The organism is Rodentibacter myodis (assembly GCF_001999305.1).
Taxonomy (GTDB): domain Bacteria; phylum Pseudomonadota; class Gammaproteobacteria; order Enterobacterales; family Pasteurellaceae; genus Rodentibacter; species Rodentibacter myodis.
The window spans coordinates 1-57,671 of the sequence record NZ_MLHQ01000014.1 but is presented as its reverse complement, the minus strand read 5'-3'; the positions used below and the strand labels follow the sequence as shown (position 1 = coordinate 57,671).

Below are 57,671 nucleotides of genomic sequence, written 5' to 3'. Positions count from 1 at the left end.
AATTTATCAAATGTTGAAAGCGTTAATGTTGTTGGAAGAATAAAATACCACGATTTTTGACCGCACTTTGCCTTGCACATTTCTGATATAAATCAATAGGAAAACTTATTTATGAACCTTCGTTGGAATATTGTTTTAGGTGTGATTGCCCTTGCTTTATTGGGTTGGTTTTACACCTTAAATCAAGATAACGCCGATTTGGAAAATCTGGTTAAAAAACCGGATTCACCGGAATATGTCGGCAACAAAATGGCCACCACCATTTTTTCACCGGAAGGAAAAAAACAATATCTTGCCACCGCCGAAAAAGTGGAATATTACACACAAGACGGACATACGGATTTTATCTCGCCGTTGGTCTATCTTTTTGATACACCGCTCGATTCGGATAAAGAAAAAACCAATTCGGATAAAATTCAACTGGATAAACAAAATTGGAAATTAAGTGCGCAGAAAGCCAAATTAATGAAAAATGAAATGCTTTATTTGGAAGGCAACGTGGTGGCAGAAAGTTTAGATCCGCTTTCAAAATTACAACGTGTTGAAACCGAATCGGCAAACATCAACTTAAAAACGCAGGATATCGCCTCCGATACACAAGTAAAAATTAATGGACTTAATTTTAATTCAACAGGGTTAAAATTAGTCGGCAATTTACGCCAACAAGCGGCAACCTTAAAAGAACAGGTAAAAACATATTATGAAATCAGTAAACCGTAAAATTCTACTCATCACCACCTTGGCGATGACGTCTCTTTCCGCCTTGGCGTTGAAAGACGATACCAACCAACCCATTAACATTGTTTCCGATAATCAATCTTTGGATATGGAAAACAGTGTGGTCACGTTCACCGATAATGTGGTGATTACACAGGGTTCCATTTTAATTAAAGCGAACAAAGTGGTGATCACCCGCCCACCGGAAAATTCCGGTAAAAAAGAAACGGTAGAAGCCTTTGGTTCTCCGGTCACCTTTCATCAATTATTAGATGACGGAAAACCGGTAGATGGCAAAGCCAATAAAGTCCATTATGATTTAGGGGCGGAATTTTTAACCCTTACCGGCAATGCGGAGTTAAAACAGCTTGATAGCAAAATCAATGGCGAACGCATTACTTACGATGTGAAAAAACAACAATTAAAAGCCAATGGCGGCAAATCACGCGTGCAAACCGTGTTGATTCCAACCCAATTACAACAAAAAGGTAAAAAATAACCGATGTCCATATTACACGCTGAATTTCTGGCAAAAAGCTACAAAAGCCGCAAAGTGGTTTCCGATGTGAGTCTTACGGTTAATTCTAACGAAATTGTCGGCTTATTAGGCCCCAATGGCGCAGGTAAAACCACGACTTTCTATATGGTCGTGGGCTTGGTTCGTCAAGATCAAGGTAAGATCATTATTGACGGTGAAGACATCAGCCTGTTACCAATGCACAGCCGTGCGCAACGGGGAATCGGTTATCTTCCTCAAGAAGCCTCCATCTTCCGCCGTTTAACCGTGTACGAAAATTTAATGGCGGTGTTAGAAATCCGCAAAGATTTAACCCCCGAACAACGCCGGGAAAGAGCGGACGAACTTATCGAAGAATTTAATATTGAACATATTCGTGACAGTCTGGGGCAATCCCTTTCCGGGGGAGAACGCCGCCGTGTGGAAATTGCCCGCGCTCTTGCCGCTAATCCAAAATTTATTTTATTGGATGAACCTTTCGCCGGCGTTGACCCTATTTCGGTAACGGATATTAAAAAGATCATTACCGATTTGCGCAACCGTGGTTTGGGTGTACTTATTACCGACCATAATGTGCGCGAAACCTTGGATGTGTGCGAACGTGCCTATATTGTGGGCGAAGGCAAAATCATTGCCACCGGCACACCGGAACAAGTAATGAATGATGAACACGTAAAACGTGTGTATCTTGGTGAACAATTTAAGTTATAGAGATGAAATTTGCAGAACTACTACGCCCTGAAGATATTCGTCAGGGCGTAACCTTTTCCAGTAAAAAACGGTTATTTGAATCCATTTCCAGCTTTATTATGGAGCAATTACACTGTGATAAAGCGGAGCAAGCCTGTTTTGAATGTTTATTTAATCGGGAAAAACTAGGCAATTCAGGCTTAGGCAACGGCGTGGCAATGCCAAAAGCAAAACTCCCCCCCGGCGCAATCACGAAAGCCTTGGGGGTATTTATGCAACTGGATACGCCCATTGATTATGATGCTCAAGACGGCAAACCGGTGGATTTGGTTTTTGCCGTGCTTATACCGGATAACCAATGCTCTGTCTATATTCCCGTTCTTTCCGAACTCACTGAAAAATTAACGGATAAAAACTTTATCAAACAACTTCGTTCGGCAAAAAGTGCGGATGAAATTTGGCAAGTTTTTGAAATTGCCGATCAAGTGGAAGACGCAATGCCTTCAACCAAAGACAACGCATAATATTATGAGGTTTTATGGAAATCATCATTATCAGCGGTCGCTCCGGCGCCGGAAAATCTGTTGCCTTGAGTGCATTGGAAGATATGGGGTACTATTGCGTTGATAATCTTCCGCTCGATTTATTACCTCAATTAGCGGAAATCTTAGCCAAAACCCAAACCACCGTGGCAATTAGTCTTGATATCCGTAATTTGCCGGAATCAACAAGTGAGCTTGAACGCATTCTCACCAATATCCAACAACACTATTCCACTAAAATTATTTTCTTGGAAGCGGATCGTAGCACGCTTATTCGCCGTTATAGCGATTCACGCCGCCTACATCCGCTTTCGGCGAAAGATTTGTCCCTTGAAACCGCCATTGATGCAGAATATCAACAACTTGAGCCACTGATTCAATATGCCAATTTCATTATTGATACCACCACACTTTCTACCCACGCCCTTGCGGAACGTTTGCGTGAGTTCTTACACGGTAATGCGGATAAAGCGTTAAAAATTATCGTAGAATCTTTTGGCTTTAAATACGGCATTCCCCTTGATGCGGATTATGTTTTTGATGTGCGTTTTCTGCCCAATCCCCATTGGAATCCGGAACTTCGCCCAATGACAGGTTTAGATGAACCGGTTGCACACTTTTTAAATAGCCACAATGAAGTGAATAATTTTATTTACCTCACACGTAACTATATCGAAACTTGGTTACCAATGTTGGAACAAAATAACCGTAGCTATTTAACCATTGCCATTGGCTGCACCGGCGGAAAACACCGCTCTGTTTATATTGCCCAGCAGCTCGGTGAATATCTCCAAGCCAAAGGGAAAAATGTGAAAATTCAACACAAATCCCTTGAGAGAAGCAAAAACAAGTAAAAAGTGCGGTCATATTTAACCGCACTTTTCCCTATGATCAATAATATATCTACTCAATACTCACTTATCTTCCACAGTCCAAATCTGACCATTATTCAATAGTAAATAAACTTGATTTTTGTCGGCAACGGATTTAATGATTTCAGCAGGTAATTTTTTCGGTAATTTCGTTAATATACCTTGTTTATCCATTATACTCACTTGTGTATAGCCATACTGCGGAATAACCGCAAAATTTGATGTGGTGGCAGCCAAATTGGTTTCATAAGTACCGTAACGATGGTTACTTAATCCTTTTTCTATTTCAGACTCATTGAGCCATTTGCCGTTTTGACGATACTCAACCAACCTCCCCAATAAATGGGGCATTTGTACCGCATAGAGGTGTTGATTAAACACAAAAGGGGACTGCCAACGATTGGAAGGCAATGGCTGACTTTCGGCTTCAATGGTTAATTTTCCGTTGGTTAATCCAACTAATACAGTTCTTCCGCCTTCACCATTGCCGGACATTACACCCACTAATCGACTTTGATTATTTTTCGTTAAAACACTTAATTGATTGGCTTCAAAAACCAGCCCTTTTTGAGAAAGGCTTTCCGCCAAGGGTTCAAGGGTATGACGTTCAACATAAAGTAGCGTTTTCGCCTCCATATTATCGCCAAGCACACCGTGCTGATAAGTTTCACTATCCGGCTCGGCAAATATGGCAATATGCCCTTGTTTGTGATCATCACCATTAAAATTAACCTGTAATGGTCTTGCATCAGGCAACACATTTTGAGCCGTTAAGGCAGTAATTTTTGCATTTTCCCCTTCCGTTTCAATACGGGCTAACTTGTAGCCGTTTTCCTGTTTTACCACACCGATTGTCGCAAAAGCGAGCGGTTGCATTGTCGCATTTTCCGCCATAGGAATAGTGGAACGATAGATTTTACCCGTTGTCCATAACGTAAAATTGCCCTGATTATCCGCAAGAGCAATCCGTTCATAGCCTGCTTTCGGGGCGATCTTCGGCGAAACATTCTCCATTAATAATTGTGTTTTTTCTCCTTGAACCTGCCAAAGCTCGCCTTTTTGATTGATCACGATTAACCCTTCATTATCGCCAGCCTCCACTTGTCGGGCTTCACCGACATTGAGTGGATAAGGACTGAGTTGAATTTCCGCAAGCGCCATATTTGAAATCAGTGCGAAAGTCAGAATAAGACTTTTCTTCATTTTATTTTTCCTCATTTAATTAAACCGTTAACTAAACGCTATTCATTATCTCGAAGACGGCTCACACCATAAATTGCTCGAAAATTTGCTCAAGATGATCGTTCAGAACAACTTTTCCCCCAATCTCCTCATTTTGCCAAGCCTGCAACAAAATCTCTGCCGAAAATTGCTCGCCCGCCTGAACGGCTAAAGGCAAATAACTGATATGCCAAGGCTCTCGCCCTATTTTTTTATTTTTCGCCATTTGCATAAAGGGCAGGGCAAAATCAAAGTGCGGTAGATTTTCCGTAAGAAATTCGCTTAACTCGAAAAAATAACCGCCTTTTTCATATTCCCAAGGTTCAAGTTGTAAAGATTGGTTTTGTGGCAGGCGATCGGGATCGAAAATATCAATTTCCGTTCCCCAATGGTGGCGGCTTGCCCCCGGCAGTGCCGACCAACGTAAAATCGCCTGACATTTTTGCCAATCGTCCAGTTGACTCAAATCTAACGGCTGTCCATCATCATCGTGTACTTTACGTTCACCGTTAAATTTTCCGTTCCAAATCATTTGTTGGCGTTGAAAATCACGAAAACTGCTTGCCGGTTGTAAATTAAAGCCATTTTTGACCGCACTTTGTTGCAAGCCTTGAAAGGCTTTCATTGCCTGCTCTTGTAAAAAATGGTTCGAAGAATGAGGCGTGGGTAAATTGACAAGGTGTTCACGGGATTTTCCGCAAAGCATTTCAACGGTTAATTTCATTTTATTTATCCAATAAATTCACTAACATTTGGTGATAAATCTGACCGCACTTGGCGAGGTCTGCCACGTTCACGCACTCATTCACTTTGTGAATGGTGGCATTAAGCGGGCCAAATTCCACCACTTCAGCCCCCATAAGTGCGATAAATCGCCCATCGGACGTTCCCCCGCCTGTTTCCGGCTTTGGCGTTATACCGGTGGTTTGTTCAATCGCAAGGGTTAGGGCATCTAATAATTTACCCGGTTTGGTTAAAAACGGTTTGCCGGAAAGCTGCCACTCAATACGATATTTCAAACTGTGCTTTTCCAACATTTCCGCCACGGTTTGTTTAATAATGTCGTCCGTTACTTCCGTGCAATAACGCAAATTAAATTGCACATACAGTTCCCCCGGAATCACATTATTACTGCCCGTGCCGGCGTGAATATTGGCAATTTGTAAGCTGGTAGGCGGGAAAAATTCGTTCCCCTTGTCCCATTGATAAGTCGTGAGTGCTAGCAAAAATGGTGCAGCTTTGTGAATCGGATTTTCAGCCAAATGCGGATAAGCCACGTGTCCCTGAATCCCTTCAATATAAAGGTTGCCGGTAATCGATCCACGGCGACCGTTCTTCACCACGTCCCCCAAGGTTTTTGAACTTGAGGGTTCACCCACCATACAATAGGTGATTTTTTCGCCACGTGCCATTAAGGTTTCCACCACACGCACAGTGCCGTCTTTCGCGGCGGCTTCTTCATCTGAAGTGATAAGCAAAGCAATCGTCCCCTGATGATCGGGATTGGCTTTCACATATTCTTCCGCTGCCACAATCATTGCCGCAAGCGAGCCTTTCATATCTGCCGCGCCACGTCCATAAAGCATTCCATCTGCAATATGCGCTTCAAATGGCGGAGATGTCCACTGGGTTTCATCGCCAGTCGGCACGACATCCGTATGCCCTGCAAAGGCAATAACCGGTTCGCCTTTGCCGTGTTTTGCCCACAAATTTAACGTTTCGTTAAACGGCATCCATTCAATCTGAAAACCCAGTTTTTGCAAACGTTCGGCAATCAGTTGCTGACAACCTTCATCATTCGGACTAATAGAAGGGCGGCGAATTAAATCTTGTGCCAAATAAACCACATTTTCTTGCATAAAAACTCCTGAAAAAATAACCGCACTTTATGCGAAAGCCGCCGAATATTCCTTCTCATTAAAACCAATCAACGCCTTTCCTTCCTGCAAAATAATAGGGCGTTTAATTAAAGTCGGATTTTTCAACAAAACCGAAAGTGCGGTGGATTTCGACAATGTTTTTTTGACCTCATCATCTAAATTTCGCCAAGTCGTGCTACGTTTATTGACCAAATTTTCCCAACCAAATTGTGCTTCTGCTTGTTGTAAAAAGGTTTCTTCCAAGCCATCTGTGCGATAATCGTGAAGTTTATGTTCAATCTGATGATCCGCAAGCCATTTCAAGGCCTTTTTCACGGTGTCGCAGTTTTTAATGCCGTAAACGATAATCATAAAATCTCCTAAAATAAAAAATCCTCAATCTATCTGGACTGAGGATTTTAACCGAAATTAAAGCAATTAACCTAGCAACTTATTAATACGTTTAATAAACGCCACAGGATTTTCTAAAGCACCACGCTCCGCCAGCATTGCCTGCTCAAGCAATAATTCTACCCAATCGGCAAATTCCGTTTCATCGGCAATATCCGCTGCTTTTTTCACCAAATGATGTTCCGGATTGAGTTCAAAAGTATATTTCACTTCCGGCACCAGCTGACCGGCGGCGGCGAAAAGTTTTGCCATTTGTGTGGTCATTTGATCATTATCGGTGGAAACCACTGCCGGCGTGTCCGTCAAGTTATGGGTTAAACGCACTTCTTTTACCCGATCGCCTAACAAGGTTTTCACCCGTTCAATAAAGCTACCAAAGGCTTCATCTTGTTCTTTTTGCGCTTCGGATTCTTTATCCGCCAAATCGCCCAAATCCAAGTTCGCTTTGGTAATACTTTGCAACGGCTTACCGCCAAATTCCGTTAAATAGCTCAACATCCATTCATCAATGCGGTCGGATAACAGCAATACTTCAATATCTTTCTTATTGAAAAGCTCTAAGTGCGGGCTGTTTTTTGCCGCCACATAACTATCCGCCGTGATGTAATAAATGGCTTTTTGCCCTTCTTTCATACGGGAAACATAATCTTCCAAAGAAACGGTTTGTTCACTGCTGCCATTATGTGTGGAAGCAAAACGCAATAATTTCGCAATCGTTTCTTTGTTGGCAAAATCTTCCGCCGTGCCTTCTTTTAATACTAAGCCGAATTCTTTCCAGAATTGTTGGTATTTTTCCGCATCGTCTTTTGCCAATTTTTCCAGCATTTGTAATGAACGTTTGGTTAAGGCTTTGCGTAATGCCGCCGTGACTTTATTATCCTGCAAAATTTCACGGGATACGTTTAACGGCAAATCGTTGCTATCAATCAATCCGCGCATAAAACGCAAATAATTCGGCATAAATTGTTCCGCATCATCCATAATGAATACGCGTTGAACATAAAGTTTTAAGCCGTGTTTATGATCGCGGTTGAATAAATCCCAAGGGGCTTTACTCGGCACATAAAGCAAGCTGGTATATTCTTGGTTACCTTCCACTTTGTTGTGCGTCCATAACAATGGATCCGCAAAATCGTGGCTCAAATGTTTGTAAAATTCTTTGTATTCTTCATCGGAAATATCGTTTTTACTGCGTGTCCAAAGGGCTTCGGATTTATTAATTTTTTCCCATTTTTCGCCGATTTCTTTGCCTTCGTCATCATATTCTTTAGTCAACATTTCCACCGGAAGCCCGATATGATCGGAATATTTGCCGATAATGTCACGCAAACGCCATTCGTTTAAAAATTCTTTCTCATCTTCACGCAAATGCAAAATCACGTCCGTACCACGGGATTTTTTCTCAATATCCGCTACCGAATATTCCCCCTCACCGGCGGATTCCCAAACCACTGCTTTATCCGCCGCTTCACCGGCAGCACGGGTTTTTACGGTTACTTTATCCGCCACAATAAAGGCAGAATAAAAACCAACCCCAAATTGCCCGATAAGTTGGCTATCTTTAGCTTGATCTTGCCCAAGTGCGGTCAAAAATTCTTTTGTTCCTGATTTTGCAATCGTCCCTAAATGATCGATAACCTGCTCACGGGTCATACCAATACCGTTATCACTGATGGTTAGCGTGCCTTTTTCACTATCAAAGCTAATACGCACACGTAATTCACCATCATTTTCATAAAGTGTAGGATTAGAAAGTGCTTTAAAACGAAGTTTGTCCGCCGCATCGGAAGCATTGGAAATTAATTCGCGTAAGAAAATTTCTTTGTTGGAATATAAAGAATGGATCATTAATTGAAGAAGTTGTTTCACTTCCGACTGGAAGCCACGGGTTTCTTGATTTTGTGACATAATTTTTCCTTCTAAAAATAAAACAGATAGATGTTGAACGGCTCAAATATAAGAATGAAAATGATGTTTTCAAGGGGCAGGCTGACAGCACAACGGCAAAAATAACGTAAAAACCAACCGCACTTTTGCTCAAATCAACCCAAGTAACCCAACTCTTTTGAGATTTCCTGTGCAGTTTTTCGGATTTCATTCAGGAAAAAATCAATCCCGATTTTTCTCAATTTATAAATCGACATCGAAACAGAAACGGCATATTCCACTTGATGAAAAGAATCAAATATCGGGCAAGCAATGCACACCACGCCCATTTCATTTTCTTCTCTGTCCATCGCAAATTGATTTTGTCGAATATTTTCCAATTCCGCTTCCATTTCGTCTAATCGGGTAATGGTATTTTTTGTTAATTGTTGAATCACATTTTGATGAGTTTGCCAATAATGTTGCAAATAACCTTCCTTTTTGGGGTAAGCCAAATAAAGTTTTCCCATTGCCGAGCAATAAAATGGGATATGTTGTCCAATGTAAGCCCTTGTTTTCAACATACCGTGGGTTGGCTCTAACTTGTAAATCATAATGGCTTTATCCTCTTCCCTTTGGGAAAAGTTGATGGTCTCACCTAAGGTTAGATTAAGTTGCTCCAAGTAAGGAGAGACCACGTTAATGATATTCATTGAAGTCAAAATCTTCTGCCCGATACTGAGGCATTTTATACTGAGCCGATAACTTCCCGCCGTAGAAGCCGGTTTCACATAACCTTCACTTTGTAATCCCTGTAAAAGACGGTGAACAGTGCTTTTGTTTAACCCTGAAATTTCCGCCAATTTCGCGAGCGGACAACCATTCGGAAAGTCACTTAATATATCTAACAATCGAAGCCCACGTATAAGGCTTTGATTACCCATCAATTTTTCTTCTGCCATCGCATTATCCTCCTTTTCCAAATTATATTTCATAATGTGAAATCTTGCTCCACAAAAATGAGAACTCTGTCACAAATCAGAAAAATACTTTATATCCTATTGATTTTAAAAGAATTTTAATTCAACACAAAAATTGACTACGATAAGGCTCAGTTATATATTGTGAAACATAATTTTATTATATGGAATATGAGGTATTTTATGAGAGTGTCTTATGAAAATCTAAAAGCTGAATTTAAACGTGTTTTACTTTCCCGCAATGTGCGTGAAGAAATTGCCGAAGAATGTGCCACCGTGTTTGCCGATACCACACAAGCCGGTGCATATTCTCACGGCGTAAACCGTTTCCCGCGTTTTATCCAACAATTGGAAAACGGCGATATTGTGCCGGAAGCACAACCAACCAAAGTGCTTTCATTAGGTGCAATCGAGCAATGGGATGCACACCAAGCCATCGGCAATTTAACGGCGAAAAAAATGATGGATCGTGCCATTGAATTGGCAGCTCAAAACGGTATCGGTGTCGTGGCATTGCGGAATGCCAATCACTGGATGCGTGGCGGATCTTATGGCTGGCAAGCCGCAGAAAAAGGCTATATCGGCATTTGCTGGACAAATGCTCTTGCGGTAATGCCCCCTTGGGGAGCAAAAGAATGTCGGATCGGCACAAATCCCCTCATTATTGCCGTTCCCACCAATCCTATCACGATAGTAGATATGTCTTGTTCAATGTATTCCTACGGAATGTTAGAAGTTCACCGCCTGCAAGGTCGTCAAACCTTTGTTGAGGCAGGTTTTGATGATGAAGGCAATCCAACCCGCGATCCGGCAACAGTGGAAAAAAATCGCCGTTTAATGCCAATGGGATTTTGGAAAGGGTCGGGCTTGTCTATTGTATTGGATATGATCGCGACCCTACTTTCCAACGGTGAATCCACCGTTGCCGTGACCGAAGATAAAGATGATGAATACTGTGTTTCTCAAGTGTTTATTGCCATTGAAGTGGATCGTTTAATTGACGGTAAAACAAAAGACGAAAAACTCAACCGCATTATGGACTATGTGAAAACTGCAGAACGTGCCGATCCTAATGTAGAAGTGCGTTTGCCGGGACACGAATTTACGAAAATTCTTGCCGACAACAAAGCCAATGGTATTCCTGTGGATGATACCGTTTGGGCAAAAATTAAATCACTTTAAAAGTGCGGTCATTTTTTCACGTATTTTTGAGGAGGAACGATGAAAAGTTTTGCCCGATTTGTTGGGAAGATACTGGAAGTCCTCGTGGTTTTCATTTTATCCATTATGGCACTTTTGGTGTTTCTCAACGTTGTCTTGCGTTATGGCTTTAATAGCAGCATTAATGTGACGGAGGAAGTTTCACGTTATCTGTTTATCTGGCTCACTTTTTTAGCGGCTGTATTAGCATTTAATGGCAATCAACACGTTAATGTGACGATTTTAACCGACAAGCTATCTTCAAACGGTCGCAACATTTTGGGGATTTTTACAGATGCGTTAATGCTTTACTGTTGCTATTTAATTGTTGATGGCAGTTGGATTCAGTTCCAATTAAATCTGACCAATTTAGCCCCTATTTCCGGTTTACCGCAGGGTATTACTTACTTTGCAGGCGTGGTGGCAGGCATTTTAATTGGGGGGGTATTAATCACCCGAATGTTGTCAAGAATCCACTTTCTCACGAAAGGAGAAAATCTATGATCGTGGTTATTTTCCTCTCCGTTCTACTGGGTGCGATTATTTTAGGCATTCCTGTCGCCTTCTCACTTTTAGTGTGTGGTATCGCCTTAATGTTGCAACTTGATCTATTTGATTCTCAAATCTTGGCACAACATTTAATCAGTGGTGCAGATAGCTTTTCACTGATGGCGATTCCTTTCTTTATCCTTGCCGGTGAAATAATGAATGAAGGGGGCTTGTCAAAACGTATTATTGATTTGCCGATGAAATTAGTGGGGCATAAACGTGGTGGCTTGGGTTTTGTAGCCATTATTGCCGCAATGATTATGGCAAGTTTATCCGGCTCGGCAGTGGCAGATACCGCAGCAGTGGCCGCAATGTTATTACCGATGATGAAAACCACCGGTTATCCGGTGGATAGATCGGCAGGTTTAATCGGTACGGCAGGTATTATTGCACCGATTATTCCCCCTTCTATTCCCTTTATTGTATTTGGCGTGGCAAGCGGCGTATCCATCACAAAACTCTTTTTAGCCGGTATTTTCCCGGGCTTGATAATGGGAATTGCGTTGGCACTGCTCTGGTGGTGGCAGGCAAAACGGCTAAATTTGATGACATTCTCCAAAGCAACCAAAGAAGAATTATGTATTTCTTTCAAAAACAGTATTTGGGCATTGCTATTACCGGTTATTATCATTGGCGGTTTCCGTTCGGGCATCTTCACGCCGACAGAAGCCGGTGTGGTAGCCGCCTTTTATGCCTTGATGATTTCACTCTTTGTTTACCGTGAACTCAAAATCAAAGATTTGTATAAAGTGATTCTCGCCGCGGGAAAAACAACCGCTGTGGTGATGTTTTTAGTCGCTGCCGCCAATGTAACCGGTTGGTTAATCACCATCGCCGAACTACCACAAATGATGACGGAATTTTTAGAACCGTTAATTGATAATCCAACATTGTTGCTGATTGTCGTGATGATTTCGGTATTTATCATCGGTATGGTGATGGATTTAACGCCTACCGTCCTTATTCTGACACCGGTATTAATGCCATTAATTGAAGAGGCCGGTATCGATCCCGTTTATTTTGGTGTGTTATTTATCCTAAACACCTCAATCGGTTTAATTACGCCGCCGGTAGGCAATGTGCTAAATGTGATTACCGGCGTATCTAAACTTCCCTTTGACCAAGCGGCAAAAGGCATTCTGCCTTATATGGGAATGATGCTTCTCTTGCTGTTTTTGTTCATCTTCTTTCCGTCATTGATTTTAGTTCCACTTCAATGGATGTTGTAAAAACACTGACTTTTTCATTACGCCTCATTCAGGAGAACATTATGAAACGTTTTAATATGAAATTCTTAACCGCTTTAATTGCCGGTGCGACAATATTCACTGCCTCAGCGGTTTCGGCACAAGTTAATCTACGCTTTGGCTATGAAGCCCCTCGCAGTGATACCCAACATATCGCAGCCAAAAAATTTAACGAATTATTGGCTGAAAAAACCAATGGTGAAGTCAAATTAAAACTCTTTCCTGACAGTACATTAGGTAATGCTCAAACAATGATTGCCGGCGTGCGTGGCGGCACTATTGATCTGGAAATGTCAGGTTCGCCTAACTTTACAGGATTAGTTCAAGAATTAAATGTCATCGATATTCCATTTATATTTAAAGATCGTGAACACGTTTATAAAGTATTGGATGGTGAAATTGGGGAAGGTTTATTAAAAGCCCTTGAGGAAAAAGGGCTTAAAGGATTAGCCTTTTGGGATGTGGGATTCCGTGCTTTTTCTAATTCCAAACATACAATGACCAAACCGGAAGATGTGAAAGGCTTAAAAGTCCGTACCAATCAAAACCCAATGTATATTGAAGCCTTCTCCCTTTTAGGGGCAAACCCTGTACCAATGCCATTAGCGGAGCTTTATACCGCATTAGAAACCCGCGCTGTTGATGCCCAAGAACACCCGATTGGTATTTTTTGGTCTTCAAAATTATATGAAGTACAAAAATATTTAACCCTAAGTAACCACGGTTATACACCATTAATTGTTGTAATGAACAAAGCGAAATTTGATTCACTTTCACCGGAACTTCAACAGGCAATTTTATCCGCCGCGAAAGAAGCGGGTGCTTTTCAACGAGAACTTAATGTGAAAAATGAGCAAGAAATTATTGCTAAATTGCGTAAAGAAGGGGTTGAAGTCACAGAGACCATCGTTCCTGCGCCTTTTAAAGCGATCATTGAGGAAAAAGTCCGCAAATCTTATATTGAGAAACAGGGTGATACCTTAGTCAATCAAATTGATGCGTTAGCGCAATAATCCAATCATAAGCGGTCAACTTTCGTTGGCTGCTTTCACTTTCCTTGAGGTTTTATGAATTATTACTTAGGCATTGATTGTGGTGGCACTTTCATTAAAGCCGCATTATTTGATAACAATGGAAAATTATATGGCATAGCCCGTGAAAATGTTCCCGTCATCAGTGAACAGTCCGGCTATGCAGAGCGTGATCCCAACACCTTATGGCAAGTCACTGCACAAGTGGTGCGGGAAGCCATTGTCAAAAGTCATCTCGCTCCAACACTTATCAAAGCCGTTGGCATTTCTGCACAGGGGAAAGGTGCATTCCTTTTAGATAAACAACATCGCCCCTTAGGACGGGCAATTTTATCTTCTGATCAACGTGCGCTCGACATTGTAAAAAATTGGCAAGCCGAAAAGATTCCTGAAAAAATTTATCCTCTCACCCGACAAACCTTATGGACAGGTCATCCCGTTTCAATTCTCCGTTGGATAAAGGAAAAAGATCGCCCCCGCTATGATCGCATTGGCACGGTTTTAATGTCGCACGACTATTTACGATTCTGTTTAACCGGTCAGTTATTTTGTGAAGAAACCAATATTTCCGAATCAAACCTCTATAATATTCAAACGGGAGGATATGATGTTCACCTTGCTCAATTACTCGACATTGAAGAAATTTTTAATAAATTTCCACCGATAATTAAATCCAATGAAATCGCAGGCTATGTCACTAAGCAAGCTGCAGAAATGACCGGCTTAACCGAAGGCACGGCAGTTGTTGGCGGATTATTTGACGTGGTTTCGACCGCACTTTGTGCCAATTTAGAGGATGAAAACAAATTAAACGTAGTGCTGGGCACGTGGTCGGTGGTAAGCGGCATTACCGATCACATTGAGTTCGACCAATCCATTCCTTTTGTCTACGGACGTTATGTGGAACAAAATAAATTTATCGTTCACGAAGCCAGCCCCACCTCATCGGGTAATTTAGAATGGTTTTTAAATCGTTTTAAACATTTGGATTATGAAACCATTAATCGTGGCATCGGAAGTTTAGCACCGGCAAAAAGCAGTGTCTTATTCGTCCCCTTTCTTTATGGCTCGAATGCGGGATTGGGTATGCAGGCAGGCTTTTACGGACTGCAATCCCATCATACGGAAATTCACTTATTACAGGCAGTTTATGAAGGCGTGTTATTTAGTCTAATGCATCATTTAGAAAGAATGTTGCAGCGTTTTCCTGACGCAAACGTACTGAGAGTCACCGGCGGGCCGACCAAATCAAAAATCTGGATGCAAATGTTGGCAGATTTAACCGGAATGAAACTGGAAATTCCTGCCGTAGAAGAAACAGGCTGTTTGGGCGCTGCGTTAATGGCAATGGAGGCAATCGAAAAAAGCGAAAGCACTTATATTTTAAATTCAAAAATGCAAACATTTCGCCCAAATAAAGAGAACTTCAATGCCTACCAAGCGAAATATCAACGCTATTTGAAATTTATTCAGGCGCTGAAAAATTTGATTTAACGTGATTTCATCAAAAAACCGTATTTGAGTTAATTTTCAAATACGGTTCGATTAAAAAAGATGACTGATAACGAAAAGCGCTGATCCTATTTCCACTAAAAAGAAAATATTCTGACCGCACTTTATGGGGAAAATTAGAATTCGTAACGAATACCTACTTTTGCACCATATTGGTTAATTTTTACATCGTCAAATTTACCTAAACGGTTATACTCAATGCCGCCATTTACCGCCCAGTTTGGGGAAAAATTGTAAGATACACCGGCTAACACACCATAGCCAAATTTATTTTCTTTTTCGCTAATATGCTCTCTTACGATAGCACCATTCTCCATAGTAGAAGAATCATATTTGTCATCAAAGAAATTTTGTGATAAACGCACACCTACATAAGGTTTAAAAGGTGAATTTAACTCAATATCATAAATAGCGGATAAACCTAAACCATAGGTTTTAAGTTTCTCTGTGCTAACTTCATTTTGGTCGGCATAACTTTCTTCAATTTTACCGTAATTCGTGTAGTCTAAAGCAAAACGCCAGTTGCCATATTTATAACCTACCGCTAGGCTTGGTGTAAATTTACTTTTGTTAAAATCACCAATATCACCACCTGATGATTTGACTTTTGAATACCCTAAATCCCCTTGCACATACCAACCGGCATTTGCCGTTGAAGCAACGGCTAATGCTCCGATAGCTAACGCTAATAATGATTTTTTCATTGGATAACTCCTATTTATTGCTAGTAGAAACTGGTGGGAATATAGCATAATCTAAACTACGTATCATCTACAAAAATCAATTTCCCCTTACATTTTCGGCATAAATATTCGACTTTTTCTTTTAAAATCCGATTATGACGGCGAATACTTAATAAATGCGTTTGACAATGACAGCGGTATTCAAACGTTTTTCCCTGCACATTTTGTACATCAAATTGATGGCAGGTCTCTGCCGGTAAATGAAAAACCTGATTCATTAATGCTTTCCATTCCACGCCGTGCGGCTTCACCCGTCCAAATACCTGATAGATAATCAAATGTGCCAATTCGTGCGGTACCACTTGTCGAATAAATTCGGTTGAATTTTCCAACAATAAAGTGCGGTTGAATTTGATTTCATTTTTTTGCAAATAAGCAACGCCTGCTTTCGTTCCCCGCAGATCGTAACTCACTGTAGGCATAACAAATTCACGTTTAAAATAAGCGGTCGCAAGACGTAGCGATTCAGTCAGTTTACGCTGAACCTGCATTTTTAAATGTCGGAATTGGGTTTGTGATGAAAGCATAAATTCAAGAAAAACAAAAACCGCTAAATTAGCGGTTTTCAATACAAGAAAATAATTATTTCAACCCTGCCGCTGCACGCAATTCCTCTGCGCGATCCACTTTTTCCCAAGGGAATTGTTCACGTCCAAAGTGTCCATAAGCTGCCGTTTCGCGATAAATCGGTTGAATTAGATTAAGCATTTTAATTAAACCATAAGGGCGTAAATCAAAAAATTCCCGCACTAATGCCACTAATAGTTCGTTTGCCACTTTGCCGGTGCCGAAAGTTTCCACCATAATGGAAGTCGGATCTGCCACACCTATTGCATAAGAAAGCTGAATTTCACAGCGATCAGCCAAGCCTGCCGCCACAATATTTTTTGCCACATAGCGTGCCGCATAAGCCGCCGAGCGATCCACTTTTGATGGGTCTTTACCGGAGAATGCCCCACCACCGTGACGAGCCGCACCGCCGTAGGTATCCACAATAATTTTACGTCCGGTTAAACCACAATCCCCCATTGGGCCGCCAATCACAAAACGACCTGTCGGGTTGATAAAATATTTGGTTTCTTTTGAAAGCCATTCACTCGGCAACACCGGTTTGATGATTTCTTCCATCACACCTTCGTGCAGATCTTTTTGGCTCACTTCTTCCGAATGTTGGGTTGAAAGCACTACGGCATCCACGCCCACAATTTTATTGTCTTCGTATTTTAAGGTAACTTGGCTTTTCGCATCCGGACGTAACCACGCCAGTTTGCCGTTTTTGCGTACTTCTGCCTGTTTTTGCATTAGGCGGTGCGCATAGGTGATCGCCGCCGGCATTAATACATCGGTTTCATTGGTGGCATAACCAAACATAATGCCTTGGTCGCCTGCACCTTGATCAAGGGGATTTTCACGATCTACGCCTTGATTAATATCCGCCGATTGTTTACCAATGGCGTTTAACACGGCACAAGAGTGGCCGTCAAAGCCCATATCGGAATGTTCGTAACCAATATCGCAAATCACTTTACGGGTTAAATTTTCAATATCCACCCACGCCGAAGTGGTAATTTCCCCCCCCACTAATGCCATACCGGTTTTTACATAGGTTTCGCACGCCACACGGGCTTTTGGGTCTTGTTTTAAAATTTCATCGAGTACCGCATCTGAAATTTGATCGGCAATTTTATCCGGATGTCCTTCCGACACGGATTCTGAAGTAAATAAATAGCTAGACATAATTCTCTCTTTTTTATTTGGATGTATTGACGTATAGACGGCTATACTACGTATTTTTGTTTAATTAGCAAGCACTATTATGAATCCGTCCCCAACCAATTTCGCAAAATTTGTTCTCCGTATTCCGACATATAAGATTCCGGATGAAACTGCACGCCATAAACAGGCAAGGATTTATGTTGCATTGCCATCACCACTTCTTCGTCACAAACGGCGGTAACGTCTAATACTTCGGGAAAATTCGCCGTGCTGACCGCCCAAGAATGATACAACCCAATCTCAAATTCCTTTGGCAATCCCAAAAACAACGCCGAATTTGACCGCACTTTTAAATGCTGTTTTTGCCCGTGGCGAACCGCGGCTAAATTATAAAGTGTGCCGCCAAAAAACTCGCAGATCGTTTGATGTCCCAAACATACGCCCAAAATGGATTTTCGTTGATGATACGTTTCCAACATCTCAAACAACTGCGGATAAGCACGCGGTACATCAGGGCCGGGAGAAATCAAAATATGTGTGTAACATTCCGGTGTGTTTTCTTTTAAATCTTCCACATTCAACACCTCAAAAGGCACATCAAGACGGCGAATAAGATCCACCAAATTGAAGGTAAAAGAATCGTGATTATTAATGATGAGTAATTTCATAACAGCTCGGCTTTCGTTATAATCGGGCAATTTTACGCAAAATTAGACACAGCACAATGCAACATTTTATTCAGCAGGCAAATCACTACGGCAAAGAACGCACCCCTTTTTTCTTTCTAATTGATTTTGAACAGAAAAAACCGCTTATTCTTCCCTTAGAAAACACCGCTTCGCAAGGCATTTTTTTTAATTTTTTAGGCAAAACCAATGTTGAAGAACAAAAATCCTTTTTGCCGAAACCTCTTCATATAAACAAAAAGCCGATTTCGCTTTCTGATTATCAACAAGGTTTTGAAATTGTCCGTCAGGCATTGCAACAAGGCAATTCCTATCTATTGAACTTGACCTACCCGACCGAAATTTCAGGCAATTTCACGCCGGAACAGCTTTTTTACCAAACCAACGCCCCTTATAAATTATGGCTGAAAGATCAATTTGTGTGCTTTTCCCCCGAATGTTTTGTGAATATTCACGATAATAAAATCACCACTTACCCAATGAAAGGCACGATTAACGCCCAATTACCCAATGCGGAAGAACAATTATTAAATGATGAAAAAGAACAGCGTGAACATTACACCATTGTTGATTTAATGCGTAACGATCTCGCAATGGTTGCCAAAAACATTCAAGTGACCCGATTTCGCTATGTGGATCACATTCAAACACAAAAAGGGGAAATCTTGCAGACAAGCTCGGAGATTTGCGGTGAAGCGGAAGAAAACTGGCAAGAAAAAGTGGGAACACTCCTCGCCACCTTATTACCGGCGGGTTCTATCAGTGGCGCGCCGAAAGAAAAAACCGTGCAAATTATTCAATCGGCAGAAAAACAACCTCGCGGTTATTACACCGGCGTTTTTGGTCTTTTCGATGGAAAAAATCTGCAAAGTGCGGTGGCGATTCGGTTTATTTCCCAATGTGGCGATAAATTTTACTTTCACAGTGGTGGCGGAATCACCATCCACAGTAAATTGGAAGAGGAATATCAGGAATTACTGGAAAAAGTCTATTTACCCATCTATTTACCGATCAGAGAGGAAAATTAATGTTTCCATTGTTTGAAACCTTGGCAATAGAAAAAGGCGAAATTCAAAATATTGCCTATCACCAAGCCCGTTATGAACGCAGCCTCCGCCAATTTTATGGCAAAAGTGCGGTCAAAATTTTTACACTTTTGGATTTAATCCAACTCCCCAGCCACTTACAAGATAAATTGGTACGTTGTCGTATTGATTACAATGCCGAAACCGCCCAAATTCAATATGTTGAATATACCCGAAAAATCTACCGCACTTTTCAACCCGTTGTGTGTGATGAAATTGAATACGGCTTGAAATACACCCAACGAGATTTGCTCAACGCCCTGTTCGCCCAACGGGGACAGTGCGATGAAATTATCATTATCAAAAATGGCAAAGTGACAGATTGTTCCATTGGAAATTTAATCTTTCGCCAAGGAAACCAATGGTTCACCCCCGATACCCCACTGTTGCAAGGGACGCAACGGGAAAAATTATTACGCGAAGGCAAAATTCAGCAAACCACCATTTACGCACAGGATGTAAAAAAGTTTGATGAAATAAAAATTATTAATGCAATGAATGGATTATAAGGAGAACTTCCCAGATATATCTCTATAATTTGATTTTATTGAAACTTAATATCAATAGATACCAGCTTATGTTCTTACTTTTATTCCCAAATAATGCTAAAAATTTATCTAAAAAAACCGCACTCTAATTCTAATAAAGTGCGGTTGATTTTTATAATAATGAAAAATTATCTACGGCGCAGTTGTTGCTGTTGTTTGATAAAGTTTTCTATACGGGATTTCACTTTTGTCGTGAGTTCCACATTCGCTTTTACCACGTTATTTTTAATCACTTGTGGTTTTGGTGGATTAATTCCCCCCTGTTTTACGGTCTCGGTGTTGGTGGCGTCCACTTTTACGTTGATATCCGCATTCACTCCGGCAATAGTGCCGTTATCCCAATCTTTCTTCGCACTTTCCGCCCAGTTATCTGCTGGGTATGGGGTAAATTTACCGCTACCGTTGGCTGAAAGATGTACGCCGGTTTCGTTCACTTTATCCGTTACTGCACTGCTTGTTACCGAACCTTTAAGGTTATTGGTGACATTCGTTGCATTGATACTGCTGCCGTTAAAGTGAGCGTTATTACCGGAAATAGTGGCATTTTCTGCGGTCAAATCCGTGGTGGTGTGGGTTTCATTACGCACAACATCCACATTTAATTTGCCTGAACCGCTTTCCGGTGTCCATTTGTTACCGCTTAATCCACCGTTTAAGGCTAAACCGACATCCACTTCGGTTTTGTTTACGTTATTTTTCGCAGAATCTAAAATAACGTCACCTTTACCGCCATCAATGGTTAAATTGGTGCTATTAGAGGTTACGCCTGTTAAATGCACGCCATTTTCGGATTTGATGTTCACGTTTTGACCATTAATGGAAACACCCGGGTGGGTGGTGCTGTTTTCGTGTTTCACATTGACATTGCCGTTAATACCTAAGCTGGACGCATTTGCTCCCACACTGACACCACCGCCCACACTGACATTCAGCTCTTGTACTTGGCTTTTACCCGGTTGTACGGTAACCGTATTGCCACTAATGCTTGCCGTATTGCCTGCTTGAACGTTAGTACCTTGTAAGCTCACATCTTGTTTAGCGTGAATGCCTACATTGTTGCCGCCTTCAACCCTGTGAATTACCGCATCGGTACGGTTGCCTTTGTGGCTGTTGGCATTAAAACTTACATCAACGGAAGGCAATGCGGCACCTGCGGCAGGGATAGCAATCGCCCCAACCCCAATATTTAAGTTAAAACCACCACCTTTATGGCTGCTGGTATTTTGCGATTGAGTGAAGCTCGCACTGTTTGCATTAATATTCACATCATTTTTCGCTGAAATATCCCCTTGGCTGTTTAATTTACCCGTGTTGATATTCACGTTGTTTCCTGCCACATTTGCAATATGTGCCGTGCTTGAATTACTTTGATCTTTTTGGAAATGAATCCCAACATTCACCCCTGCCGTACCGGTGACAAAATCTTTCGTGCCTGCACTCACCCCAATGGTTACACCGGCACTGAGTTTTTCATCTTCCTTCGTATTTTGTGCCGATTCAATCGTATGAACTTTGGAATTGAGATTTACATTATTGCCTGCGGTATATTGGGTTGCCACATCAGATAATTTATCTGTATTGACGTTAATATCTTTACCCGCTGTTAATGTGGTACTTTGTGCATTGCTTTCTTGATGTTTTTCACGTCCCCCGGAAATACCTAACACCAAGCTACCATTCACCGCTTTGTTTTTATCGACAGAAGTGGTTAAGGTTAACCCCAAATCAAAGTTTTTCTGCTTACCATTTTCTGTATTATATTCAGGCGTATGGCTTACCACTTTAGCATTTTCGTTAATATTTCCACCGGCTTGAATCTCCGTTCCTTGATGGGTAATCAAATGTCTTGCATTAAGATTAATATCCTTCGCTGCTGAAAGTTGGCTTGCTTGAGCATTCGTACCTTCTTTATAGGTGTCTTTATGAGTAATGCCTAAAGCAACCTTATTTGTTACCGCACTTTCTGTTACGGTCACCGTATTGGTAATACCAAAGGCGGTATGAATGTTGGAATCAAAATAGCTATCGTGCTGTGCATTGGTCATCACCGCATTGGCGTTTACATTGAGATCGCCTTTTGTCGCCTCAATTTTACTGCCGGCAACATTAACACGATTAGCCGAAATATTGGTGGTTGCACCACTTACCACTGATGGCGTATGGGTATATTCGGCAGAAGATTGTGCATCATTAAAAAAGCCGAACGTGGCACTGGCTTCGCCTTTAAATTTCAAATTGTCTTTCACATTGTTAGCCACCGCTTCAGCCGCATCCGTCATTTTAACCGTACCACCAATCAGCCCTTTCACGGTTTCTATGGATGATTTTGCCACGCCTTCATAATCTAAGGTTAACGTTGGTTTTTCCACTTTAGTGCTAAAGCCAATGCCCGATTTATGTAAAATTTGTCTCACTTCATTGTTGCCGCCTTTTACATTCACGTTACCCTTGGCGGAAATATCCAATAAGCCTCCTGCTTCGACTCTGCTCCCCACAACATTCACATTTTTATCTGTCACAAGTTGAAGGTTAGATTTGGATTTTAGCTCCGAACCTTTGGTGATATAGCTGGTTTTATAGCCTTGAGTACGTTCTTTAGTAATATCAAAAATCATCCCCGTACGGCTTTTTTCGGTGTAGGAATGATAATCTTGTACAGAATTAACCGTTAAACTTCCTTTATTTCCTTTAACCAATGCATCCTTGCCCGATACCACACGGCTGCCTGTGACTTTAACGCCATTTCCGGCATCAACTAAAATTGCCCCTTTAACGGTAAAGTCCGCCCCTTGCTGTACATAATCTTTACGGGTTGAAGCAAGTGTTTTTGAACCAGCCAATCCGCCCCAGTACCTTTCTTTATCATTAACCACGTGATCGTTTTTCACTTCTTCCGAACTAAAAGATAAACGGCCTTTATTTTCAACCACTAAATCGCCATCTACTTTCGCAATCGTACCTGCAAAATTAACATTACCGCCTGATACGATCATATCGTCTTTTACGTTTAGTTCGCTTGCCACATAGTTGTAGGCTTTCGCTGTCTGTAAACTGTAGCCTGTTTTATGTTTTTTCGGTTCATTGCGGAAAGTCGCCGTGGCATCATAGTAATTCACTTCCTGCACGCCTTTTGTGGAAATGCCTTTCTCACCGTGTAATGTCAATGCGTTGGTGGTAATTTTCACGCCTTCTGCGGTTAATTGATCCTTGATTGCACCAAGTGTAACGGAATCTGCCTGAATGGTTGTTCTGTGTGCGGTTTCCAATTTACTGTCATCGGTTTCCACTAATTTAGTGCTGCCTTTTGCACGGGTTTCTGCAGTATGGAAACGATCCGTCGTTTTAGTTGCACCAATATGGGTTTTCCCCCCAATTACCGTGGCTTCTTTTGCCTTAATTTCCGCACCGGATAAGGTTAAATGATTTGAGGCAAGCACGGTAACTTTATCGGCTTTAATGCTGGTTTTATCAAAGGTTTCCGTTTTGCTTGAACGTTCTTTTAAGCCGCCATAACCATTTTGACTAATCGGCGTATTCACAATTTTTGAAGATTTCTTAACCGTCCCGTCTAATTTGGCATTGCCCGCCGTAACCAACACTTCTTTGGCTTCTAACTTGGTCGCAGTAATCGCAACATTAGCTTGTTCATCAGTGGAATGAATACGGATTCGCCCTGCTTGAATACTGCCCACCACTTTACCGTCTAACACTTGCCCTTGTTGTGATGGTAGAACAGTTACCGTTAATTGACCGTCATTTTGGCGAGCCACTTTATTACGCCCCATCACAACATTCACATCGCCTTCGGCTTGAAGATTGCCGGAAACACTCACCGTTGGTGCAATCAAATCAAGGGTATTCGCCCCGCTAACCGTGCCTTTCGCCGTTAGTGCTTTATCACCATCCACTTGGTAGCCCGTTAAATAACCTTGTTCAACCGTTGGTTTACCCACCACCAAAGAGGCTCTTTGCGTATTAATAAAGCCACCGCCCTCAACGCTAATCCCGTTCGGGTTTGCTAAAATATAATCGGCACGTTGCCCTACAATTTCCTGTTTACCCGCAATATGAGAAGGATTACGGCTAACCACTTCATTTAAAATCACGGTGGCAGATTGTTGGCGTAAATTTGGGTTTGCCGCCACTTGTCCCGCTAATTGAGATTGGCTATCTTGGCGGGCATTGTTTAATACCGCCCCTGCTTTATCCACATTAAATTTATTATATTGGTTGTGCGATAAGCCGGACTGACTTGGGGTGGCGATATTGATAATTTCAACCCCTTTTTGCTGAGATACTTGAGTATTCGTGTTTGCCGATTGAATCTCTGCATAACTTTGCGCGACATAACACAAGGAAAGGGCTAGGGTAATTTTTGATAAGGAAAATTTGCTCATAAAAAAGTCCATAAAATAAGAAAGGAATCTACGGTCATCCAATATCGCCTAATGACAAAAAACAATACCAAAATTGACCGCACTTTGTGCTATTAATATTACGTTCTCGGAATAAAAATAGCCTTAATAAGGCGCAACCATTTTAGGTATTCAAAGGAAAAAATCTATGCCCGACAGGAAGGAAATATTAAATTTGTGAGTGAAGTCACAAAATGAAGTGGCGAGCCATAATGAAGTGATGGTATCGAGATCAAAGTGCGGTCAATTTTTCGTTAAATTTTACAATATGATGCCGTGGACACACCAAACCGAAATAATATGATCAGTAGGGGGACGATGCTTCGCGTTCTATCAAAAAATTTCAATGAATTAATATCAAGAACACCGGCATATCGCCCCTACAAAATATTATCCGGTTTTCTGTATTGACGAAATAAAACCTCTCTAAAATTGACCGCACTTTCGCGTTAAACCTTAGAAATAAACATTCACATTAACGTAAACACTCCGTTCCTGCAAAATTTGATTCGACCGGAACAATCGCCCTGTTGCCCACTCTAATTGCGTTTGCCAACGTGGGTGAATGATTTTCAGCCCGATGGCATAGCCTAATGCCCGTTGACTGTGGGTATCCCCCGATGAGGCTTTTTGAATACCAAGATCCAACCCCACATAAGGGGAAATTTGTTGGTTTTCATTTTCATATAACCACGCCAAATTATTCTGCCAAATAATGCTTTTTTCATTTGATTGGGAAAGATCGTTAAAACCCCGTATGGCATAACGCCCTAAGAAATCAGCCTGTTTAATGGCAGGCAAATAATTTTGGCTATACTGCCCCAATAAACGGGCGGATTGATGAAAAGTCTGTCCAAAAACTTGGTGAAAATAGTTGAAATTGAGATCCGCCACCCATTTATTAAATTGCCCCTCAGGTTGATCCCGTCCCTGATTAGCGGTGGCATTCCACCATTTTAGCCCCCGTTCATAATTAATATCGGCAATCAATGATCCATTTGGAAAAAGCTGTAAATGATTTACACCCCATTGCATTGTGGTGAGGGCAGGGCTTTGTAGTTGAATCAACGCATCTTGAAAATAACTTTTGCTACGTAAACGTTCTAATTGTCCATAGGCACTCGAAATAGAATTCGATCCTCGGTTAAACGTATAATCGGCACGAAAAGCCGCCTGCCAAGTGTAGCCTTTTTGCTGAGCTTCCGTTTGCTGTAACGGAATTTGGTATTTGAATTGTGAAATTGAGCCAAAGGTACTCAACGTCCAATAACCATAAGGGACACTGTGAAATAACGCTACCGAACGATTAAAATTATGGGAAAACGATTTTAATGAATGTGCCGCACTCAAATACAAGGTATCGGATAATCCCAACGGACTATCAATATTCACCCCCACCCGACTTTGCCAACGCCCAACACGTTTAGACGCATAGTTATCCGCACCGATAAAGCCATTAAAACGTGCTTTTTCATCATTGACAAAAGCCAATTCAATTTCCCCGTTTTTCGCCGGTAACACATCAACACTGACTTTACTCCCCGCCATCTTATTGGCTTGATCCAAGGCTTGATCCAAATCTTTAACATTCAGCGGATTCCCCAATGCATTTGGCATCAACATTGCAAAATTTAATCTTGAACTTTCTCCCGACAATTTTGCAATTTTGCCTTCCATCACCCGCATTATCAGCACACCGGAATGATCATCTTCAAATTGAAAAGGATTATAAATGTAGCCCAAATCCAAATAAGCGGCGGTAATATCCCGACTTAATTGATTCAATCGGGTTTCATTCAAACATTCGCCCTGCATTGGTGCAAAAACCGTAGGATCAATTAAATGAAAACCAACAAACCGAATCCCCGAATAAGGCAAACAAGCCTGCGATAAATCTGCTTGATTTTGTTCTGCCTGTTGTTGCTGATATTGATGTTGTTCAACCCAACGTTGTTGCCTTGCCTGCTGAAATTGTTCCAATTGCTGCTTGGCATCTTGTTGAAAACGATTAAATTCCTGCGTCTCCCTCGGCACATTACCCGCCCACACCACCATTGGTAACGCAAAGGAAAAAAGAAAAATAAGGGGCTTTTTGATTTTTGGCATAGAGATCCTTTCTAAAATTGAATAACCAAAATTTCTTTTTGATATAAATCAAGTGAATTGTTAATGAACGGAAAGCACAATATCACATCAATAAGGATTTATTTATACTTAGTTTGATTTTTTATTGATATCAGCAGTAAAACGCAAAGAAATTCTATCTAGCTTTTGATTCAGTAGAAACATTGAAATATGTTTTTGTCTTTCAATTTAAAATCGGATCGTCATTAGATACTAAATTCCCCTTAATTTTTCAAGTAGTAACTCCCGACCATATAACTCGCAATAACCAATAAAATGATACCCAATAATTTCTGCGTGAGTTCAGGGGCGAGCCGCCCACGAATTTTCATTGAGAAAAACCCTGTTATAAACACTGCACCAATCACAATCATCACTACAGAAAAATTTACATAGCCAATTTGCCAGCTTCCTGCTAAATAATAATTTGGTGTTTTCGCAAGATAGCCATAAAGGCTGCCTAGTCCGCCGATAATCATCATTGCATTGGTATAAGGGGCGATTTGTTGCGGTTTGACACTGTTAAGCCGTCCAATTAACGGTGCCATAATTGAACCACCGCCGATGCCGGTCATTCCTGCAATCACGCCGCCAAATAAACATAATCCTGCTCCTTTAAAGAGATCATTTTGTCCCTTTATGCCATTTTGTTTTTTTGTCGTCCCCAACAGGGTTCGCACCGCCAATAGGCTTAATGTGCCGACAAAAACCGCTATTACAACGCTATCGGTTAAGTAAAAACTGCTTTCAAAACCCAGTTGAACTCCCACAATCATTGCCAATGACCATCCCATCACTGCCTTGAGGTCAATAGCAATATGTTGTTTATAGAAGTGAAAAAGATTAATACACGCCGAACCGATGACAATAGTCAATGAGGTTGCCGCCACCATTTGTAACGGAAAATCGGGAAATAAAGAATAAAGGATAGGCACCATTAGTACCCCACCACCAATACCCAAAACCGCTGACATTAGATTCGTGAAAATGCCGCATAATATTAAAATAGCAATTAGTTGAAGACTCATTATGACTCCTTATTTTTGCTTATTATGTAATATCGTACGGAGAGTGATTTATGATCTTGCTCATAGTGATACCAAAAGAATGTTAAATTTGTGATCCGGCTCACATCAATTTCGCAAGGCTTATGACCATTATCATAAACTATCTTTTATCCCTATATTATGCTGAACCCCATCATTCGGCGACAATAGGAGAAACGTATGTTAATCACGATAATTACTTTCCTGCTTGTAACAGGGATAGTTGCGTATATTTCGTGGCTAAAAACAAAAAATGATGATTTAACCACCTCAAAAGGATATTTTCTCGCTGGGAGGGGGCTAAATAGCTTAGTGATTGGCTGTTCTATGGTGCTAACCTCCCTTTCCACCGAGCAACTGATTGGAGTAAATGCAGTGTCTTATAAAGGCAATTTTTCTATCATTGCGTGGACAGTACCAACACTAATTCCCCTTTGTTTTTTGGCACTTTATATATTGCCCAAATATTTGCGAAACGGTTATACCACCGTACCGGAATTTTTTGAAAACCGCTTCGACCGTCAAACCCGTTTGATTATGTCCACGCTGTTTTTGGTGTTCTATCTTTTCATTGTGATTCCCACCGCCCTTTATACGGGGGCAATTGCGTTCAATAAAATCTTTAACTTAGAAGCGGCATTCGGTTTAAGCTATGGGGCAGCCATTACTTATACCGTGATTGCCATTGGCGTAGTGGGGGCTATTTATGCTATTTTCGGTGGCTTAAAAGCGGTGGCAGTGTCCGATACCATCAATGCGGTAATTTTGGTGATTGGTGCATTACTTGTGCCATTGTTTGCCTTAATGTATTTAGGCAATGGCAGTTTTTCAGAGGGATTGCAAATGATCACCACCACCCATATTGAAAAATGGAATGCTATCGGCAGTGAAGCGGATGCAACCCCTTGGCCGACCATTTTCACGGGCATTATGGTGGTACATTTCTTTTACTGGACGACCAATCAAGCCATTGTGCAACGCTGCTTAGGCGCGAAAGATTTAAAATCCGGTCAAAAAGGGATTTTAATTGCAGCGTTATTTTTATTAACCTTGCCGATTATCTTAAATCTACCGGGGCTATTGAGTTTCCACATTTTAGGCGAGGGCGTTGAGCCTATTGATGCATCTTACCCACTTTTAGTCAATAAAGTATTGCCAACTTGGTTACAAGGCTTCTTTATTGCAGCATTATTTGGGGCAATTTTAAGTACCTTCAATTCCTTCTTAAACTCTGCGGCAACCATTTATTGTAAAGATTTACTGCCGTCTATTAGCCCCAAAGTGCGGTCAGAACAAGCGCTGATTTCCTATGCGAAAAAAGTGTCTGCCATTATGGCAATTATCACAATGATTTTTGCCCCACTGTTAATGTTCGGCACTGACGGCATTTTCTTAATCACTAAACGTTTTGCCGGATTTGTGAATATTCCAATTGTGGCATTATTTGCAGTAGGTATGTTTAATAAAACCGTTTCCGGCACGGCAGCACGCATTGCCTTAATTACTCACGCCATCTTATATTTCAGCATTGTTTGGGTATTTGATGTGAAAATTAATTTTGTGTATGTAATGGGTGGCTTGTTCGTATTTGATGTGATGTTTATGCTCATTTTAGGGCAATTCCTCAAACGTGAGCCTTATATTGAAAATAAAGAAAACCTTGGCAACGTAGACTTAACCAACTGGAAATATTTAAAAGTAACCAGTGTGTCTTTAGTGTTAGGTTTACTTGCCCTTTATGCGTTTCTTTCGCCACTCGGTATGGCATCATCAACGGGTAACCCATTGATGGTACTTAGCGTGTGGGCAGTGTTACAATTGATCGTATTATTGGTGGTACGGGATAAAGAGGTGAAATAATGAACATTATGTATATTCTGCTCGATCAAGTTCGCAAAGATATGTTGGGAACATACGGGCATCAAATTGTCAAAACGCCGAATTTAGATCGGCTGGCAAAAGAGGGGCTACGTTTTAATAATGCTTTCACACCTGCCTCTGTATGCGGCCCTGCGAGAACGTCTTTATTCACCGGTTTAATGCCGTCCACCCACGGCATTATTAAAAACGGCGAAAAAGGCGGTACAGGTGAAATCAGTCGGCACGCCCCGAACATTGCCAAATTAGACGGCTATAATTGCTATGTGGTCGGCAAATGGCACGTTGGCACAAAATCCATGCCGGAAGATTATGGCATTAAAGGGCATAATTTTGACGGTTACGGCTATCCCGGCAGCGGCGTGTATAAAAATTTAGTGTTTAATCAACCGCCAACCCATTCCAATCGCTATCAAGAATGGCTTGAAGAAAAAGGCTATGAAATCCCTGAAGTAAGTCGTGCTTATTTTGGCGATAATCCGCATTTACGGGTGCAAGAACTCTGTGGCTTGCTTTCAGGCACAAAAGAGCAAACCATTCCCTATTTCATTATTGATGAGGCGAAAAAATACATTCAAACATCACAGAATGAAGGCAAACCCTTCTTCACTTGGATCAACTTCTGGGGCCCACACACCCCTTGCATTGTGCCTGAGCCTTATTATTCAATGTACAACCCAAAAGATGTTGTACTGGATGAAAGTTTCTTCAAACCGCTTGAAGGCAAACCGGGGCATTTCCGCACCATTTCTAAAATGTGGGGAATGTGGGAAGCCGATGAGGCTCGTTGGAAAGAAGTGATTACCAAATTCTGGGGTTATATTACGCTGATTGATGATGCCATCGGCGAATTGTTAGCTTATTTGGAACAGCAGGATTTATACAACAACACCTTTATCGTTGCCACCGCCGACCACGGCGATGCAATGGGGGCGCATAGAATGATTGAAAAAGGGGAATTTATGTTTGATACCACCTACAATATCCCCTTAATCGTCAAAGATCCACAATCCAACCGAATCAATCAGCAAGATGACAATTTGGTTTACTTGCACGATTTAACCTCAACGGTTTATGATATTGCTAATCAAAGCGTGCCGCAGGATTTTCAAGGCGAAACGTTGTTACCGATTATCCGCCAACGGCAAAATAACCAACGCAAAGGGATTTTAGGGCAACTGGCAGGGCATTTCGTCTATTTTGAACAGCGAATGTGGCGGCGTAAAGATTATAAGTTGGTATTTAATGCAACTGATCTGTGCGAATTATACGATATTCGACAAGATCCACTGGAAATGCACAATTTATTTTATGATGAAAATTACCGCACGATAAAACAAGAAATGCTGGAAGAAATGCGACAGGAAATGAAGAAGCTCAATGATCCACTGGAAAATTGGGTCTATCGGATTATCAATGAAATCTAACCGCCTATATGACGGGTTTTATAAACAAAACCCGTCTTTTTTAACCGCACTTTCAATAACGATAAACAATAAAAGATTATGCACTACAGCCCAATTCAACCCACCGATCTCAGCCATTGCCAACTCACGCATTTGCAACCGCTCGTCAAAGGAATGACCGTATATCAGCAAGGTGAAACCGCAACGGAATTCTATTATATAAAACAAGGGCTTATCGGGCTTTATCACACCCTAGATAACGGTAAAGAGAGCTTGGTTCGCCTCTATTCTCAAGGCGATTATTTTGGTTTTCGCACCCTATTTGGGCTAGGGGATAACCATTATCACTGCAATGCAAAAGTCTTGATGGAAGCGGAATTATTGCAAATCAAACCTGACGATATTCATCAATTCTTCCGTGAAAATAACCGAATGAGCCAATTCCTGCTACAAACCCTTGCCGATGAATTGCGTGATGCCGAACAACGGTTGGCAAAAAGTGCCTATCTACGCACCTTAGATCGGGTGATCGATAGCCTGTATTTTTTAACCGGCCAATTTCCCTACTATAATTGGACTTACCGTGAAATTGCCGAATATGCCGGCTGCGAAACGGAAACCGCTATCCGTATTGCCAAAGATCTCAAACAAAAAGGGCTATTTGCCGACCGATTGAGTGCCGCCAAACCGCCTCAAAAAACCGCTAACCGAGAATAAAGCCAATGTCATTTTTCGCGCCCAAACCGTATTTTCATTTAATGGCAAAACCCGGCAGCTTTCATTGCAATATCCAATGTGAATACTGCTTTTATTTGGGGAAATCCGCCCAATTCGGCAAACAAGCCCCCTTTATGTCCATTGACACGCTAAAAAATTACATTCAACAGTATATCAACGCCCACGACAGCGAGAGCGTTGAATTTATGTGGCAGGGCGGCGAACCGACTTTACTCGGCTTAGATTTTTTCCAACAAGCGGTACGTTTTCAACAAAAATTTTCAAACGGCAAACGCATTACTAATGCCTTCCAAACCAACGGCATTGCCCTCAACCAACAATGGGCGGCATTTTTCAAACAACATCATTTTCTGATCGGGCTTTCTATTGACGGGCTAGCCGCCGTGCATAATCGCTACCGACTTTCCACCAACGGCAACCCCACCTTTGAAAAAGTGGTTCGGGCAATTGAGTTATTAAAGCAATATGAAGTTGATTTTAACACCCTCACCGTGGTCAATGACCAAAATCAGCACAAAGGCAAGCAAACCTATCTTGCCTTAAAAGCCCTCGACTCAACCTTTATGCAGTTTATTCCCATTGTTGAAACCACCTGCAACGGACAAGTTACCCCCTTTTCCGTCTCACCAACCGGCTATGGTGAATTTCTATTTGATGTCTTCCAAGAATGGTACAAACAAGACAGAGGGAAAATCTTTGTCCTCACCTTTGATCATCTGCTCGGACAATATTTAGGCTACCCCTCTGCTAACTGCGTACATCAACCTACTTGCGGAAAATCGCTGGTGGTAGAAGCCAACGGCGATATCTACGCCTGCGACCATTTTGTCTCGCCTGAATACCGCCTTGGCAACCTCAATCACAACCCGTTACCCGAAATGGTCATTTCTGCACAACAACGGCAATTTGGTGAAAATAAAGCCACCAAATTAACCGCACTTTGCCGCCACTGTGAATTTAAACCCCTCTGCCACGGCGGCTGCCCGAAACACCGAATTATCACTGTGGACGCAGAAGCCCACAAACACAATTACCTCTGCCCCTCATACCGTTATTTTTTCCGCCAAACTGCCCCTTATATGCAAGCAATGCGGCAACAAATTCAAGGTGCATTTTAACATCATCGTAAGATGCCTTACTGATGCTCATATCTTAAATACCGAATAATATCAATTGGGAGTGATATTGAAGATACCTGTACGGCCTCCCTATACAGCAAAATTCCTGTCTTGGACATTTCAAAACTCTGCAAATTTAACCATTTGTTATACCTAAATTCGCTATTTATCTTGATAAATCCTATACTTTAATAAAGGAAAAAACGTAGACTAGCGAACATGCCAATCTACGTTCTCCCCTAATCAAAAGTTATTTTTGTGTAGCTATTGGGCTAACTCCGCTCGTAGTTTTTTCGCTACCTGAACCATTACTTGTAATTGTTCGATAGTTTCTTTCCAACCACGCGTTTTTAAGCCGCAATCCGGATTCACCCATAAACGTTCTTTCGGAATTACCTTCAATGCTTTACGTAATAAATGCTCAATTTCATCAGCTGTCGGTACTCGAGGGCTATGAATATCATAAACACCCGGACCGATATCATTCGGATATTTGAAATCGGCAAATGCCGTGAGTAATTCCATATCCGAGCGCGACGTTTCAATCGTGATCACATCCGCATCAAGCCCCGCAATCGCCGGTAAAATATCATTAAATTCCGAATAGCACATATGCGTATGGATCTGAGTATCGTCTTTTACCCCCATATAACTTAAACGGAATGCTTCGCCCGCCCACTGTAAATAAGCGTCCCAATCCGCACGTTTAAGCGGTAAGCCTTCCCGAATCGCCGGTTCATCGATCTGAATCACTTTAATACCGGCTTTTTCCAGATCCAACACTTCATCGGAAAGCGCCACGCCAATTTGCTTACATACCGTAGAACGAGAAATATCGTTACGCACAAACGACCATTGTAAAATCGTCACCGGACCGGTTAACATTCCCTTCATTACTTTATCAGTCAGGCTTTGAGCATATTGCGACCAACGCACTGTCATTGGCTCAGGGCGAGTCACATCACCATAAATAATCGGTGGTTTTACACAACGCGAACCATAGCTTTGCACCCAACCAAATTTCGTGAAAGCAAAACCGTCAAGTAACTCACCAAAATATTCCACCATATCATTACGTTCCGCTTCGCCGTGAACCAGCACATCTAAATCCAGTTCCTCTTGCTTACGCACAACAAATTCAATTTCTTTTTTCATCGCCGCTTCATAATCTGCAAGAGATAACTCGCCTTTTTTGAATGCGGCACGGGCGTGACGAACTTCAAGTGTTTGCGGAAATGAACCGATATTGGTTGTCGGAAGCAGCGGTAGATTCAGCCATTTATTTTGCAACTTAATTCGCTCTGTAAACGGTGATTGACGCTTATCCGCATTCTCCGGTAAATTTGCCAAACGTTGTGCTACTTCCGCTTTATGAATTACTTTGCTATTTGCTCGTGAGTCTGCCGCTTTTTGGCTTTCATTTAGTTGCTCTGCGACCGGTTCTCGCCCCGCATTTAGTGCCTGTTTTAAAACCTGTAACTCATCTACTTTTTGTAAGGTAAACGCTAACCAACTATATAACTCAGGATTATTTTGTTGTAGTTGCGTTTCTACCGCTAAATCATAAGGCGTATGCAACAGCGAACAACTCGGTGCAATCCATAGACGCTGATTAAATTTCGCTTTTAAAGGCTCTAATACATCCAATACACAGTTTAGATTTGCACGCCAAATATTACGCCCATCAATCACACCGGCAGAAAGCACTTTTGGATAATCCTCAAACGCATCAAGTTGTTCCGGCGCACGCACTAGATCAAGATGTAAACCATCTACCGGCAACGCTTTTAATAACGCAGCGTGTTCTGCCACCGAACCAAAATAAGTTCCCAATAATAGTTTTGCATTAACTTTGGATAACTGGGTATAGACCTCCTGATAAGCGGCAAGCCATTCTTGCGGTAAATCTAATGCTAATGCAGGTTCATCAATTTGGATCCATTCCACACCTTCAGAGGCTAATGCCGTTAAAATCTCGAAATAAACCGGCACAAGTTGATTGAGCAAATCAAATCTATCAAATGCCTCTCCCTTTTCCTTACCTAACCATAAAAACGTTAGTGGACCGACAATTACCGGCTTAACTTGATGTCCGGCAGCTTTCGCTTCACGAATTTGATTCACATAATGCGCCGGATTCGCCTTAAATTCGGTATTTTTCTGAAATTCCGGTACGAGATAGTGATAGTTGGTATCAAACCATTTGGTCATTTCAATCGCAAACTGTTCTTTATTACCACGAGCTAATTGGAAATATTGATCAAGTGTCAGATTTTGGCTATCAAAGCCAAAACGAGCCGGTATCGCACCGGTTGCCACTTGGAGATCTAAAATATGATCGTAAAACGTAAAATCCCCTACCGTTACAAAATCCACATTAGCTTCTGACTGATGTTGCCAGTTTTTCTCACGCAATGCTTTTGCTAAATCAAGTAAATCCTGTTCGGCTAATTCTTCACGCCAGTAACGTTCTTGCGCAAATTTTAATTCACGTTTTGCTCCTATACGAGGGAAACCTAAAGTATGTAATGTTGTCATATATGCTCCTGCTATTTTGTTATTTGAGCCAACTTAGTGACTGAACTAAGCGCCACACCAAAATAATGCAAGAACAGAAAACATTATGCAAATTCATAAATTTCAACTTAATTATGAATATTTTAAATATATCTTTAGTGCAATCTGCTGAAAAAAACGAAAAAAGTAAGAAAACTTATTGTGCAATAGCTTATCGCTCCACTATTTTCCCTTAATAACCCAACAATTATGAATCTGTTTATTTCGTTCAAAGTCCAAAGGTAAAGTTTTATGGGAAATTTCGACCGCACTTAGTCCGAGTTCTTCCAAAGCGGTGAAATCCATTTTGAATCCCCTTTTATTATTGGAAAAGATGATTGTTCCATCGGTTCGCAAAATGCGTTTTAAATTTCGTAGTAATTTTATGTGATCCCGCTGTACATCCCAACTATCTTCCATTCGTTTGGAATTGGAGAAAGTCGGTGGATCGACAAAAATTAAATCAAATTGGCGATCACATTTTTCCAGCCATTGTAAGCAATCCGCTTGAATGAGTTTATGCTGTTTCCCTTCCAAGTCATTCAAAATCAGATTTTGCTCTGCCCAGTTGAGGTAGGTGTTCGACATATCCACGGTAGTGGTTGATTTTGCCCCGCCGAGTGCCGCGTGAACCGTGGCAGAACCGGTGTAAGCAAACAAATTCAAGAAATCTTTCCCTTTCGCCAATTCGCCTATCATTTTGCGGGTAAGACGGTGATCTAAAAACAACCCCGTGTCCAAATAATCCGTTAAATTCACCCAAAGTTGCGCTCCGTACTCATTGACATAGAAATACTCGCCCTTATTGGCTAGTTTTTCGTATTGATTCGTTCCTTTTTGTTTTTGACGAACTTTTAAAATCAACTTGTTGGTTTCTACGCCTGTTACTTGCAATGTTGCCGTCACGGCATCCAATAAACGTTGGCGGGCTTTGTTTTCATCGATATTTTTCGGTGCGGCGTATTCCTGTACAACAATATGATCGGCGTAACGATCTACGGCAAGATTATATTCCGGCAGATCCGCATCATATAGACGATACGCATCCAAGCCTTGTTGTTTCGCCCATTTTTCAATTTTCTTGATATTTTTTTGTAAACGGTTGGCAAAATCCACTGCCACCGCTAAAGTGCGGTTAAATTCAAGAGCGTTTTCGACCACACTTTCCTCGCGCTGGCGATCCGAAATTTGATAATTTTTCTGTACGCAATCAAGCGGCCCGTTTTTCGCTTTGAATTGGCGGGCGGCACGCATTCGTAGGCAGTCAAGCAAGGTTGATTCACTGCTGAAAATAGAGGCATTCCACCCACCAAATGCTTTTTTCAATCGTTGTCCAAAGACAGAATAAAGCGCAATCAACGCCGGCGTTGTGCCTAAACGTTCGCCATAAGGGGGATTGCAAATCACGGTTCCCGTTTCATTCGGGCTTGGATTTTGCAATGCGGCAACATCACCTTGTTGCCATTTGATTAAATGCGCAACACCTGCATTTTGGGCATTACGTTGGGCTTTTTTCAGAACACGGCGATCAAGATCGAAACCATAAAAGTGCGGTTGAATTTCACCTTGTTTTTCTTCTGCACGCACAATAGCTTCTTCTTTCACTTTTTCCCAAGCGGTTTGATTATGCCCTTTCCAAAAATCAAAGCCCCAATGTAGCCGATGTAACTGTGGTGCAATATTGGCTTCCATTTGTGCCGCCTCAATGAGCAATGTACCTGAACCGCACATTGGATCCACCAATGGCGTGCCTTGTTGCCAGCCGGAACGTAACACAATGGCAGTCGCCAAAGTTTCACGCAATGGTGCTTGACCGGTATCTTCACGATACCCCCGAATATGTAGGGCTTCGCCACTCAAATCTAAGGAAATGATTAATGTTTCACGATTCAAATAGGCGTGAACACGCACATCCGGCTGCATTTTATCAACGTTTGGACGGGCTTTTCCCTTGCGTTCAAAATGATCCACAATACCGTCTTTCACCCGCATTGCGCCAAATTGGGTATGGCGAATTTCTTGATTCGTGCCGTTGAAATCCACAAAAAAAGTCACGCGTTCATCAAATTGTGCCAACCAATTAAAACCTGACACGGCGGCATAAAGATCCAGATCACTGTAAATTTTGGTTTCAATTAAAGGCAACAAAATACGTGAAGCCAAACGCGACCAAAGCAAGGTGCGGTAAAGAGTTTCATCATCTGCCTGAAAATGCACACCGCCTTGTACAACTTTTGTATCCATTGCACCCAGTTCGGTTAGTTCAACTTTGAGCATTTCTTCAAAACCACGGGATGTAGTGGCGAATAATTGTTTCATTGGAAGGTTCTCGGTAGGGAAAAATTGGGGCGGATTATAACATAAATTTGTTTTTCACTGATGTGGGTTACTTTTACTGCTCTACGCTTGCATTTAGTGTCATTATTTCCTTACATTTAGCCATTACACAATAAAGGGAAAGTAGGGACGCCACGCTGGCGTCCAAAGTAAATATACAAATAATTTCAATAGGTTAAGATCATGGACGCCAGCATAGCGTCCCTACCAATCACGTTATTTTCTCTTTGTGCATTTACTACATAATAACGCAGTAAAAAGTAAGTTATTCCAAAAACAAATCACTTACTCAAACACTGCGTATAACTGTCCGCTGTGGCTTGTAAGAAATTCACATAGGCATTTTCGCCGAGTTGCACGCTATCGCCCATTGGATCTAAACGCCCCACATTCACTTTTGTACTTTGAGCGAGGGAGTCGATGACTTTCGGGGTGAATTGAGGCTCGGCAAACAGGCAATTTACACGATGTTCTTCGATTTCTTCTTTAATATGGGCAATGGTTTTCGCCCCCGGTGCGACTAAGGGGTTAATGGTGAAATAACCGGTTTGCGTTAAGCCGTAGGCATCATTGAAATAGCCATAAGCATCGTGAAAGACAAAAAAGCCTTTATTGGCGAAAGGGGCGAGTTGGGCTTTAATTTTGTCGCTTTGTTGTGCCAAAGTGCGGTTAAACTGCGCAAGGTTTTTGGCGATACGCTCTTTTTTATCGGGAAATTGGATCGTGAGTTTATCTGCCACTTTTTGTGCCACCATTTGGCTTATCGCCGGTGAATACCAAATATGCCAGTTGGTTGATAGTGCTTTGTGTTGATGATCGTAATGATGTGCCTGATGATCTTCCTTTTCTTCGTGCGAATGATCGTGATGTGCCTTAGAGAGCAAAGGCTCAATCCCTTCAAGTTCGGCAATGGTAATCACTTTTTGCGGATCAACTTGCTGAATCGGTTTACTTAAAAACGAATCAATATCTTCCCCCACCCATAGCACTAAATCCGCCGATTTTACTTTTTGAATATCGGATAATTTTAAACTGTAATCGTGCGGAGACGCACCGGCAGGAACAAGCACTTGTGTGTCGGTGACACCATTTGCGATGGAGGAAGCGATAAAGCCAAGTGGTTTAACGGAAACCAGCACATCGGCATTTGAAATCATCGGAAGCGTTAAAAGTGCGGTTGAAATTGCGCTAATTTTTAATGTTGTTTTCATTTGTTCTCCTTTTATTTATTAATAATGATTCTCAAATAGGCGCATAAGCCTACGCTTTTTAAGGCAAATTGCAACCACTTTATGCAAAAAGAAAGGCAACTTTCGCTGCCTTCGTAAAAAAACTTATTTTTTGAGTAATTTATCAATTACACGGGAAACGGCAAAAAATCCAAAAGTTGCCGTGATCATTGTTGCCGCACCAAATCCATTTGCACAATTCATCGTGGCGGAAATTTCACACCCTTCCCCCATTTTCGGGAAAATTAAAGGTTGGGTCGAAAAGACGGCATCTACCGCAAATTTACGTTGTGGATTTTGGGTGAAATTAAAATCCTTACGCAAAACCGACCGCACTTTGGCAAGTAACGGATCTTGAATGGTTTTGCTTAAATCGGCAATTTGAATTTGAGTCGGATCCGTTTGTCCGCCTGCTCCCCCAACGGTGATAATGTTAATTTTATGACGTTTGCAATAAGCAATCATTGCAGCCTTGGTTTTCACGTTATCAATCGCGTCAATCACGTAATCGTAACCACGGTTGAGATAATCCGCTTGGTTATCCGGTGAGATAAAATCATCAATAATATTGACGATACATTCCGGATTAATCAACTTCACACGCTCCGCCATCACTTCTGTTTTCAGTTTGCCGATGTTGCCACTCAACGCCGGAAGTTGGCGATTAATATTGGTCACGCAAATATCGTCCATATCAATCAAGGTGATCTGCCCGACCCCGGAACGGGCTAGCGCTTCCACCACCCACGAACCCACACCGCCAATACCCACCACACAAATATGTGCTTGGCGAAGTCGGCTTAAGCCTTCGGGGGTATAAAGCCGCCCGATACCGCCAAAGCGTTGTTCATAGTTATCCACGCGTGCCATTAATTCAACACCCAAACACGGCCATAATGTTTTGAAAGACCGGCAATATGTCCTGCTTGATCGCCAATGCCACGGTATAAATCAAAATGGTGACCGTTTACCGCACCGCCCACGTCAAGTGCGACCATAAGATGTAATTTATGTGTGCCTTTCCAATTGCCGTCATTATCAATATCCGGTACTTCAACCAATAATACCGTACCGGACGGAATCACATTGCGATCGGACGCCACCGCCGCCATTGGTACAAGCGGCACACCGGCAGAACCTTTTACTTTTCCGCTCGGATCATTTTTGAAGAACACATAAGACGGATTTCGTTCTAACAATCCTTGCACGCGGGAAGGATTTGCTTTCCCCCAATCACGAATAGCTTGAATGGACATTTTTTCTTTTGGAATTTCACCGTCTTCAACCAGTAAACGCCCTACCGCTTGATATTTAAAGCCATTTTGTCCGGCATAGGCAAAATAGTTTAGGTTGCCGTTACCAAAATCCACATAACCACTGCCTTGCACACCGAGCAAAAAGTTATCAAGCATTGAATCACTGTAAGCCAGCTCCAAGCCTTGTCCCGCCAATGCGCCTGCATAAATTTGCGCACGGGAAAAACGTTTATTTGTCGGCATTGCATAGATCGGATGTTGGAATTTTCCTTGCGGTGAACGGCGGGCGTGGATAACCGGCGAATAATAGCCTGTCATTAATACGTTTTGATAACCGTCAAAGCCTTTCATTATTTGTGGAGAAATACCGTATTGCGAGAGTTCATCCACATTCGCACCGGAAAGTACCCAATTGGTAATTTTTTGATAGTTGCCGTAAAAACGATCGGATAACCGACCTGAATAGGCTTTAACATTAGAAAGCTGGGTTAAAAAATCCCCCTGATTTACGACCGCACTTTGATTTTCTACACGGGCAACGGGCGATAGAATACTTTGTTGATAGCTTCGACCACTGTATTTTGCGCCAAATTTTTGCGGGTCATCCCCTGTTGGCGTAAGAATTGAGGTATTTCCTTTAGTTGAAGAAACTTTACTTGGTGAACCACTACAAGAAACTAAAATCGAGGTGGCAGCTAACACCGAAAAAATTTTAACGCTGAAATGTTGATGAAATTTCATTCTTCAATTCCTAAATAAAACGGATATTCATAAGGGCGCATACGCTATCAAAAAATATTCAAAAGCTCTAGCACTATTTCCTGATAATGTTCAATTTATAGGCGTTTTGTTTATTAAAAAAACAAATAAAAAATAAAATTTTGTTTAAGACTTGCAAAAATTTTTTAAGCAGGTATATTGTCCGCCGTCAGACGCGGGGTGGAGCAGCTTGGTAGCTCGTCGGGCTCATAACCCGAAGGCCGTCGGTTCAAATCCGGCCCCCGCAACCAGATTTTAAAGCACCGATATTAATTGGTGCTTTTTCTTTATGTAAGGTATGAAAAAGGCATTTTCCTTAAATGGGGAAATGCCTTTCTTTTTATTTAATGGCAATATGCACGGTAATTTCTTCTCTGTCGTGATACAAATGTTTTGCTTGAATTTCAAAACGAAGATTATTTTTCACCAATTTATCCGACAACCTTTCCAAGCACTGTATCACCTCTTGATAACGTTTTTTCATCGGTAATTTTAGGTTGAAAATCGTTTCCCGACACCAACCATTAACCAGCCATTTCCCGATCAAATCGGCAATGCGGCTCGGCTGTTCTACCATATCGCACACCAACCAATCAATGCGCTTACGTTTTGGCGGCTGAAATTTAAATCCATCCTCAGCACAATGTTCTATTCGCCCTGTCTCGTGCAGACTTTCTGCCATTTTGCCGTGATCCACCGCATACACAAACAAACCTCGTCTGACGAGTTGGTATGTCCAACCACCGGGGCAAGCCCCTAAATCAACGCCTGTCATCTGTTCATTTAGGCGTTTACTTTCTTCTTGGCGGGGAATGAAAGTTAAAATCGCTTCTTCTAATTTTAAGGTGGAACGACTTGGTGCTTCAGCCGGAAATTTCAAGCGGGGAATGCCCATAAAATGCTCTGAATGATTATTCGTGTAAGAATATCCCACATAGCAACAGTTCGACTTTACAAAAAAACAATGCAAAAATTGACCGCTCTTTTGTGTTGCCGTTGCCGAAAGCCATCCCTGCTTTTTCAAGGCTTGGCGTAGCGGTACGGTAAGTTTTCGACAAAATGTGGAAAGTGATTTTGATTCGTTGGTATCCGCCGTTTCAACAAAAAGTGTTGTGGATTGGTTGAAGTTTACTTGTTTTGAGAGTTGAACAAATGCTGAGATGATAGGGCTGATTCGATCCTCAGGATTTAAGTTTTCCAATAAATCGGACACCACCAACATTTGGCGGGCGAAAATGAGTTGATGAAAAGGAATCTCCCGAGCCAAGCGATCTGCCTCGTTCGGTTGGTAACATTCAAAAATCACATAACCCGAATTTTCTTGCACACGGGCAAAACCAAATACTCCCAAACCTGCCGCACGATCGGTGATTTCTGCAGCAACTTCTTTTTCAAAACCGGGGCGACAATATAATGCTAGTTTATTCATTTTCTTCTTTTTTTACTGATTCAATAATCCAATGGCGGAATGCCTGAATTTGTACATCATCAAGGCGATCGAGATGATTGACAACATAGAAGGATTTGGGATCGGGAAAATCTGTTTCCAATACCACCTGCAATACGCCCTGTTCGATTTCTTGCAAGGCAAGTAAGCGATTGGCAAGTACAATGCCTTGTCCGTGAATTGCCGCTTGTAATGCCATAAAAGTGTGGCTAAAGAGTGGGCCTTGCTGAATGTTTAATTCCTCTAACGCCAAATAATCCGCCATCGCACGCCAATTATCACGGGTATGGGTGTGAATGAGTGTATGGTGTTTCAGATCTTCTTTGCGATGAATTGGATTTTTAGCCAATAATTCCGGCGACGCCAAAATCAGCAAACTCTCTTTCCCCAGACGATCAACCTGCAAATTTTGCCAATTTCCTTTGCCATAATAAATGGCAAGATCAATTTCTTTATTAAGCAAGCCTTCGTCTTGATCGACCCCTTTTAAGCGAACTTCAATTTCGGGATGAAGGCGATTAAATTCACTTAAATGAGGAACCAACCATTGAATACCAAAGGTTTGTGGCACGCTAATACTCAAATAAGGATCATTTTTTAAGGCAAGCAGCCGCTCTGTTGCTTCATTCAGTTTACGTAGAATTTTATTTACATCGGCAAAATAAATTTTGCCAAATTCAGTTAATTCTAAAGAACGATTTTTTCGTTTAAACAATTCAACGCCTAAAAAATCTTCTAATAATTTTATCTGGTGACTCACCGCCGCTTGCGTAACAAAAAGTTCATCTGCTGCTTTGGTAAAGCTCAAATGCCGTGCCGCAGATTCAAAAGATTTCAGTGAATTCAAGGGAGGCAAACGTTTATACATAATTCTTCCAAAATATAATTTTTCTGTCTATAATATGCAGGTTTCTGTTCAGATTAGTTTTTTTAATCTATCAAATAAAAAAACATCATTTGTTCTTACTCTCTCTACTCCCTACAATGCGCCCATACTTAACGATTGGTAATTCTTTACTAGTTAATGAGTTTCGAACTTAAGTATGATGTTGTGTTTGCATATAGTTCGGCAAGCCCGAACTTGAGTAATAAAATTGTTACTCGTTTACTTCCTGTATAATTTAAACCTCTTGGTTAAACGCTACTCTTTTTGAGTGGCGTTTTTTTTGATGCGCATCTTAACATATCCCCTTTCTGTTTTCCTATTTAACTTCAAAAAGTTTAAATAACCGCTGCTTTTTTGAGAAATCGCAAAAAATTTGGGCACAGAGGTTTTAATGCTCAGAATAATGGTGTAGATTAACTCCCATTTCTGTAAAACATCATACTTAAAGGAAGCAAAATGAAAAACTTAGACTGGAACAACCTCGGCTTTAGCTACATAAAAACAGACTACCGTTTTATTGCCCATTGGAAAGATAGCAAATGGGACGAAGGCAGACTCACCACTGATAACACGCTACATATCCACGAGGGTTCAACCGCTCTTCACTACGGTCAACAATGCTTTGAAGGTTTAAAAGCCTATCGTTGCAAAGACGGCTCTATTAATTTATTTCGTCCTGATGAAAATGCTAAACGTATGCAACGCACTTCCGCTCGTCTTTTAATGCCACAAGTCCCAACTGAATTATTCGTCCGTGCTTGTAAAGAGGTAGTCAAGGCCAATCAAGAATGGTTAGGGCCTTATGGTTCAGGCGCAACCTTATATTTACGTCCATTCTTAATTGGAGTTGGCGAAAATATTGGCGTAAAAGCCGCCCCTGAATTTATTTTCTCGGTATTTTGTTGCCCCGTTGGTGCGTATTTCAAAGGTGGACTCGCCCCTTCTAACTTTATTACTACCGAATATGATCGTGCCGCGCCAATGGGAACAGGCGGCGTAAAAGTGGGTGGCAACTATGCGGCAAGCCTTCTCCCACACGAATTAGCTATCGAACAAGGCACAACAGAACGCAAATTTGCCGATGCGATTTATCTCGATCCGAAAACCCATACAAAAATTGAAGAAGTGGGGGCGGCGAATTTCTTTGGTATCACCAAAGATAACAAATTTATCACTCCTGCCTCAGAATCTATTTTGCCGAGTATTACAAAATATTCCCTCCTTTACATCGCGAAAGAGCGTTTAGGAATGGAAACCATTGAAGGCGATGTGTATATCGATCAACTTGATCAATTTGCCGAAGCCGGTGCGTGCGGTACTGCCGCAGTCATTACACCGGTTGGCGGTATTCAACATAAAGATAAGTTCCACGTGTTTTATTCCGAAACCGAAGTAGGCCCTGTCACCCGCAAACTTTACAATGAATTAACCGGCATTCAATTTGGTGATGTTGAAGCACCGGAAGGCTGGATAGTAAAAGTTGAATAATTTTCTTGCTTTTCAAAGTGCGGTTATTTTTAACCGCACTTTAATTTTATCTTTCATTATGAATTTCTAAATTCGTGGCATCTTTCTCACGCTTTTTCTTTGCCGAATCATTACGTTGAGAGGCGATGTTGTCGAGGTATTCCGCTGTAATATCACCGGTAACGTATTCACCGGTAAATACGGAACAGTCGAAAGCCTGAATCGTTGGATTTTCTTCTTGAACCGATTCGGTCAATGCACTGAGATCTTGGAAAATCAGTTTATCCACGCCAATTAATTTGGCGATTTCATCTACATTTCGACCGTAAGCGATAAGCTCCTCTTTGGTTGGCATATCAATACCATACACATTCGGATAGCGAATTTCCGGGGCGGCGGAGGCAAAATAAATCTTTTTCGCGCCGGCGGCTCGTGCCATTTCAACAATTTGCTCTGAGGTAGTGCCTCGCACGATAGAATCATCTACCAACAAAACATTTTTATCTTTAAATTCGGCTTTAATGGTATTTAATTTACGGCGAACAGAACTAATACGCTGTGCTTGTCCCGGCATAATGAAAGTCCGTCCGACATAGCGATTTTTTACAAATCCTTGGCGGTAAGGCTTATTCAGTACATTGGCAATTTGTAGGGCAATATCTGTGGAGGTTTCCGGCACAGGAATCACCACATCAATATTGTCTAATTCAGCCTGCCATTCACGGGCAATTTTTTGCCCTAAGCGTTCGCCCATATGAACCCGTGCCGCATAAACGGAAACACCGTCCATAATGGAATCCGGTCGGGCAAAATAGACATATTCAAAAATACACGGATTTAAGACCGCACTTTCTGCACATTGCTGTGCAAAAAGTTTGCCATCGAAGGTTACATACACCGCTTCGCCCGGCGCAATATCACGTACAAAATCAAACCCTGCGACATCCAATGCCACGGTTTCGGAGGCAAACATATAATCGGTTTTGCCGTTTTCTTCACGCTTCCCAAGCACTAAAGGGCGAATACCAAAAGGATCACGAAAGGCAACCATACCGTGTCCGATAATCATCGCTAAACAAGCATAAGCCCCCCGCACATCTTTGTGGGTTTTACTGACGGCATAGAAAATATCCTGTGGGTCAAGATGATCTTGCGGAATGTTATCGAGGTGATTGGCGAAAATATTTAAAAGTAATTCGGAGTCGGAATTGGTATTGACGTGGCGGCGTGCGGTTTTGAACACTTTTTCTTTTAATTCGGTGGAATTGGTCAGGTTTCCGTTATGAACTAGGGTGACACCATAAGGCGAGTTTACATAGAAAGGTTGGGCTTCCGATACGCTTGAACTCCCAGCCGTGGGATAACGCACGTGTCCCATTCCGGCATTGCCCTGTAAACGTAGCATATGTTCCTGTCTAAAAATATCGCTCACCAAACCATTCGCTTTGCGTAAGCGAAAACGATTTTCATCGTCCACCGTAACAATGCCCGCCGCATCCTGTCCACGATGTTGCAACAATGTTAATGCTGCATAAATAGATTCATTAACCGGAGTTTGGCTAACAATACCGACAATACCACACATTTCTATGATCCTTATTGATGAAGTGTTGAATTTAAAAAGCTGGAACTTTCTTGAAGTTGTTGGAAAAACCATTCAATAATAAACCCGAAATGCGGAATCAATGTTGATTCTTTCCACCATTGGGTTTGTTCAAAGTTTGTGAAGGTATCCAAGAAAAATAAGATGGCGGCAACAATCAATGTCCCACGTAATAGTCCAAATGCTGCGCCCAATACGCGATCTGTCCCGCTTAAACCGGTTTTATCCACTAATTGTGCGATCACAAAATTTACAATTGCGCCGACAATTAAGGTGAGAACAAACAAAATGCCAATTGCCGTACCGTTACGCACATAAGTGGATTCAATTTGTGTTAAATAAGTGGCGAGATAAGGATAAAATTGGCTTGCCACAATAAAGGCGACTACCCAACTTCCCAGTGATAGCACCTCTCGCACAAAGCCACGTAATAAACTGACAATAATGGAAAAGGCAATAATGCCAATGATAATGTAATCGATCATTAAAAAATCTCTCAATAAAAAGAGCTGCCTAAAGCAGCCGGCGTATTCTACAAAAATAAAGTCAAAAAGAAAACGTTTGCGTGACTAAATTTCCCGCCAAAATGTGCGATCCAATCGCTGTTCCGCTTTCTTTAAAACTTCGGCTAAATGTTGGTATGTCGGTTTGTCTTGCACCCTTGGTAAGGGTTCTTGGATTTTTTTCAGGCGTTCGCAAATATCATAAAACCAAACCGCACTTTGTGATTCCAAAGGCGATGTTGCACGTTTACCCAACCAATACAACCCTTGCAAAGGCATAAGCAAAGCAAAAAGTGCGGTCAAAATTGCCAATGAAAATGCCATCATATCCTGTTTGGCATAAAGCTGCTGCCACACCACCGAAAAGACGGCAATTAACGGCATTGTTTTTCGGGCGAAGCAAGTCGCTTTGATAATACGGTTTTCAGGGAAAATAATGCCTAATTTAGGCTCTTTTGGCCAAGTGTTAAGATAAATTTGCCCTTGTTTAAAAATAGAAAAAAACGCCATAAAAACTTCCTTAAAAATAACCGCACTTATGATACTTCAGTTCAATAAAACTTTCTATTCATTCAAATTGATGAAAATTTCATCTTTTTTAATTTGAAGTCTGATTTTTCTTTCCGTGTGAATTTATTTTATCGTGCAAAAGGTGTATTCTATGCGGGCTTTTGGTTTGTTCGCCAACAAATAATGACGGACAAATTTCTATCAACTTCAATCTAGAAGGTTTCTTATGTCAAAACTTGTTCTTATCCTTAATTGCGGTAGCTCATCACTAAAATTCTCAATCCTTGATCCTATTTCGGGCGATGAAAAATTATCGGGTTTAGCCGAAGCATTCTATTTGCCGGAAGCCCGTATTAAATGGAAATTGCACGGCGAAAAAGGACAAGCGGACTTAGGTGCGGGTGCGGCACACACTGAGGCGTTGAACTTTATTGTGGAAAATATTTTCACGAAAGATCCTGCATTACAAAACAGCATTTCCGCTATCGGTCACCGCATTGTTCACGGTGGTGAGAAATTAACAAAATCAATGTTGATTACCGATGAAGTCGTTAATGAAATCGAAAATGCCATTCAATTTGCTCCACTTCATAATCCGGCTCATTTAATCGGTATTCGTGAAGCCTTCAAATTATTCCCTGCATTAAAAGATAAAAACGTTGCTGTATTTGATACCGCATTCCATCAAACAATGCCGGAAGAAGCATTCCTTTATGCCTTACCTTACTCTTTATATAAAGAACACGGCGTTCGCCGTTATGGCGCACACGGTACCAGCCATTATTATGTCAGCCGTGAAGCGGCAAAACGTTTGGGGATCGCAGAAGATAAAGTCAACGTGATTACTTGCCATTTAGGCAACGGCGGTTCTGTTTCTGCCATTCGTCACGGTGAATGTATCGACACCTCAATGGGTTTAACCCCATTAGAAGGTTTAGTAATGGGTACCCGTTCCGGTGATATTGATCCGGCAATTATGTTCTATATGCACAAAACCTTGGGAATGTCCGTAGATGAAATCGAAACCACATTAACCAAAAAATCCGGTCTTTTAGGTTTAACCGAAGTAACCAGTGACTGCCGTTATGCGGAAGATAACTACGATTCCGAAGTGCCGGCAAAACGTGCGTTAGATGTATATTGCTATCGTTTGGCAAAATATATCGGTTCTTATATGGCAGTGATCGGCGAACGTTTGGATGCTATCGTGTTTACCGGCGGCATCGGTGAAAACTCTGCACACGTGCGTGAAATTACTTTAAATCACTTAAAACTTTTCGGTTATCAAATCGATGAAGAACGCAACCTTGCCGCACGCTTTGGTAACGAAGGCGTGATTACAAAAGACGGTTCATCAGTTGCAATGGTTATCCCAACCAACGAAGAATTAGTGATCGCACAAGACACTGCAAAACTTTGTTTCTAATCAATCTACAAACTGCCGAAAAATTCGGCAGTTTTTCTTTATCATTCAAAATTAATTAAGGTTTATTATGTCCCGTACTATTATCCTTATTCCGGTCAGTACCGGTGTCGGTTTAACCAGCGTAAGTCTTGGTTTAATTCAATCTCTTGAACAAAAAGGTGCAAAAGTAGGTTTTATGAAACCTATTTCTCAACCTAATTCCGGTGAAGATCAACTGGATCGCACTACCTCTATCGTACGCTCCAGCACCACACTTGAAACCGCTGAACCGTTTATGTTAAGCGTGGCGGAATCATTAATTGGTCAAAATCAATCGGATGTCTTGTTAGAAAAAATCGTTGAAAATCATCAACAACTTTCTAAAAACAACGAAATCATTGTTGTTGAAGGCTTAATTCCAACCCGTAAACACGGCTATGCCAACAGCATTAACTATGAAATTGCTCAAGCATTGGATGCAGAAATCGTTTTAGTCGCTGCCCCATCAACAGAAACGCCGGCAGAACTAAAAGAACGCGTAGAAGCAGCGGCATCATTATTTGGCGGCAAACACAATCCAAACCTATTAGGGGTGGTGGTTAATAAATTCAACGCGCCGATTGATGAATCAGGCCGTACCCGTCCGGATTTAACAGAAATTTTCGACTCCTTCCAACATAGCGATAACAGTAAATCCGAACTCACCAAACTCTTTTCCAAAGGTGCAATTAAACTTCTCGCTTGTGTGCCTTGGTCTGCGGATTTAATCGCCACCCGTGCAATCGATCTAGTCAAACATTTAGGTGCAACGATTATTAATGAAGGCGATATTAACCGCCGTATTCGTGGTATTACTTTCTGTGCAAGAAGTTTGACTAATATGGTGGAACACTTCCGTGCCGGTAGTTTATTGGTGGTTTCGGCTGACCGTCCTGATGCGATTGTTGCTGCCGCACTTTCCGCCTCAAACGGGGTTGAAATCGGCGGGATGTTATTAACCGGTGGCTATAAAATTGACGCACAAATTAATAAACTTTGCCAACACGTATTTGAATCAACCAAATTGCCAATTTTCCGTATTGAAGGAAATACGTGGCAAACCGCATTAAGCCTACAAAGTTTCAATCTTGAAGTGCCGGTTGACGACAAAGAACGTATTGAAAACATCAAAGACTATATGAGTCAACAATTCGATTCACAATTTATCGATGGCTTGGTTGCTGCCTCAACACGTTTGCGCCGTTTATCACCACCGGCATTCCGTTTCCAATTAACGGAATTAGCCCGTGCAGCGAAAAAACGCATTGTGCTTCCTGAAGGGGATGAACCTCGCACCATTAAAGCTGCCGTTCTTTGTGCAGAACGTGGCATTGCCGAATGTGTTTTATTAGCCGATCCTGCTTCTGTTCAACGTGTTGCAGAATCTCAAGGCGTTCAACTCGGCAAAGGTATTACCATCATCAACCCTGCCGATGTGCGTGAAAACTATGTCGATCGTTTGGTTGAACTTCGTAAAGCCAAAGGAATGACCGAAGCGGCAGCCCGTGAACAATTAGAAGATACGGTTGTACTGGGTACAATGATGTTAGAAGCAAACGAAGTGGATGGTTTAGTCTCCGGTGCGGTTCACACCACGGCAAACACTATCCGCCCACCAATGCAAATTATCAAAACAGCACCGGGTAGCTCTATTGTTTCCTCTATTTTCTTTATGTTGTTGCCGGATCAAGTATTGGTTTATGGTGACTGTGCGGTAAACCCTGATCCAACCGCAGAGCAATTAGCGGAAATTGCCATTCAATCCGCCGATTCGGCAAAAGCCTTCGGTATTGATCCAAAAGTGGCGATGATCTCTTACTCAACCGGTACATCAGGAAGCGGTGCCGATGTGGAAAAAGTGAAAGAAGCGACACGTATTGCGAAAGAAAAACGTCCGGATTTATTAATTGATGGTCCGTTACAATACGATGCGGCAGTAATGGAAGATGTGGCTCGTTCTAAAGCACCAAATTCCCCTGTGGCAGGTAAAGCAACCGTGTTTGTGTTCCCGGATTTGAACACCGGTAACACCACCTATAAAGCGGTGCAACGTTCTGCGGATTTAGTCTCTATCGGCCCAATGTTGCAAGGTATGCGTAAACCGGTGAACGATTTATCACGCGGTGCCTTAGTCGATGATATTGTGTACACTATTGCATTAACCGCAATTCAAGCGACACAAGCATAATCTAAAACAAAGATGAAAATGACCGCACTTTTTTGAAGTGCGGTCATTTTTTATCGAATCTTTAAAACTCAATAGATTTCAACAATGTTAAAAGTTGCAATCCAATCTCTCTCCGCCAGCCCACTAATAAATCGGGCAATTTAGCCTGCGATTCATTATGCAACCAAACCCACTTTATGAGATCTTCCAAACTTCGTTTACTCGCCAAAATCTCCAAAGTTAAACCTTGAGGCGTTAATTCGTAGGCTTTTTCTTGCAATGAACGAATAGCCTTTTTATAACGCGGATCATCTACAACCCGCACAATTCGTTTCGGATAATCGGAAGGATGAACACGGCGTGCCTGCGCCAGAAGTTGCAAAATTTTCTTGCCTCGAATCCGTATTTCATTATTGCTCAATCCCATTTCTAACATTTCGGATGTATTGCGGGGATTGTATTTTGCCACTTTCCATAAATTCTCGGATTTCACCACGTAAGAAAGTGCTAAATCCCGAGCCATTGCCACTTCCTGCCGCCATTGGGCAAGAATTTTTAAACGGGCAAGTTCTAAGGGATTTAATTTCCAAGCATTTGGAATCTCTAAATAAGCCTTTTCGGGATCACGGGTTTGCAATTTCTCTGTTTTTGCCAACATAAGTTCACAATCGGCTTGCACCGCCTCATTCCAAGGACTTTCGGATAATTCTTTTTGCAGGCAATGATAAAGCGGCAAGAGATACCAAACATCTCCGGCGGCGTAATGTAACTGTGTTTCCGATAAAGGTCGCTTAATCCAATTTGTTCGGGTTGCGCCTTTATCCACTTCAACCTTCAAATATTGTAATACCAATTTTGCCAAGCCCACCGAATTTCCCAATCCCAGAAAACGCGCCATAATTTGTGTATCAATCATCGGTTGTGGCAATTGGTCAAATTCTTGCAGAAAAACCAACAGATCTTCACTGCAGGAATGAAGAATTTTTAGCACATTATGATCTGCCAACAAGGCGGTAAAAGGTGAAAAATCGGTGATTGCCAAAGGATCTATCAGGGAAACACGCTCTCCATCATAAAGCTGAATAAGCCCTAATTTGGGAAAATAGGTGGAAACACGCACAAATTCGGTATCCAAAGCAACCGCACTTTGCTGCCGTGCTAAAGTGCAAATTTCAGCCAGAGCTTGATTACTTGTAATCAATGAAAAGTGCGGTTGATTTTGACATTCTTTTATCATGATATGTAAGCTCAAATGAAAGAACAAAAATGGGATATTGCTATCCCATTATTTAATGATTGATTTAGTGTGATGCACGTTTTGCCATTTCTTCATCACGCAATGCACGGCGTAAGATTTTGCCTACATTGGTTTTCGGCAATTCATCACGAAATTCAATTTCTTTTGGTACTTTATAGCCGGTTAAATGCTGACGACAATGTTGGCGAAGTTCATCACGTGTGAGGCTGTCATCTTTTTTCACCACAAAAATTTTGATGGTTTCACCGGAAACTTCGTGTGGTACTCCAATAGCCACGGCTTCTGCCACTTTATAATTCAACATCACTACATCTTCAATTTCATTCGGGTAAACATTAAAGCCGGAAACCAAAATCATATCTTTTTTACGATCAACAATACGCAGACTATAAGATTCATCCATCACAACAATATCGCCCGTTGCCATCCAGCCGTCTTTTAATACCTCATTGGTTGCTTCCGGACGTTGCCAATAGCCTTGCATAACCTGTTCACCTTTGACCCATAATTCGCCCGGCTCGCCAATTTGTGCTTCGCTGCCATCATCTTTAATAATTTTAATATCCGTATTGGGTACAGGCACGCCAATCGTGCCATTATGTTTCACCACATTCACCGGACAAGCGGCAATCAATGGTGAACATTCCGTCATTCCATAGCCTTCAATAATGTTGCAACCGGTTAAATCGTGCCAGCGGGTTGCAACGGATTGTTGAATCGCCATACCGCCGCCCACAGAAAGTTTTAATGCTGAAAAATCCACTTCTTTGAAGTTTTCATTATTCAATAATGCATTAAACAAGGTGTTTACTCCGGTGATCGCCTCAAATCGATATTTTTTCAGTTCTTTTACAAATCCGTCAATATCACGGGGATTGGTAATTAAGATTGCCGTCACCCCCAATTCAAGGAAAAGCAGGCAGTTTACCGTTAAGGCAAAAACGTGGTAAAGCGGTAATGCGAGAATGGCAGAACGTGCGCGTTTGTGATCACCGATAAACGGTTCGGCAATCCATTTGGCTTGGAAAACATTGGTAATAATATTGCCGTGGGAAAGCATTGCGCCTTTTGCGACACCGGTAGTACCGCCGGTATATTGCAAGAAAGCCAAATCATTACGGGCAACTTCAGGACGAACATATTGGCGATATTTCCCGATACTCAATACTTCACGAAAGGTGACGGCGTTTGGCAACTTATATTTAGGCACTAATTTTTTGATGTATTTCACCACAAAATTAACCAACGTACGCTTGCCAAAAGAAAGCTGATCGCCCATTCGGGTCAAAATAACGTGTTTGATATTCGTATTGAAGACGATTTTTTCAAGCGTGGAGGCAAAATTAGACACCACGATAATGGCTACCGCACCGCTATCTTGTAACTGGTGTTCAAGTTCACGTGGTGTATAAAGGGGATTTACATTCACGGCGATCAATCCTGCACGTAAAATCCCGAAAAGGGCGATGGGATATTGCAATAAATTTGGCATCATTAATGCCACGCGATCGCCACGTTTTAACTTAAATTCATTTTGTAAATACGCCGCAAAAGCACGGCTGCGTTCTTCTAATTTACGAAAGGTAAGCACTTGCCCCATATTGATATATGCCGGACGGTCGGGGTGTTCACGCACCGCTTTGTCAAACATATCAAGAATTGATTCATATTTTGATGTATCCAGAAATTTTTCTGAACCTTCCGGATAATTTTGAAACCAGATTTTTTCCATTTTGTTAGCCTTATAATTTTGGAAAACGAAGGGCGGATTCTATCACTTAATTCAAATAATAGCGAATTTCAGGTTCACGATACCAAGGGCGGTAATGTCGCCAGCCCCATAAACCCCAATCATCCCATTCATCCATTGGGTAATAATAGCTTTTAGTTAATGTCCAAAGGCGGTAATTTGAAACCTGAATAATCGGATAAGTATAATCTGCCTGTTCGATTTTAGCTTGCTCTTTTCCGGATAATTGACCGCCAAGAGTGATATAACGATCTTTAAGATTTTCAGGATCAATAAAGCCATCAAAATAAGCGATAAAACGTCCCTCTGAGGGCGATTCAACGAAGGGTTTACCCGAATAAGGCGAAATCGGCAAACTCAATATTTCCACTTTCGTTTTATCCGGTAAGGCTTCGGATCGAATAATTTTTCCGCCTAAACGCACTGTTTTACAATGACAATTTAGATCTTGAGGTGAAATTTGGCGGTAACTCGTGATAGAAAATCGTTCTTGCTCCAACCCTTGAGGGGGCGTAACACAACCGACCAATAGCAATGAAAGTGCGGTCAAAAATAAGGTGATTTTTCCGTTCATTTTTCCTCCATCATTCTTATTCCCGTCCCGGAAGTTTTTTCCAAGTGACTTCATTACGTAAATATGTCGGTTCAATTTCCAACGCTGAAATCATTTTTTGCTGTAACCATTCAATACGCGCTAATTCCAACATATACAAGGCATTTGGTAATTCAATATCACTGCCAATAAGCTGTTTTTCCACAAATTGAGGGTAAGCATTCCAGCCTGTTCCCACTCGAAAAACGCTGTGATCCGTTAATTGAGCAATCACCGATTCCGGTGGGCATACCTGTTCGGCAATTACTTCCCGCCATTGAAAAAATTCCCCCAAATCCGACCGCACTTTTTCCCGCTTCAAGTGGGAAAAATACACTTCGTTCATTCTTGCATCAATGGCTGCCGCAACATTTTCCACTTGATGTAATTCAAAAGCAGCTTGAGCCATTGCGGTTAAATTAGAAACGGGGATCACCGGTAAATCTGCGCCCAGTGCCAACCCTTGGGCAATACCCGCCCCAACACGAACCCCCGTAAAACTACCCGGCCCTCGCCCAAAAGCAAGCGCATTGACTTGATGAAGCCGAATCCCTGAATTTGCTAAAATCTCATCAATCATTGGCAAAATACGTTTTGTGTGGGTACGTTGTGCCAATTCATTTAAAAATGTTTTTTCTCCCTTATGCAACAGGGCAACGGAACAAGCCTCTGTGGAGGTATCTAATGCCAATAAAGTTAAATCTGTCATTTGTTTTCTCAATTATTTATTTTGTAAGAATTTTATCACTTTGTTGAGATCGCGGGTACGTTTAGAATTTGGCAAGCTCTTCAAAAAAGTTTCACCATAATTTCTCATCACAAGACGATTATCACAAATAATCACAACGCCCCTGTCCGTCACATCTCGAATAAGCCGTCCTACGCCTTGTTTTAAGGTAATCACGGCTTCAGGAATTTGAATATCGTTAAAGGGATCGCCACCTTGCAAACGGCAATCTTCAATTCGTGCTTTGAGTAAGGGTTCATCCGGTGCAGTAAAAGGGAGTTTGTCAATAATCACTAATGAAAGTGCATCACCACGCACATCCACCCCTTCCCAAAAGCTGGAGGTGGCAACTAACACGCTGTGAGGTTCTTTCGTAAACTGTTCCAATAATTTTCCTTTTGAGGTTTCACCCTGTAAAAGAACGGAAAGATCACTGTTTTCCCTAAAATAGTCGGCTAAACCACGCATCATCGAATAAGAGGTGCAAAGCACAAAACATCGCCCTTTATTAGCTTCAATCACCGGTAAAAGCATTTCTCCAAGTGTCTTCAAGGTGTGGCTTTGATTGGTATTGGGTAAATAACGGGGAACGCAAAGTAATGATTGTTCCGCGTAATTAAAAGGGCTTGGCAAAATTTTCTGTGTAGCATTTTCAATGCCAAGGCGTTGGCAAAAATGATCGAATGTTCCCCCAACTTCTAATGTTGCGGAGGTAAAAATCCACGCGGCTTCTTTTGTAGATAATTGTTCCCCAAATTTATCCGACACTGTTAGCGGTGTAATATGCAAACCAAACTGCCGTCCATTTGCCTCAAACCAGTAGCAATAACCCACAATATTTGTGTCGGCTAAACGCTTTAATTGATTTTTAATTGATTCAACCCGTTCAAAAATACTATCAAGCGTTTGGGAACGACCAAGTGCCGGCTTTATCACTTCAGAAAGAAAATCAATTTTTTCTTGCAATAATTCAAAAGCTTTTTTTACCGCACTTTGAGCATAAAACTCACGCCAATTTCCTCTTATGTTATTTTCTTCCCCTAATAAAAGACGAAAATCCTGCACAACTTTTAATAGAGTATCAGCGGTTGTACCCAATTGTTGCTGGTCTTTTAATTCCGTACGGTAAACGATATTAATATCTTTGCATAAATCAAAAAGTTGGCGGGAAGTTAAAGATTGCCCAAAATATTGGCTGGCAATATCAGGGAGCTGATGTGCTTCATCAAAAATAATCACTTCCGCATTGGGAATTAATTCACCAAAACCGCTTTCTTTCACCGCCATATCGGCAAAAAATAAATGATGATTAACCACAACCAGATCCGCATTCAGTGCTTTTTTTCGAGCCGCTGCAACATAGCAATCACTGTAATTAGGGCAATCCGTCCCTAAACAGCTTTCTGCCGTACTGGTCAATTGTGGGATAATGGGACTATCTTCAGCGAATTCAACACATTCGGTAAAATCACCTGTTTTCGTACTATTATTCCATTTACGCACTTTGGTCAAATCGGCTAAAACAGATTTATCCCCAAGCACGCCTTGGGCAATAACCTGTTCCAGACGTTCTAAACAAAGATAATTTGATCGCCCTTTTAATAAAGCGACCTTACCGCTGAATTGAAGGGCTTTCTTAATTGCCGGAAGATCCCGATTAAAGAGTTGATCTTGAAGATTTTTAGAACCGGTAGAAATAATCGTTTTCTTGCCAAAAACTAATGCCGGTGCAAGGTAAGCAAAGGTTTTTCCCGTTCCGGTTCCCGCTTCAATGACAAGAGAGGATTTATGATGAATCGCCTTGCCGATAGCCTGCGCCATATCTAACTGTTCCGCTCGAGGACGAAAATTTTTAATATTTTGGCTCAGTACACCTTCAAGGGAAAAAATATCAGAAATTTGCTCGTTATAATTCATTCGTTGTCAAAAAATTTTTTGCGTAAGTCTAACAAAACTCACTGTCACCGTATATGAAAAAATGATGAGGTTATTATTTAACTTGTTTTATTCCGTCCCTTCATCTCAAAGGAAAGTTTTACACGAAAAGTGCGGTCTATTTTTTGAAAATTTTTATGGTTTTATTTTGAGGTAGAAGGAAAACGGATAGAAATGCATTTTGATGGTTAATTATTCTTACGGTAAGAAAACGTGGCTCGTTATTAGAGGTTTGCGGTTGCTCATTTCAATTCGGTTTGCTATATCATCAAGACCATCAATACAAAAAAATACCCTAAAAAACACCCTAAATAACATTCCCAATAACACTTCAAATTAAATTTGCCATTTAAATTACGCTTTCTTAAATAATCTTTGCTTTTGAATAATGGGATTGAGTTTCTTTACAATAAAAATCAAAGCGTTTATGTTCTTTGATTAGTATCTTTCTACTTCTACGGTATTTCTACTTTTACGCTATTTATTTTGCCCCGATGTTATTTGCTCCCAATGCAAAAATCCCCTCAA

Annotated in this window: 48 protein-coding genes and 1 tRNA gene (1 of these 49 running past the window's edge); 21 read left to right on the top strand and 28 right to left on the bottom strand. The window is 41.5% G+C overall.

Features of this window, described 5'->3' with window-relative positions; translation table 11 throughout:
- The 6 genes from yjgA to rapZ form a co-directional block, all read left to right on the top strand.
- Positions 1 to 43 carry the end of a ribosome biogenesis factor YjgA gene (gene yjgA, locus BKL49_RS06420; RefSeq protein ID WP_077423788.1) on the top strand. It extends 497 nt beyond the left edge of the window, so 43 of the gene's 540 nt are visible here — the last part of the coding sequence; its start codon lies beyond the left edge, outside the window; the stop codon is at positions 41 to 43.
- 68 nt (positions 44 to 111) lie between these two features.
- Positions 112 to 720 (top strand): LPS export ABC transporter periplasmic protein LptC, encoded by a 609-nt coding sequence (gene lptC / locus BKL49_RS06415; protein WP_077423787.1) that lies wholly within the window; start codon positions 112 to 114, stop codon positions 718 to 720.
- Complete coding sequence (lptA, locus tag BKL49_RS06410) at positions 701 to 1,216, top strand: lipopolysaccharide transport periplasmic protein LptA (RefSeq protein WP_077423786.1); 516 nt, start codon at positions 701 to 703, stop codon at positions 1,214 to 1,216. Before lptC ends, lptA begins: the two co-directional genes overlap by 20 nt.
- A 3-nt stretch (positions 1,217 to 1,219) precedes the next feature.
- Positions 1,220 to 1,945 (top strand): LPS export ABC transporter ATP-binding protein, encoded by a 726-nt coding sequence (gene lptB / locus BKL49_RS06405; protein WP_077423785.1) that lies wholly within the window; start codon positions 1,220 to 1,222, stop codon positions 1,943 to 1,945.
- Positions 1,946 to 1,947: 2 nt separating this feature from the next.
- Positions 1,948 to 2,448, top strand: a complete 501-nt coding sequence (gene ptsN, locus BKL49_RS06400; protein WP_077423784.1) for a PTS IIA-like nitrogen regulatory protein PtsN — start codon at positions 1,948 to 1,950, stop codon at positions 2,446 to 2,448.
- Between the two features lie 14 nt (positions 2,449 to 2,462).
- The gene (gene rapZ / locus BKL49_RS06395; RefSeq protein WP_077423783.1) at positions 2,463 to 3,320 is read left to right on the top strand and encodes an RNase adapter RapZ; all 858 of its coding nucleotides are present in this window, start codon (positions 2,463 to 2,465) and stop codon (positions 3,318 to 3,320) included.
- Between the two features lie 60 nt (positions 3,321 to 3,380).
- On the opposite strand, the gene BKL49_RS06390 is transcribed toward rapZ, so the two are convergent.
- The 6 genes from BKL49_RS06390 to BKL49_RS06365 form a co-directional block, all read right to left on the bottom strand.
- Positions 3,381 to 4,541, bottom strand: coding sequence for a hypothetical protein (locus BKL49_RS06390; RefSeq protein ID WP_077423782.1), 1,161 nt, complete (start codon positions 4,539 to 4,541; stop codon positions 3,381 to 3,383).
- A gap of 61 nt (positions 4,542 to 4,602) precedes the next feature.
- On the bottom strand, positions 4,603 to 5,283 hold the full coding sequence (locus BKL49_RS06385; protein WP_077423781.1) for a M15 family metallopeptidase: 681 nt from the start codon (positions 5,281 to 5,283) through the stop codon (positions 4,603 to 4,605).
- Between the two features lies 1 nt (position 5,284).
- The gene (gene dapE, locus BKL49_RS06380) at positions 5,285 to 6,418 is read right to left on the bottom strand and encodes a succinyl-diaminopimelate desuccinylase (protein ID WP_077423780.1); all 1,134 of its coding nucleotides are present in this window, start codon (positions 6,416 to 6,418) and stop codon (positions 5,285 to 5,287) included.
- 27 nt (positions 6,419 to 6,445) lie between these two features.
- A complete protein-coding gene (locus BKL49_RS06375) occupies positions 6,446 to 6,790 on the bottom strand; it encodes an ArsC family reductase (protein ID WP_077423779.1) in 345 nt (114 codons plus the stop codon).
- 66 nt (positions 6,791 to 6,856) lie between these two features.
- A complete protein-coding gene (gene htpG / locus BKL49_RS06370) occupies positions 6,857 to 8,737 on the bottom strand; it encodes a molecular chaperone HtpG (protein ID WP_077423778.1) in 1,881 nt (626 codons plus the stop codon).
- A 134-nt stretch (positions 8,738 to 8,871) separates the two neighbouring features.
- Complete coding sequence (locus BKL49_RS06365) at positions 8,872 to 9,657, bottom strand: IclR family transcriptional regulator (protein ID WP_077423777.1); 786 nt, start codon at positions 9,655 to 9,657, stop codon at positions 8,872 to 8,874.
- A 201-nt stretch (positions 9,658 to 9,858) separates the two neighbouring features.
- Between BKL49_RS06365 and yiaK the strand changes: the two genes are divergently transcribed.
- Genes yiaK through BKL49_RS06340 form a run of 5 tightly spaced genes read left to right on the top strand, consistent with a single transcriptional unit; the run spans position 9,859 to position 15,196 of the window.
- Positions 9,859 to 10,857 (top strand): 3-dehydro-L-gulonate 2-dehydrogenase, encoded by a 999-nt coding sequence (yiaK, locus tag BKL49_RS06360; protein WP_077423776.1) that lies wholly within the window; start codon positions 9,859 to 9,861, stop codon positions 10,855 to 10,857.
- 39 nt (positions 10,858 to 10,896) lie between these two features.
- The gene (locus tag BKL49_RS06355; RefSeq protein ID WP_077423775.1) at positions 10,897 to 11,379 is read left to right on the top strand and encodes a TRAP transporter small permease; all 483 of its coding nucleotides are present in this window, start codon (positions 10,897 to 10,899) and stop codon (positions 11,377 to 11,379) included.
- Entirely contained in the window at positions 11,376 to 12,653 is a 1,278-nt protein-coding gene (locus BKL49_RS06350) for a TRAP transporter large permease subunit (protein WP_077423774.1), read from the top strand. The genes BKL49_RS06355 and BKL49_RS06350 overlap by 4 nt, the downstream gene beginning before the upstream one ends.
- Positions 12,654 to 12,694: 41 nt before the next feature.
- Positions 12,695 to 13,684: a TRAP transporter substrate-binding protein gene (locus BKL49_RS06345; protein WP_077423773.1), complete on the top strand. Its 990-nt coding sequence runs from the start codon at positions 12,695 to 12,697 to the stop codon at positions 13,682 to 13,684.
- 54 nt (positions 13,685 to 13,738) lie between these two features.
- Positions 13,739 to 15,196 carry an FGGY-family carbohydrate kinase gene (locus BKL49_RS06340; protein WP_077423772.1) on the top strand — a complete coding sequence of 486 codons (1,458 nt, stop codon included), beginning with the start codon at positions 13,739 to 13,741 and terminating at the stop codon, positions 15,194 to 15,196.
- A gap of 134 nt (positions 15,197 to 15,330) precedes the next feature.
- On the opposite strand, the gene BKL49_RS06335 is transcribed toward BKL49_RS06340, so the two are convergent.
- The 4 genes from BKL49_RS06335 to BKL49_RS06320 form a co-directional block, all read right to left on the bottom strand.
- Positions 15,331 to 15,918: an opacity family porin gene (locus tag BKL49_RS06335; RefSeq protein ID WP_077423771.1), complete on the bottom strand. Its 588-nt coding sequence runs from the start codon at positions 15,916 to 15,918 to the stop codon at positions 15,331 to 15,333.
- A 56-nt stretch (positions 15,919 to 15,974) separates the two neighbouring features.
- The gene (locus tag BKL49_RS06330) at positions 15,975 to 16,484 is read right to left on the bottom strand and encodes a SprT family zinc-dependent metalloprotease (protein WP_077423813.1); all 510 of its coding nucleotides are present in this window, start codon (positions 16,482 to 16,484) and stop codon (positions 15,975 to 15,977) included.
- 55 nt (positions 16,485 to 16,539) lie between these two features.
- Complete coding sequence (gene metK, locus BKL49_RS06325) at positions 16,540 to 17,694, bottom strand: methionine adenosyltransferase (protein WP_077423770.1); 1,155 nt, start codon at positions 17,692 to 17,694, stop codon at positions 16,540 to 16,542.
- Between the two features lie 77 nt (positions 17,695 to 17,771).
- On the bottom strand, positions 17,772 to 18,341 hold the full coding sequence (locus tag BKL49_RS06320) for an anthranilate synthase component II (RefSeq protein WP_077423769.1): 570 nt from the start codon (positions 18,339 to 18,341) through the stop codon (positions 17,772 to 17,774).
- A gap of 56 nt (positions 18,342 to 18,397) precedes the next feature.
- Here BKL49_RS06320 and BKL49_RS06315 point away from each other — a divergent pair, with 56 nt between their 5' ends.
- Together BKL49_RS06315 and BKL49_RS06310 are read left to right on the top strand one after the other, a co-directional pair.
- On the top strand, positions 18,398 to 19,387 hold the full coding sequence (locus BKL49_RS06315; protein ID WP_077423768.1) for an aminodeoxychorismate synthase component I: 990 nt from the start codon (positions 18,398 to 18,400) through the stop codon (positions 19,385 to 19,387).
- The gene (locus BKL49_RS06310; RefSeq protein WP_077423767.1) at positions 19,387 to 19,953 is read left to right on the top strand and encodes an aminotransferase class IV family protein; all 567 of its coding nucleotides are present in this window, start codon (positions 19,387 to 19,389) and stop codon (positions 19,951 to 19,953) included. The genes BKL49_RS06315 and BKL49_RS06310 overlap by 1 nt, the downstream gene beginning before the upstream one ends.
- A gap of 167 nt (positions 19,954 to 20,120) precedes the next feature.
- Here the strand turns inward: BKL49_RS06310 and BKL49_RS06305 are convergent, their stop codons facing one another.
- The 3 genes from BKL49_RS06305 to BKL49_RS06295 all read right to left on the bottom strand — a co-directional run bounded on the left by BKL49_RS06305 (position 20,121) and on the right by BKL49_RS06295 (position 27,559).
- Entirely contained in the window at positions 20,121 to 24,389 is a 4,269-nt protein-coding gene (locus tag BKL49_RS06305; RefSeq protein ID WP_158074788.1) for a two-partner secretion domain-containing protein, read from the bottom strand.
- Positions 24,390 to 24,863: 474 nt separating this feature from the next.
- A complete protein-coding gene (locus tag BKL49_RS06300; protein ID WP_077423765.1) occupies positions 24,864 to 26,513 on the bottom strand; it encodes a ShlB/FhaC/HecB family hemolysin secretion/activation protein in 1,650 nt (549 codons plus the stop codon).
- Positions 26,514 to 26,755: 242 nt separating this feature from the next.
- On the bottom strand, positions 26,756 to 27,559 hold the full coding sequence (locus BKL49_RS06295; RefSeq protein ID WP_077423764.1) for a sulfite exporter TauE/SafE family protein: 804 nt from the start codon (positions 27,557 to 27,559) through the stop codon (positions 26,756 to 26,758).
- 198 nt (positions 27,560 to 27,757) lie between these two features.
- Here BKL49_RS06295 and BKL49_RS06290 point away from each other — a divergent pair, with 198 nt between their 5' ends.
- The 4 genes from BKL49_RS06290 to BKL49_RS06275 all read left to right on the top strand — a co-directional run bounded on the left by BKL49_RS06290 (position 27,758) and on the right by BKL49_RS06275 (position 32,717).
- Entirely contained in the window at positions 27,758 to 29,437 is a 1,680-nt protein-coding gene (locus tag BKL49_RS06290) for a solute:sodium symporter family transporter (protein ID WP_077423763.1), read from the top strand.
- Entirely contained in the window at positions 29,437 to 30,882 is a 1,446-nt protein-coding gene (locus BKL49_RS06285) for a sulfatase family protein (protein WP_077423762.1), read from the top strand. The genes BKL49_RS06290 and BKL49_RS06285 overlap by 1 nt, the downstream gene beginning before the upstream one ends.
- A 78-nt stretch (positions 30,883 to 30,960) precedes the next feature.
- Positions 30,961 to 31,578: a Crp/Fnr family transcriptional regulator gene (locus BKL49_RS06280; RefSeq protein ID WP_077423761.1), complete on the top strand. Its 618-nt coding sequence runs from the start codon at positions 30,961 to 30,963 to the stop codon at positions 31,576 to 31,578.
- A 5-nt stretch (positions 31,579 to 31,583) separates the two neighbouring features.
- Positions 31,584 to 32,717, top strand: coding sequence for an anaerobic sulfatase maturase (locus tag BKL49_RS06275; protein ID WP_077423760.1), 1,134 nt, complete (start codon positions 31,584 to 31,586; stop codon positions 32,715 to 32,717).
- A gap of 264 nt (positions 32,718 to 32,981) precedes the next feature.
- Here the strand turns inward: BKL49_RS06275 and metE are convergent, their stop codons facing one another.
- The 5 genes from metE to mltA all read right to left on the bottom strand — a co-directional run bounded on the left by metE (position 32,982) and on the right by mltA (position 40,836).
- Positions 32,982 to 35,255: a 5-methyltetrahydropteroyltriglutamate--homocysteine S-methyltransferase gene (metE, locus tag BKL49_RS06270; RefSeq protein ID WP_077423759.1), complete on the bottom strand. Its 2,274-nt coding sequence runs from the start codon at positions 35,253 to 35,255 to the stop codon at positions 32,982 to 32,984.
- Positions 35,256 to 35,456: 201 nt separating this feature from the next.
- Entirely contained in the window at positions 35,457 to 37,592 is a 2,136-nt protein-coding gene (gene rlmKL, locus BKL49_RS06265; protein ID WP_077423758.1) for a bifunctional 23S rRNA (guanine(2069)-N(7))-methyltransferase RlmK/23S rRNA (guanine(2445)-N(2))-methyltransferase RlmL, read from the bottom strand.
- Positions 37,593 to 37,891: 299 nt separating this feature from the next.
- Positions 37,892 to 38,821, bottom strand: a complete 930-nt coding sequence (znuA, locus tag BKL49_RS06260) for a zinc ABC transporter substrate-binding protein ZnuA (RefSeq protein ID WP_077423757.1) — start codon at positions 38,819 to 38,821, stop codon at positions 37,892 to 37,894.
- Positions 38,822 to 38,944: 123 nt separating this feature from the next.
- A complete protein-coding gene (gene tcdA / locus BKL49_RS06255; protein WP_167367126.1) occupies positions 38,945 to 39,709 on the bottom strand; it encodes a tRNA cyclic N6-threonylcarbamoyladenosine(37) synthase TcdA in 765 nt (254 codons plus the stop codon).
- Positions 39,709 to 40,836 carry a murein transglycosylase A gene (gene mltA / locus BKL49_RS06250; protein ID WP_143530822.1) on the bottom strand — a complete coding sequence of 376 codons (1,128 nt, stop codon included), beginning with the start codon at positions 40,834 to 40,836 and terminating at the stop codon, positions 39,709 to 39,711. The genes tcdA and mltA overlap by 1 nt, the downstream gene beginning before the upstream one ends.
- Before the next feature lie 192 nt (positions 40,837 to 41,028).
- Here mltA and BKL49_RS06245 point away from each other — a divergent pair.
- Positions 41,029 to 41,105: transfer RNA gene (locus tag BKL49_RS06245), tRNA-Met, on the top strand.
- A gap of 89 nt (positions 41,106 to 41,194) precedes the next feature.
- On the opposite strand, the gene rlmM is transcribed toward BKL49_RS06245, so the two are convergent.
- Complete coding sequence (gene rlmM, locus BKL49_RS06240; protein ID WP_077423756.1) at positions 41,195 to 42,283, bottom strand: 23S rRNA (cytidine(2498)-2'-O)-methyltransferase RlmM; 1,089 nt, start codon at positions 42,281 to 42,283, stop codon at positions 41,195 to 41,197.
- Entirely contained in the window at positions 42,276 to 43,169 is an 894-nt protein-coding gene (locus BKL49_RS06235; protein WP_077423755.1) for a transcriptional regulator GcvA, read from the bottom strand. Before BKL49_RS06235 ends, rlmM begins: the two co-directional genes overlap by 8 nt.
- Before the next feature lie 474 nt (positions 43,170 to 43,643).
- On the opposite strand from BKL49_RS06235, the gene BKL49_RS06230 reads away from it, so the two are divergent.
- On the top strand, positions 43,644 to 44,675 hold the full coding sequence (locus tag BKL49_RS06230) for a branched-chain amino acid aminotransferase (protein ID WP_077423754.1): 1,032 nt from the start codon (positions 43,644 to 43,646) through the stop codon (positions 44,673 to 44,675).
- A gap of 46 nt (positions 44,676 to 44,721) precedes the next feature.
- Here the strand turns inward: BKL49_RS06230 and purF are convergent, their stop codons facing one another.
- From purF to yfbV, 3 genes are all read right to left on the bottom strand, one after another.
- Entirely contained in the window at positions 44,722 to 46,239 is a 1,518-nt protein-coding gene (purF, locus tag BKL49_RS06225) for an amidophosphoribosyltransferase (RefSeq protein WP_077423753.1), read from the bottom strand.
- 11 nt (positions 46,240 to 46,250) lie between these two features.
- Positions 46,251 to 46,742, bottom strand: a complete 492-nt coding sequence (locus BKL49_RS06220) for a CvpA family protein (RefSeq protein WP_077423752.1) — start codon at positions 46,740 to 46,742, stop codon at positions 46,251 to 46,253.
- An 84-nt stretch (positions 46,743 to 46,826) separates the two neighbouring features.
- Complete coding sequence (yfbV, locus tag BKL49_RS06215; RefSeq protein WP_077423751.1) at positions 46,827 to 47,270, bottom strand: terminus macrodomain insulation protein YfbV; 444 nt, start codon at positions 47,268 to 47,270, stop codon at positions 46,827 to 46,829.
- 226 nt (positions 47,271 to 47,496) lie between these two features.
- Here yfbV and BKL49_RS06210 point away from each other — a divergent pair, with 226 nt between their 5' ends.
- Together BKL49_RS06210 and pta are read left to right on the top strand one after the other, a co-directional pair.
- On the top strand, positions 47,497 to 48,696 hold the full coding sequence (locus BKL49_RS06210) for an acetate kinase (RefSeq protein WP_077423750.1): 1,200 nt from the start codon (positions 47,497 to 47,499) through the stop codon (positions 48,694 to 48,696).
- A gap of 67 nt (positions 48,697 to 48,763) precedes the next feature.
- Entirely contained in the window at positions 48,764 to 50,902 is a 2,139-nt protein-coding gene (gene pta, locus BKL49_RS06205; RefSeq protein ID WP_077423749.1) for a phosphate acetyltransferase, read from the top strand.
- 61 nt (positions 50,903 to 50,963) lie between these two features.
- Here the strand turns inward: pta and rnd are convergent, their stop codons facing one another.
- The 5 genes from rnd to yoaA all read right to left on the bottom strand — a co-directional run bounded on the left by rnd (position 50,964) and on the right by yoaA (position 57,125).
- Positions 50,964 to 52,118: a ribonuclease D gene (gene rnd, locus BKL49_RS06200; RefSeq protein WP_077423748.1), complete on the bottom strand. Its 1,155-nt coding sequence runs from the start codon at positions 52,116 to 52,118 to the stop codon at positions 50,964 to 50,966.
- Between the two features lie 64 nt (positions 52,119 to 52,182).
- Positions 52,183 to 53,871, bottom strand: coding sequence for a long-chain-fatty-acid--CoA ligase FadD (gene fadD / locus BKL49_RS06195; protein WP_077423747.1), 1,689 nt, complete (start codon positions 53,869 to 53,871; stop codon positions 52,183 to 52,185).
- A gap of 46 nt (positions 53,872 to 53,917) precedes the next feature.
- On the bottom strand, positions 53,918 to 54,463 hold the full coding sequence (locus BKL49_RS06190) for a Slp family lipoprotein (protein WP_077423746.1): 546 nt from the start codon (positions 54,461 to 54,463) through the stop codon (positions 53,918 to 53,920).
- A gap of 16 nt (positions 54,464 to 54,479) precedes the next feature.
- Positions 54,480 to 55,190: a tRNA (adenosine(37)-N6)-threonylcarbamoyltransferase complex dimerization subunit type 1 TsaB gene (gene tsaB / locus BKL49_RS06185; RefSeq protein ID WP_077423745.1), complete on the bottom strand. Its 711-nt coding sequence runs from the start codon at positions 55,188 to 55,190 to the stop codon at positions 54,480 to 54,482.
- 12 nt (positions 55,191 to 55,202) lie between these two features.
- Entirely contained in the window at positions 55,203 to 57,125 is a 1,923-nt protein-coding gene (gene yoaA, locus BKL49_RS06180; protein ID WP_077423744.1) for a DNA repair helicase YoaA, read from the bottom strand.
- Positions 57,126 to 57,671: the final 546 nt, after the last annotated feature.

Coding starts and splice junctions, on each gene's coding strand:
- lptC (WP_077423787.1), top strand. CDS start 112: ATGAACCTTCGTTGGAATATTGTTTTAGGTGTGATTGCCCTTGCTTTA.
- lptA (WP_077423786.1), top strand. CDS start 701: ATGAAATCAGTAAACCGTAAAATTCTACTCATCACCACCTTGGCGATG.
- lptB (WP_077423785.1), top strand. CDS start 1,220: ATGTCCATATTACACGCTGAATTTCTGGCAAAAAGCTACAAAAGCCGC.
- ptsN (WP_077423784.1), top strand. CDS start 1,948: ATGAAATTTGCAGAACTACTACGCCCTGAAGATATTCGTCAGGGCGTA.
- rapZ (WP_077423783.1), top strand. CDS start 2,463: ATGGAAATCATCATTATCAGCGGTCGCTCCGGCGCCGGAAAATCTGTT.
- BKL49_RS06390 (WP_077423782.1), bottom strand. CDS start 4,541: ATGAAGAAAAGTCTTATTCTGACTTTCGCACTGATTTCAAATATGGCG.
- BKL49_RS06385 (WP_077423781.1), bottom strand. CDS start 5,283: ATGAAATTAACCGTTGAAATGCTTTGCGGAAAATCCCGTGAACACCTT.
- dapE (WP_077423780.1), bottom strand. CDS start 6,418: ATGCAAGAAAATGTGGTTTATTTGGCACAAGATTTAATTCGCCGCCCT.
- BKL49_RS06375 (WP_077423779.1), bottom strand. CDS start 6,790: ATGATTATCGTTTACGGCATTAAAAACTGCGACACCGTGAAAAAGGCC.
- htpG (WP_077423778.1), bottom strand. CDS start 8,737: ATGTCACAAAATCAAGAAACCCGTGGCTTCCAGTCGGAAGTGAAACAA.
- BKL49_RS06365 (WP_077423777.1), bottom strand. CDS start 9,657: ATGGCAGAAGAAAAATTGATGGGTAATCAAAGCCTTATACGTGGGCTT.
- yiaK (WP_077423776.1), top strand. CDS start 9,859: ATGAGAGTGTCTTATGAAAATCTAAAAGCTGAATTTAAACGTGTTTTA.
- BKL49_RS06355 (WP_077423775.1), top strand. CDS start 10,897: ATGAAAAGTTTTGCCCGATTTGTTGGGAAGATACTGGAAGTCCTCGTG.
- BKL49_RS06350 (WP_077423774.1), top strand. CDS start 11,376: ATGATCGTGGTTATTTTCCTCTCCGTTCTACTGGGTGCGATTATTTTA.
- BKL49_RS06345 (WP_077423773.1), top strand. CDS start 12,695: ATGAAACGTTTTAATATGAAATTCTTAACCGCTTTAATTGCCGGTGCG.
- BKL49_RS06340 (WP_077423772.1), top strand. CDS start 13,739: ATGAATTATTACTTAGGCATTGATTGTGGTGGCACTTTCATTAAAGCC.
- BKL49_RS06335 (WP_077423771.1), bottom strand. CDS start 15,918: ATGAAAAAATCATTATTAGCGTTAGCTATCGGAGCATTAGCCGTTGCT.
- BKL49_RS06330 (WP_077423813.1), bottom strand. CDS start 16,484: ATGCTTTCATCACAAACCCAATTCCGACATTTAAAAATGCAGGTTCAG.
- metK (WP_077423770.1), bottom strand. CDS start 17,694: ATGTCTAGCTATTTATTTACTTCAGAATCCGTGTCGGAAGGACATCCG.
- BKL49_RS06320 (WP_077423769.1), bottom strand. CDS start 18,341: ATGAAATTACTCATCATTAATAATCACGATTCTTTTACCTTCAATTTG.
- BKL49_RS06315 (WP_077423768.1), top strand. CDS start 18,398: ATGCAACATTTTATTCAGCAGGCAAATCACTACGGCAAAGAACGCACC.
- BKL49_RS06310 (WP_077423767.1), top strand. CDS start 19,387: ATGTTTCCATTGTTTGAAACCTTGGCAATAGAAAAAGGCGAAATTCAA.
- BKL49_RS06305 (WP_158074788.1), bottom strand. CDS start 24,389: ATGAGCAAATTTTCCTTATCAAAAATTACCCTAGCCCTTTCCTTGTGT.
- BKL49_RS06300 (WP_077423765.1), bottom strand. CDS start 26,513: ATGCCAAAAATCAAAAAGCCCCTTATTTTTCTTTTTTCCTTTGCGTTA.
- BKL49_RS06295 (WP_077423764.1), bottom strand. CDS start 27,559: ATGAGTCTTCAACTAATTGCTATTTTAATATTATGCGGCATTTTCACG.
- BKL49_RS06290 (WP_077423763.1), top strand. CDS start 27,758: ATGTTAATCACGATAATTACTTTCCTGCTTGTAACAGGGATAGTTGCG.
- BKL49_RS06285 (WP_077423762.1), top strand. CDS start 29,437: ATGAACATTATGTATATTCTGCTCGATCAAGTTCGCAAAGATATGTTG.
- BKL49_RS06280 (WP_077423761.1), top strand. CDS start 30,961: ATGCACTACAGCCCAATTCAACCCACCGATCTCAGCCATTGCCAACTC.
- BKL49_RS06275 (WP_077423760.1), top strand. CDS start 31,584: ATGTCATTTTTCGCGCCCAAACCGTATTTTCATTTAATGGCAAAACCC.
- metE (WP_077423759.1), bottom strand. CDS start 35,255: ATGACAACATTACATACTTTAGGTTTCCCTCGTATAGGAGCAAAACGT.
- rlmKL (WP_077423758.1), bottom strand. CDS start 37,592: ATGAAACAATTATTCGCCACTACATCCCGTGGTTTTGAAGAAATGCTC.
- znuA (WP_077423757.1), bottom strand. CDS start 38,821: ATGAAAACAACATTAAAAATTAGCGCAATTTCAACCGCACTTTTAACG.
- tcdA (WP_167367126.1), bottom strand. CDS start 39,709: ATGGCACGCGTGGATAACTATGAACAACGCTTTGGCGGTATCGGGCGG.
- mltA (WP_143530822.1), bottom strand. CDS start 40,836: ATGAAATTTCATCAACATTTCAGCGTTAAAATTTTTTCGGTGTTAGCT.
- rlmM (WP_077423756.1), bottom strand. CDS start 42,283: ATGAATAAACTAGCATTATATTGTCGCCCCGGTTTTGAAAAAGAAGTT.
- BKL49_RS06235 (WP_077423755.1), bottom strand. CDS start 43,169: ATGTATAAACGTTTGCCTCCCTTGAATTCACTGAAATCTTTTGAATCT.
- BKL49_RS06230 (WP_077423754.1), top strand. CDS start 43,644: ATGAAAAACTTAGACTGGAACAACCTCGGCTTTAGCTACATAAAAACA.
- purF (WP_077423753.1), bottom strand. CDS start 46,239: ATGTGTGGTATTGTCGGTATTGTTAGCCAAACTCCGGTTAATGAATCT.
- BKL49_RS06220 (WP_077423752.1), bottom strand. CDS start 46,742: ATGATCGATTACATTATCATTGGCATTATTGCCTTTTCCATTATTGTC.
- yfbV (WP_077423751.1), bottom strand. CDS start 47,270: ATGGCGTTTTTTTCTATTTTTAAACAAGGGCAAATTTATCTTAACACT.
- BKL49_RS06210 (WP_077423750.1), top strand. CDS start 47,497: ATGTCAAAACTTGTTCTTATCCTTAATTGCGGTAGCTCATCACTAAAA.
- pta (WP_077423749.1), top strand. CDS start 48,764: ATGTCCCGTACTATTATCCTTATTCCGGTCAGTACCGGTGTCGGTTTA.
- rnd (WP_077423748.1), bottom strand. CDS start 52,118: ATGATAAAAGAATGTCAAAATCAACCGCACTTTTCATTGATTACAAGT.
- fadD (WP_077423747.1), bottom strand. CDS start 53,871: ATGGAAAAAATCTGGTTTCAAAATTATCCGGAAGGTTCAGAAAAATTT.
- BKL49_RS06190 (WP_077423746.1), bottom strand. CDS start 54,463: ATGAACGGAAAAATCACCTTATTTTTGACCGCACTTTCATTGCTATTG.
- tsaB (WP_077423745.1), bottom strand. CDS start 55,190: ATGACAGATTTAACTTTATTGGCATTAGATACCTCCACAGAGGCTTGT.
- yoaA (WP_077423744.1), bottom strand. CDS start 57,125: ATGAATTATAACGAGCAAATTTCTGATATTTTTTCCCTTGAAGGTGTA.